Source organism: Anaerocolumna aminovalerica (genome assembly GCF_900115365.1).
Taxonomy (GTDB): Bacteria; Bacillota; Clostridia; order Lachnospirales; family Lachnospiraceae; genus Anaerocolumna; species Anaerocolumna aminovalerica.
The window spans coordinates 1-57,671 of record NZ_FOWD01000028.1; the positions used below are offsets into that span (position 1 = coordinate 1).

Here is a 57,671-nt window from a genome sequence, read left to right on the forward strand (position 1 = left end):
GTAGCAACTTTACCTGAACCAACTGTTCTACCACCTTCACGGATAGCGAAGCCTAAACCTTGCTCCATAGCGATTGGATGGATTAATTCGATAGACATTTCGATGTTATCACCAGGCATGCACATTTCTACGCCTTCTGGAAGATTACATACGCCAGTTACGTCAGTTGTTCTGAAATAGAACTGTGGTCTATAGTTATTGAAGAAAGGAGTATGACGTCCACCTTCATCTTTTGTTAATACATAAACTTGAGCTGTAAATTTCTTGTAGCATTTGATTGTACCTGGTTTACAAAGAACCTGTCCTCTTTCGATTTCTGTTCTTTGAACACCACGAAGAAGTGCACCAATGTTATCACCAGCTTGAGCTTCATCAAGAAGCTTTCTGAACATTTCAATACCAGTTACAACAACTTTACGAGTTTCTTCTTTAATACCAACGATTTCAACTTCTTCAGATACATGAAGAACACCACGTTCAACACGTCCTGTAGCAACTGTACCACGTCCTGTGATAGAGAATACGTCTTCTACTGGCATTAAGAAAGGTTTATCTGTTGCTCTCTGAGGATCTGGAATCCAAGCATCGATAGCATCAAATAATTCAAGAATCTTATCTCCCCATTGGCTTGTAGGATCTTCAAGAGCTTTAAGAGCTGATCCTTGGATGATTGGAGTATCATCCCCTGGGAATTCATATTCATTTAATAATTCTCTGATTTCCATTTCTACTAATTCAAGAAGTTCTGGGTCATCAACCATATCACATTTGTTCATGAATACTACGATATAAGGAACACCTACCTGACGGGATAATAAGATATGCTCTTTTGTCTGAGCCATAACACCGTCAGTAGCAGCAACTACAAGGATAGCGCCGTCCATCTGAGCAGCACCAGTGATCATGTTCTTAACGTAGTCAGCATGTCCTGGGCAGTCAACGTGTGCATAGTGTCTAGCTTTTGATTCATACTCAACGTGAGAAGTAGAGATTGTTATACCTCTAGCCTTTTCTTCTGGAGCCTTATCAATCTTATCAAATGCTACTGCTTCACCAGTACCTAATCTTTCATGAAGAGTCTTAGTGATTGCAGCTGTTAATGTAGTTTTACCATGGTCAACGTGACCAATGGTTCCGATATTACAATGTGGTTTAGATCTTTCGAACTTAGCTTTAGCCATTTTATAAAGTCCTCCTTTAAAATAAATGCTTTTTCATGTGCCGTTTAGTTTGCACAGCCCATAAGGGATTGCCCGTAAGGGAATGCCTCCCGGGGATTAATTTTATATTTTCTTATAAGCTTAATTATATTTCAATCTAGAAATTTTTTCAAGCTAAAATAACAAATAGTTTCTTACATATTAAACCATATATAATAGATTATTTCTTACCTTTATCCGCAAGAACTTTTTCTTGTACATTCTTTGGAACTGGTTCGTAGCTTGAGAAGAACATGGAATAACCGCCACGGCCCTGAGTCTTAGAACGAAGTGTTGTAGCATATCCAAACATTTCAGATAATGGAACGAATCCTCTGATTAGTTTAATACCATTAATATCTTCTGTTCCTTCAATACGTCCACGACGTGAACTCATATCACCGATTACGTCTCCCATATAATCCTCTGGTACAGTAACCTCAACTCTCATGATAGGCTCAAGTAAAATAGCTCCTGCTTTATGCATAGCATCTTTGAACGCCATAGAACCTGCAATCTTAAATGCCATTTCATTAGAGTCGACTTCATGGTAAGAACCATCGTATACAGTCGCTTTGATACCAAGTACTGGGTATCCGCCAAGAATACCAGCTTTAGAAGCTTCTTCGATACCTTCACCAACAGCAGGGATATATTCCTTAGGAATAGCACCACCTACAACAGTTGAATTGAATTCGAATGTCTTTTCAGCGTTAGCATCCATAGGCTCAAATCTAACTTTACAGTGTCCGTATTGTCCACGACCACCGGATTGTTTAGCATATTTACTATCGACTTCAACAGTGCTAGTAAATGTTTCTTTGTAAGCAACTTGAGGTGCTCCTACATTAGCTTCTACCTTAAACTCTCTAAGAAGTCTGTCTACAATGATTTCAAGGTGAAGTTCACCCATACCGGAAATAATTGTTTGACCTGTTTCTGTATTTGTATGAGTTCTGAAAGTAGGATCTTCTTCTGCAAGTTTCGCAAGAGCTTCACCCATTTTATCCTGACCAGCTTTTGTCTTAGGCTCAATAGCTACGTCAATAACTGGCTCTGGGAATTCCATGGATTCAAGAATAACCGGAGCTTTTTCATCACAAATTGTGTCACCGGTTGTAGTGAACTTAAATCCAACTGCTGCTGCGATATCACCTGAATATACCTTTTCAAGATCTTCTCTCTTGTTAGCATGCATCTGAAGGATACGGCTAACACGTTCTTTCTTGCCCTTTGTTGAGTTAAGTACATAAGAACCTGAATTCACAGTACCTGAATAAACTCTAAAGAATGCAAGTTTACCAACGAAAGGATCTGTCATTATCTTAAATGCCAATGCTGCAAATGGAGCTTCATCAGATGATTTTCTGCTTGTTTCATTACCTTCTTCATCTACACCTTTAATATCTTCGATATCTGTAGGTGCCGGCATATATTCAATAACAGCATCCAATAATTTCTGAACACCTTTATTCTTATACGCGGAACCGCAAAGTACAGGAATGATTTGAACAGATATAGTAGCCCTTCTTAAAGCAGATTTTAATTCTTCCATAGTTGGTTCTTCACCTTCTAAGAATTTTTCAATTAAATCATCATCTGTTTCACAGATTGCTTCAATCATGGCTGCTCTATATTCTTCAGCCTGTTCTTTCATATCGTCTGGTACTTCTTTTATTTCAATATCTGTACCCTTATCATCTAAATAATAATAAGCTTTCATTTCAAACAGGTCAACAAGACCTACAAATGTGTCTTCTTTACCAATAGGTAATTGAAGAGCTACAGGATTCTTGTCTAATCTTGTTCTAATCATTTCAATAGCATTGAAATAATCAGCACCGGTTACGTCCATTTTATTAATAAATGCGATTCTAGGTACGCTATATTTATCAGCCTGACGCCATACAGTCTCTGATTGTGGTTCTACACCACCTTTAGCACTAAATACACCTACAGCACCATCTAGTACACGTAAGGAACGTTCAACTTCTACTGTAAAGTCAACGTGTCCCGGAGTGTCGATAATGTTAATACGATGTTCCAAAGCACCAGGAATTTTTTTATGTTCAAATTCCTGAGTCCAGTGACATGTAGTTGCGGCTGAAGTAATTGTGATACCTCTTTCCTGTTCCTGTTCCATCCAGTCCATGGTAGCAGTACCTTCATGAGTATCACCGATTTTGTAGTTAACACCGGTATAGAATAAGATACGTTCGGTAAGTGTTGTCTTACCAGCATCAATATGAGCCATAATACCGATGTTTCTAGTTCTGTCTAACGGATATTCTCTTCCAGCCAAGGAAATTCCTCCTTAAATTCTAGTGGTTCATATAAAATCTTTCAGTCGTATGATGATTTTACACTATATTAATATTTACATCGTAAAAAGATATATATCATAATGCCATATTACTGCCAGTTATATAGTATTGCTTTTCGGCATAAAATTATTTACCGGCTGTAATACCTAAATGTTAATTATTCAGAATACTATATTATTACTTTTATTTGAAATAATATAAAAACGGAAATTACCATCTATAATGTGCAAATGCTTTATTAGCATCAGCCATCTTATGCATATCTTCTTTCTTCTTAACAGCAGAACCTGTATTGTTTGCTGCATCCATAAGCTCATTAGCTAATCTTTCTTCCATGGTCTTTTCTCCTCTTTTACGAGAATATAAAGTTAACCAACGAAGAGCTAATGCTTGTCTTCTATCAGGTCTAACTTCGATAGGCACCTGATATGTTGCACCACCGATACGTCTAGCTTTAACTTCAAGAACTGGCATAATGTTGTTCATAGCTTCTTCGAAAACTTCGATTGCTTCCTTGCCAGTTTTTTCAGCTACTTTTTCAAAAGCTCCGTATACGATCTTTTGTGCAGTTCCTCTTTTACCATCCAGCATAATGTTATTAATTAGCTTAGTAACAATTTTGCTGTTATAAATTGGATCTGCTAATACATCTCTTTTTTGTATATGTCCTTTACGTGGCACGTTGCTTCCCTCCTTAATATCTCTTATTGATTCACAATAAGTTTTTCTTAGATCCTCGGTACTCACATATTCCTCACAGGGAATTTGTGTTCATGCACAGTTTAACTCTATCTTCAAATCTATACCGTATATTTTGAAAACATGTTTCTCATTTCGGTGATAAAATGCAACCCATAGGGATTTATCAAAATCTGAATTTAAAAATTAACCCGGCACTTAATGATTAGTTAGAATCTTATTATTTTTTTGCTTCTTTAGGTCTCTTTGCTCCGTATTTGGAACGAGCCTGTCTTCTCTTAGCAACACCTGCTGTATCAAGTGTACCTCTGATGATGTGATAACGAGTACCTGGTAAGTCCTTTACTCTACCACCTCTGATCAGAACAACACTATGTTCCTGAAGGTTGTGACCTTCACCAGGGATATAGCTTGTTACTTCGATACCGTTGGAAAGACGTACTCTGGCAATTTTTCTAAGAGCTGAGTTAGGCTTCTTAGGTGTAGCTGTTCTAACTGCTGTACATACACCTCTTTTTTGTGGTGAGGATGTATCTGTTGTTCTCTTGTTTAAGGAGTTAAATCCTTTTTGAAGAGCTGGAGAGTTAGATTTTTTCTCAATAGTCTTTCTTCCTTTTCTTACTAATTGGTTAAATGTAGGCATTAATTTTCACCTCCTGATGATTATTGATTGTTTGGGTTGCCCACTGTCATAGGTTTCTTGTATGCAAATTTGCACACAAATTTTATCGCAATATAAAATCGCGCTTACTGATTATACTTTAAATTACATCTGTTGTCAAGGGATTTATTTGAAATTTTAGTAATTTAGAAATGTGAAATCTAGTAAAGTACTAAAAGTTTTAAATGTATAGAATTTCTGGGTACAAATTCAGCTTTGTTGAATTTGCACCCAGATTGAAATTGTATATTATAATTTAATTATTTATCTGTAGATTCATCATCAAAATCATCATCTAAGAAACCTTCGTCAATTTCACTTTCATCGGACAAATCTTCCAGTCCAAAGTCGACCTCTTCAAAATCTTCCTCTAATAATTCTGCATCGTCATCATCAAAATCATCTGCTTCCACACCATCTACATCATCCATGGTGGATTCTGAATAATGGTAATTATCAAAGTTATCATCTTCCAAATCTTCAGAAATCATGATTTCTTCTTCCGTATCTGAATCCAGTTTTACAGAACGATATCTCTTCATACCGGTTCCCGCAGGAATTAACTTACCGATAATAACGTTTTCCTTTAGACCAATTAATGGATCTACTTTACCGTTAATAGCAGCTTCTGTAAGGACCTTAGTTGTTTCCTGGAAGGAGGCAGCGGATAAGAAGGAGTTGGTAGCTAAGGAAGCCTTTGTAATACCAAGCATTACCTGCTTACCTTCAGCAAGTTCTAGACCTTCTGTTTCCAATTGTTCGTTCACATCATCGAATTCCAGTGCATCTACTAATTTACCAGGTAGGAATTCAGAATCACCGCTGTTCTCAATACGGACTTTCTTAAGCATCTGACGTACAATCACTTCGATATGCTTATCGTTGATTTCAACACCTTGTAAACGGTAAACTCTTTGAACTTCCTGAATCATATAATCCTGAACAGCACGAACCCCTTTAATCTTAAGAATATCATGAGGGTTTACACTACCTTCTGTTAACTCGTCACCAGCCTCTAAAATATCCCCATCGGAAACTTTGATTCTGGAACCGTAAGGAATTAAGTATGCCTTAGCTTCTCCGGTTTCATCGTTGGTTACAATAACTTCTCTCTTCTTTTTGGTATCTTTAATAGTAACGGTACCGCCAAATTCAGCAATGATTGCAAGACCCTTTGGCTTTCTGGCTTCAAAAAGTTCTTCAACACGAGGAAGACCCTGTGTAATATCATCACCGGCAACACCACCTGTATGGAATGTACGCATGGTTAACTGTGTACCTGGTTCACCGATTGACTGAGCTGCAATAATACCAACTGCTTCACCTACCTGAACGGCTTCACCGGTTGCCATGTTGGCACCATAACATTTTGCACAAACACCAATGTGTGATTTACAGCCAAGAATAGTACGAATCTTGACTTTTGCTGCGTTTCCTGCTTCCACAATCTTACTTGTAGCAACAATTTTAGCAGCTCTCTTTGGTGTAATCATATGATTTGCTTTTACTATAATTTCACCATTATCATCATAAATAGTTTCGCAAGAGTATCTTCCTGTAATTCTATCTTCCAGACTTTCAATTACTTCCTTACCGTCGGTAAATGCTTTTACCCACATACCCGGAGACTCTTTGCCTTCGCAGCAATCTACTTCACGAATAATTAAATCCTGAGAAACATCAACTAAACGACGTGTCAGGTATCCGGAATCGGCTGTACGAAGAGCGGTATCGGAAAGACCCTTTCTGGCACCATGAGCAGAAATAAAGTATTCCAAAACATCAAGTCCTTCACGGAAGTTTGATTTAATAGGCAACTCGATAGTACGACCAGTTGTATCGGCCATAAGTCCACGCATACCTGCAAGCTGTTTGATCTGCTTGTCAGAACCACGGGCACCGGAGTCAGCCATCATGAATATATTATTATATTTATCAAGACCGGTTAGAAGAGCTTCTGTAATTTCATCATCGGCTTCTTTCCAAGTCTCTATAACTGCTTTGTATCTTTCTTCTTCTGTCATCAAACCACGGCGGAAATTCTTAGAGATTTCTTCTACCGTAGCTTCTGCATCTGAAATAATGATTTTCTTTTCTGGCGGAACTGTCATATCAGAAATAGAAACGGTCATAGCTGCTCTTGTAGAATATTTATAACCAAGGGATTTAATCGCATCCAAAGTTTCTGCAGTTGTTGTTGCACCATGGGTATTGATACATTTTTCAAGAATCTTCTTTAACTGTTTCTTACCAACATGGAAATCAACTTCCAATGCCAAGAAATTATCTGGATTGGATCTGTCTACAAATCCCAGATCCTGACTGAGCATTTCATTGAAAATAAATCTTCCCAAAGTTGATTCAATCACTTTGCTTTCTTCTACACCTTGGCTATTGATACCGGTTCTTCTTACTTTAATTTTGGCATGTAAAGTAATTGCATTATTCTCATATGCAAGAATTGCTTCATTTATACTCTTAAAGCAGTGGCCTTCGCCTAAATCACCCGGTTTTTCTAATGTCAGGTAATAAATACCAAGTACCATATCCTGTGAAGGTACCGCAACCGGACCACCATCGGATGGTTTTAATAAGTTGTTAGGTGATAACAGTAAAAATCGGCATTCTGCCTGAGCTTCAACAGACAGTGGTAAATGGACGGCCATCTGGTCACCATCAAAATCGGCATTGAAAGCTGTACATACCAATGGATGAAGTTTAATTGCCTTACCTTCAACAAGTACCGGCTCGAAAGCTTGAATACCTAATCTGTGAAGTGTCGGGGCACGGTTTAACATAACGGGATGCTCTCTGATTACTTCTTCTAAAACGTCCCAAACTTCTGATTGAAGTCTTTCCACCATTTTCTTTGCAGATTTTATATTATGGGCAGTTCCCCTTGCAACCAATTCTTTCATAACGAAAGGTTTAAACAATTCAATTGCCATTTCCTTTGGAAGTCCACACTGATAAATCTTTAACTCAGGTCCTACTACGATAACGGAACGACCGGAATAGTCAACACGTTTACCAAGTAAGTTCTGACGGAAACGTCCCTGCTTACCTTTTAACATATCAGATAAGGATTTAAGCGCACGATTACCAGGGCCTGTAACCGGTCTTCCTCTTCTGCCATTATCAATTAAAGCATCTACTGCTTCTTGTAACATTCTCTTTTCGTTACGTACAATAATATCCGGTGCACCTAATTCTAGAAGTCTCTTTAAACGATTATTGCGGTTAATGATTCTTCTATAAAGATCATTCATATCAGAAGTTGCAAAACGTCCACCGTCTAATTGTACCATTGGTCTAAGATCAGGTGGAATAACAGGAACCACGGTAAGAATCATCCAGTCCGGTCTATTTCCGGATTCTCTGAATGCTTCTACTACTTCCAGCCTTTTAATAATTCTTGCTCTTTTTTGGCCGGTAGAACCTTTTAATTCTTTCTTTAGTGCAACCGCTTCAGTTTCAAGATCAATTGCTTCTAACAGTTCTTTAATAGCTTCCGCACCCATTCCAACTCTAAACTTATTACCATACTTTTCATATGCTTCTCTGTATTCTTTTTCATTTAAAACTTGTTTATATTGTAAGTCTGTATTACCTTTATCCAAAACAATATAAGATGCAAAATATAGTACTTTTTCCAATGTTCTAGGAGACAGGTCCAAAATAAGACCCATTCTGCTAGGAATTCCTTTAAAATACCATATATGTGATACCGGTGCAGCAAGTTCAATGTGTCCCATTCTTTCTCTACGAACACTGGCTTTGGTTACTTCAACACCACAACGGTCACATACTACGCCCTTATATCGAATCTTCTTATATTTACCACAATGACATTCCCAGTCTTTGCTTGGTCCAAATATCTTTTCACAGAACAACCCGTCTTTTTCAGGTTTTAACGTTCTGTAGTTAATTGTCTCCGGTTTCTTAACTTCGCCTCTTGACCATTCTCTGATCTTTTCAGGAGAAGCTAAGCCAATTTTAATCGCATCATATGTGATTTCTTGAGAACTTTCGTTATTCACTACTTCTGGCATCATCTGGCACTTCCTTTCATAGTACGGACACTGTTCCATCCGTTCAATATTAACATAAAAAATGTCATAACTCCTAATGGAATCAGAGAGGTAAGTATCTTTCCCCAATTCCATCAGTCATTTTTTATAAATCGAAATCTTCGTCATCCACTTCATTTACTTCAACAGCATCCTCTTCAAAGGCATCAAAGAAACTGTCTTCTTCAGCAGTAGTTTCTCTGTATCCAGCTTCACTATAGTCCTCGTCATATCTGAAGTTGTTGTCTCCTTCAATTAGTGGTGTTAAGTCTCCATCGCCATAATCAATGTTTTCTGTCATCTTAACTTCTTGACCATTTTCGTCTAATACTATTACATCCAGTGCCAATGACTGTAATTCTTTTAAAAGCACCTTAAAGGATTCCGGTATTCCAGGTTTTGAAATATTTTCACCCTTAATAATAGCTTCATAAGTCTTAACACGTCCTGTTACATCATCAGATTTAACAGTTAAAATTTCTTGCAACGTATAAGCTGCACCATATGCTTCCAGTGCCCAAACTTCCATTTCACCGAATCTTTGTCCGCCGAATTGTGCTTTACCGCCAAGAGGCTGCTGAGTAACTAAGGAGTACGGTCCCGTTGAACGGGCGTGGATCTTGTCATCAACCAAATGGTGGAGTTTCAGGTAGTGCATGAAACCAACAGTAACAGATCCATCAAAATATTCTCCGGTACGTCCGTCACGTAGTCTAACTTTACCATCACGGTTAATAGGGACACCTGCCCATTGGGCTTTCGCTTCTTCTTTGTTTCTATCGAAATAATCCATTATTTCAGGATCTAATATATCTTTATATTTTCCTTCAAAAGACTCCCAATCTTCATTTACATAATCATTGGCAAGTTCCAGTGTATCCATAATATCGTACTCATTGGCACCATCGAATACCGGTGTAGCCACATTAAAGCCAAGAACTTTAGCCGCAAGGCTTAAGTGAATCTCAAGCACCTGTCCAATGTTCATACGTGATGGTACGCCTAATGGGTTTAATACTATATCAAGAGGTCTGCCATTTGGTAAGAAAGGCATATCTTCTACAGGTAATACACGGGAAACAACACCCTTATTACCATGACGGCCAGCCATCTTATCACCCACTTGGATTTTTCTCTTTTGGGCAATATATACACGAACAGTTTGGTTCACACCAGGAGATAACTCGTCTCCGTTCTCTCTTGTGAATACTTTGGCATCTACAATGATACCATATTCACCATGAGGTACTCTAAGGGAAGTATCTCTTACTTCTCTTGCCTTTTCACCGAAGATTGCACGAAGAAGTCTCTCTTCTGCAGTAAGTTCTGTTTCTCCTTTCGGAGTTACCTTACCTACGAGAATATCTCCCGCACGAACTTCAGCACCGATTCTTATGATACCTCTTTCATCCAGGTCTTTTAATGCATCATCACCAACACCTGGAACATCTCTTGTAATTTCTTCCGGTCCCAGTTTTGTATCTCTTGCTTCTGCTTCATATTCTTCAATATGAACAGAAGTGTATACATCTTCCTGAACCAATCTCTCACTAAGGAGAACCGCATCTTCGTAATTATAACCCTCCCAGGTCATAAATCCGATTAATGGATTCTTTCCTAATGCTAACTCACCTTGTGAAGTAGAAGGACCATCTGCAATTACCTGACCGGCTTCTACTCTGTCACCTTTATTAACAATAGGTCTTTGATTAATACAAGTACCCTGATTACTTCTAGCAAATTTAACAAGCTTGTATGGAGTTTTGGTTCCATCATCATTCTTGATAACGATTTCTTTTGCTACTGATTTTTCAACAACACCGGATTTCTTAGCAACTACACATACACCGGAGTCAACTGCTGATTTTGCTTCCATACCGGTTCCTACCGCAGGTGCCTCTGTGATTAAAAGAGGAACTGCCTGACGCTGCATGTTGGAACCCATCAGGGCACGGTTAGCATCGTCATTCTCAAGGAATGGAATCATTGCTGTAGCAACGGAGAATACCATTTTGGGAGAAACGTCCATATAGTCAACTTTGGATTTTTCAAATTCAGAAGTTTCATCTCTAAAACGTCCGGATACATTACTGCTTTTGAAATATCCATCCTCATCTAATGGCTCATTGGCCTGTGCTACAACATATTTATCTTCTTCGTCTGCTGTCATGTAAAGAACTTCATCTATAACTCTAGGATTTTTAGGATCGGATTTGTCTACTTTTCTATATGGCGCTTCAATGAATCCATACTCATTAATTCTCGCATAACTAGCTAAGGAGTTAATTAAACCGATGTTAGGACCTTCCGGTGTTTCAATCGGACACATTCTTCCATAGTGAGAATAGTGAACGTCACGAACCTCAAATCCTGCTCTATCTCTGGACAAACCACCAGGACCTAAAGCAGACAAACGTCTCTTATGTGTTAATTCACCTAATGGATTATGTTGATCCATAAATTGTGACAGCTGGGAACTACCAAAGAATTCTTTTACCGCAGCGGTAACAGGTTTAATATTAATTAAAGATTGAGGGCTGATGCCTTCTAAATCTTGTGTTGTCATTCTTTCTCTAACTACACGTTCCATTCTGGAAAGACCGATTCTATATTGGTTTTGTAATAATTCGCCAACCGCTCTGATTCTTCGGTTTCCTAAATGGTCAATATCATCTGCGGCGCCAATACCGTATTCCAGATGAATATTATAGTTAATAGAAGCAAATATGTCATCTTTAGTTACATGCTTTGGAATTAAATCGGCTATGTTCTTTCTAATTGCAGCTATTCTATCTTCTAAATTCTTATATTCTTCCAAAATGCCTTTTAAAACCGGGTAGTAAACTTCTTCTGTTACTCCCAATTCTTCTTTATCTACATCCAAATAATAGTTTAAATCAACCATTAAATTAGAAAGAATTTTAACATTACGTTCTTCTGCCTGAACCACAACGGAGGGAACCGCTGCGTTCTGAATTAAAACTGCAAGCTCTTCTGTAACTACTGTTCCTGCTTCCGCAAGAATTTCACCAGTTTCTTTATTTATAACATCTTCTGTAAGAGTAAAACCAAGTATACGGTTTTTCAATGCCAGTTTTTTATTGAATTTAAATCTGCCCACTTTCGCAAGATCATATCTTCTGGGATCAAAAAACATACTATTTATTAAGGATTCTGCACTTTCTACAGAAAGCGGTTCGCCCGGACGCAGCTTTTTATACAACTCAAGTAAACCATCCTGGTAATTATCAGATGGATCCTTTGCGATACTTGCTATAATTTTAGGCTCTTCACCAAAAATCTCCTGTATCTCAACATTACTTCCAATGCCCAATGCACGAATAAGAACAGTAATTGGAACTTTTCTGTTTCTGTCTACACGTACATAAAACACATCATTGGAATCTGTTTCATACTCTAACCATGCTCCTCTGTTAGGAATAACCGTTGAGGAAAATAGTTTCTTACCAATCTTGTCATGTCCAATAGCATAGTAGATACCGGGGGAACGTACTAATTGGCTTACGATAACTCTCTCAGCTCCATTAATAACGAAAGTTCCTGTTTCCGTCATTAAAGGTAAATCGCCCATAAAAATATCGTGTTCATTGATTTCATCGTTCTCTTTGTTGTGAAGTCTGACTTTTACTTTAAGAGGAGCTGCATAGGTAGCATCTCTTTCCTTACATTCTTCAATTGAATATTTTACATCATCTTCACACAGCACGAAATCCACAAACTCTAAGCTTAAATGCCCGCTATAATCTTCAATTGGAGAAATATCCTCAAAGACTTCTTTTAGACCTTCGTCAAGAAACCATTGATATGAATCTTTCTGAACTTCAATAAGATTTGGCATTTCTAATACTTCTTTTTGCCTTGAGTAGCTCATTCTAACGCCGTTACCAACTTTGATTGGACGTATCCTGTTTTTATCCATTGACGTTTTCACCCCTTGATGTTTTATTAATATTCATAAATATTACCAAAATAATGGGTATAAAAACCTATTTTGCGAAATATTCTTGAATAATTTTATGAAAATACTTTTCAACTTAGTTTTTATGTGCTATAATATATACACTTAGGCATACTACAGCACAATAGTGCACTTTTCATGCTATCACAAATTTTTCATTGTGTCAACAAAAATTTGTTGACTTTTTTTATTTCTTTTTGTCTTTTGAATAAATAAACAAAAATCCCACAACTTTGTTGTGGGATTCTTAACATAAATTAATTTCTTAATATTATTTAAGTGTAACTTTAGCACCTTCTGCTTCAAGTTTAGCTTTAATATCGTCAGCTTCTTCTTTGGAAGCAGCTTCTTTAATTACCTTAGGTGCTCCGTCAACAACGTCTTTTGCTTCTTTTAAGCCTAAGCCAGTTACTTCACGAACAACTTTGATAACTTTAACTTTGTTTGCACCAACATCTGTTAATTCAACATCAAATTCAGTTTTTTCTTCAGCTGCTGCTGCTCCAGCACCTGCTGCTGGTCCTGCTACAACAACACCTGCTGCTGCAGATACACCAAATTCTTCTTCACATGCTTTTACTAAATCATTTAATTCTAATACTGTCATGCCTTTAATAGCATCAATAAATTCTTGAGTTGTCATTATTAATTACCTCCAATTAAATTTTTCGTTTATATTCTCTGTTATTCTTTTCGAATGTTATATCCGTTTCGAATATTTTACTTAATATTATATCTAAGCTTTAATAATCTTACATATTTCTATTATGCTACTTCGCCTTGCTTTTCTGCAATTTGCTTAATAACACGAGCAAAGTTGGTAATAGGGGATTGTAAGCTTCCAAGTAATTTGGAAATAAGTACTTCTCTTGATGGAATAGTTGCGATAACCTGAATGCCTTTTGCATCGTAATAGGTTCCTTCAACAACACCAGCTTTAAACTCTAAGTTTGGAGAAGTCTTAGAAACATCATTAAGGATTCTTGCAGGAGCAGTTGCATCATCAAGACCAAATGCTACAGCAGTAGGTCCGTCTAAGTGCTTAGATAATGCTTCAAATTCTGTTCCTTCAAAAGCACGCTTTAACATTGTGTTTTTGTAAACCTTATAAACTACACCTGCTTCTCTTAACTGTTTACGAAGTTTTGTATCTTCTTCTACAGTAAGTCCACGATAGTCTACAGCAACAATTGCTTTTGCGTCTTTTACATATCCTTTGATTTCATCAACGATAGGTTGTTTAAGTTCTACTTTTGCCATTCTAGCACACCTCCTTATAGATTTTACATTCTTCTGTCAAAGGGGATCTTGGTAGTAATGTTTCGTAGAATCCGAAACATAATCTTTTAACCAAAAAAACCCTTACTGTTAGACAGTAAGGGTTATTATAAGTCATCTTAGATTTCTTATTTCCCTCGGTAGGCGTTCTCAACTTACGCTATGAATGAAATATTTTCATTCAACCGCACCTACTGTCTTCGGCAGTTATAACACGTTGTAGTATATCATTAATCTATTATAGTGTCAACCATAAATCATAAATTTCAAAATATTGCTTGCAAATGGATTAACCTAATTTAGCTGTGTTTAATTTAACACCAGGTCCCATAGTAGAAGCTAGTACAACGCTCTTTAGATATTGTCCCTTTGCAGCAGCTGGTTTTGCTTTAATGATTGCACCTATTAGCGTCTGGAAGTTGTCGCTTAATTGTTCTTCCGTAAAGGAAGCTTTACCAACTGGCACGTGAATAATATTGGTCTTGTCTAATCTATATTCAATCTTACCTGCTTTAATATCTTTAACAGCCTTTGTTACATCCATGGTAACAGTACCAGCTTTTGGGTTTGGCATTAAGCCTTTTGGTCCAAGTACACGTCCTAAACGACCAACAACACCCATCATGTCTGGAGTTGCAACAACTACATCAAAATCTACCCAACCTTCGTTTTGGATCTTAGGAACTAATTCCTCTCCACCAACATAATCTGCACCTGCTGCTTCTGCTTCAGCCACTTTATCGCCTTTAGCAAATACAAGTACTTTAACTGTTTTACCGGTTCCGTGTGGTAATACTACCGCACCACGAACCTGTTGGTCAGCATGACGTCCATCAACACCAAGTCTAACGTGAGCTTCTACTGTTTCATCAAATTTAGCAACTGCTGATTTTTTAACTAAACTGATTGCTTCTGCTGCATCATATAAAGTAGCTCTGTCGATAAGCTTCGCAGCATCAACGTATTTCTTTCCTCTTTTCATTCTATTAACCTCCTAGTGGTAGTATCGGGAGTATATAAGATGTTCATGTAATATTATTTACATCTCTTTCTTTACTAATCTTCCAATTAGATTAGTATTACCCTCCCACAGTAACATCTATATTAGTCAACTACAGTTATTCCCATGCTTCTGGCTGTACCGGAAACCATGCTGATTGCTGCTTCAACACTTGCTGCATTTAAGTCAGGCATTTTTAATTCAGCGATTTTTTGAACTTCTGCCTTAGTAATAGTAGCAACTTTAGTTTTGTTTGGAACAGCTGAACCAGATTGAATTTTACATGCTTTCTTTAGTAAAACTGCAGCTGGTGGAGTCTTAGTAATGAAGCTAAAGCTTCTATCCTGATATACAGTAATAACTACTGGTATAATCATTCCTTCTTGATCTGCTGTTCTTGCATTGAATTCTTTTGTGAATTGTACAATGTTAACACCGTGCTGACCTAGAGCTGGTCCAACTGGTGGAGCTGGTGTAGCCTTTGCAGCAGGGATTTGTAATTTAATGTAACCTGTAACTTTCTTTGCCATTATAGCATACCTCCTGAAATATTGTGGTTTTACCGGGAGTAGTAGATTTAATATTTCATCTACATTAGATTCTCATCTATAGCAGACTTTCATCTGCAACAGAATTCTTTCTAGGATTAGTAATCCATGGATATTACCCTATGGATAATAGTATCCAATGGATATGCATCCATTACCCTCCCACTATCTAGATACCTATCGTTTTCCGATATTTCATGTATTCTAGATGTATTTTTGTTTACATAATTTTTTTGACATCTGTGAAACTGATCTCGACAGGAGTTTCACGACCAAACATATCAACGTTAATTGTGACGATTTGTTTATGTGTATTAATTTGCTTAATAACACCTGTAGTATTCTCCCACACACCAGAGATTACTGCAACAGTATCACCAACAGCTAAGTCAATTACAACATCGTCTTTCTTAATTCCCATTCCCCGCATTTCTGCTTCTGTTAATGGAACCGGCTTTGATCCAGGACCGACGAAGCCAGTAACGCCTCGCGTATTACGAACTACGTACCAGGTATCATCGTTCATTACCATATTAAGCAAAACATATCCAGGGAACATTTTCTTCTGAACTTTTTTCTTAACTCCATTCTTTACTTCAATAACATCTTGAATAGGAACGGACACTTCTAAGATCTGATCTTGAAGCTTTCTGTTTTCAATTGTTTTTTCTATGTTGGCTTTTACCTTATTCTCATATCCGGAATAGGTATGAACAACGTACCAATTTGTCTCTGACATGAATATCACCCTATCCTATTTTTATAAAAGTATCTACACCATATTTGATTCCTAAATCCAATACGGCGATTACTAGACCTAAAATTACGGATATAACAATAACTGCCAGTGACTGCTTCGCAAGTGATTCTTTATCAGGCCAAATTATCTTTTTGAATTCAGCTTTTAGACCTTTGAACCAACTTTTCTTTGGAGCTTTTTCTGTATTGTTTGCAGTTTCTCCCATGACTTCACTTTCCTTTCGAAAAATCAAACCTAACTATTTTGTTTCCTTGTGTAATGTGTGTGATTTACAGAACTTACAATATTTTTTTGTTTCCATTCTGTCAGGATGTAATTTCTTTTCCTTTGTCATGTTGTAATTACGTTGTTTACATTCTGTACATGCCAATGTGATCTTTACGCGCACAACTTCCACCTCCGTTAAATTTAAAATTGGGTGATCCAATATTCTTAATTTTTAGTTAAAATATATGGAACACGGATTTTTAGGCATAAAAAAAAGACCTCTTCCATCGCTAGTCTAATATAACATACTATAAAACATACGTCAATATATTTTTTATATGTATTCCCATTTTATCACTATTTCGAAAAATTTACAAGTATATTTTTATCAATATAAAATAGTATAAGAAGCTGCTGTAAAATAAATTCTTTATATCATAAATTTAAAGGACAAAATTTATGATCGTTATCTACACAAGCCTTCGGCTTGGCAGTCTTATTATATCATGAGTCTTCATAGCAGAAGAAAATATGAAACTCATCGTCTTATATTTTCCTCCTATGTTCCATCTGATATCATCATATCTTACAACTGCTTCTTATAAAAATATAGTATATATGGAATTTTAAATTCTATTCCTTTTATAATAAAATATACTTATGACAAATTATTCTTTTAATAAAATTTCAGATTCACAACACCTTTTATAATTCTTCCATATTAAATCTTGAATAGAGATGTCATCCGGCTTAGTTCTTCTGCAATTGCCGACTGGTGCTGTGCTGTCCTGGCAACTTCCTCCATCGCCTTGGCAGTCTGTTCAATACTTAACAGGATTTCATCGGAATTCTTGTTGGTGCTGTCCACGTTGACCACTATTGTTTGAACAACTGCTGCGATTTCTTCTGTAGACGTATTCAAAGATTCTGCCATAGCTGCAACATTCCTGGATAAGTCGCTTACAAATGCCGCATCCTTTTCATAACTGCTTCCCGTTTCAATTAACAATTTGTAATCATCTCTTACCCGATTACTAATAAAGTCTAATACATCTTTTGAATTCTCAGAAAGATTTCCAACCGCCCCTTTTACATTGGCTACTACACTTTGAATGTTTTTAACGTAACCTGAGGATTTTTCAGCCAATACGCGTATTTCATCTGCAACCACTGCAAATCCTTTACCTTGTTCCCCGGCTCTCGCTGATTCAATAGCCGCATTAATTGCTAACAGATTGGTCTGTTCTGCAATTGCCGCAATAGATTCTGCAAATATAATAATCTCATCTACTACACTGCCTTGTTCAATAGCTTTTAAAATCTTCTCTTCTTTTTCTTCATATAAAGTATCTGCTAAAGACTTAGACTCAAATCCTTTATTCTTAATTTCAATGGATCTGTCTTTTATATGTACAGATTCATCACTGCTTTGCATAGATTCAGAAGATAACTGTGCCACACCGGAATTCACCTGCTCCACTGTAGCAGATAATTCTTCTGTTATTGCGTGAACTTCCTGGATATTATCTACAATGGAAGAAGTATTATTTTCAATTTGTGAAAAGGTGCTGGACATCTCTTCTAATGTAGCAGAAAGTTCCTCACTGGAAGCAGTAACTTCTTGAGATTGTTCTATAATGTTATATATTAATTGACGTATATTATCTCTTGCCTGTATCAGTGCTTTGATCAATTTACCAAGTTCATCATCACTCTTTACCTCCACTTGATAGGTCAGATCTCCCTCTCCCACTGCTCTTGCAAATTCTAAGCCTTTTTTAGCTAGTCTTGATATACCGAAAGATATTAATATGCTGATAAGCATACTGATAGATACCCCGGATACCGCAACAATCAGCATATATATACGTATCTTATTATATGTAACTGTATTAAAATCATAATCTTCTTTCGCCATTACCTGATTCTTCTCGATAAGTCCGTCAATTACAACATCTACACGGCCAATTATCTCTAATACGCCTGTTACCATCTCTTTTGCTTTATCGTAATTACCTGCTTTCGCCTCATCCAGCAGTTTCGTTCTTGCATCACGATATTCTATAAGCAATCCCTGTAATTTAATATAATCAGCCTTCATATCCTTTGCCAAGTCTAACTCACTATAAGACTTTAATACGGTTTGATTTTGCTGGGCATAAATCTTAATTTTTCTTTCAGCTGTGGCAGTCTGATCAGGATCCTCGTGCAATACTGCATTTTGAATCTCCATACGGATATTCAGCAAGCTTTCCTTTACCTGATGTAACTGATCAACACTTCGTAAATTATAACTGTAGATCATTTCTGAATTCTTTTGCAGTGTTTCTATCCCATAAAGACCTAAAAGGCCTACTATAATGAGAATAAGATTCGCTGCTGTAAACCCTAATAATAATTTTACTTTAATACTCATTTTCCTCATCATCTTCATGAAACGTCTCCTTAGTATTAGATTCTTATGAATATATACTGCTGCCATATGGGTTTTGACACCTTTTAGGCAAACGTGACGAACAATTCACATGTTAAATTATACCATATTTTCTGATTTATTACAAGAGAAATGACATAATAACTATTTATGACACCAAAATTCCACATTGTATCCTATCAGAATTATATTCATATATAAAAGTAAAAAGCTGTTGCAGAACAACAACATGTCAATTTCTGCAACAGCTCCTAGTATTTATATGACGGCTTACTTAAAAGCCTTTGTTTGTACTTTTAAAATGATATCCACTAATATACCAATTACAAATCCGGTTATTGTACCGGCAATCAGTAAGACCGGCAAATAAGATAAAATACCCGGGGTCTTCATAGTAAGTGCTGCTACAACAATCTGTCCAATATTGTGTGAGATTCCACCGGCAATACTTACACCAACTATACTAAGGCCTTTCATCTTTTTACATAGAACCATAACAAGCCAGCTTAATATTGCACCGGCTAAACTATATAGGATGCTAAACATATTACCGAAAGTAAATCCTACCAGCACAATACGGATACAGGAAATAATAAATGCATCCTTAGTTCCCATTACATATAATCCAATAAGAATCACTATATTGGCAAGTCCCAATTTAATACCGGGAACCCCTGGAACCCCTATAGGAATAGGAATTAAAACTTCAACATAGCTGAATATAAGAGCTAAGGCAATAAGCACACCATAGTAAGCTGTTTTTGTTGCAATGGAATTTTTCATGTATATTACACCGCTTTTGCTTGATTTGGATTCTTTGTTAACTCAGAAAGAATAACCTTAGTTGGACATTTCTTAACGCATTCTCCGCAGTTGGTACATTTGCTGTAGTCGATTAATGCCAGATTGTCGTCAACATGTATTGCATCATACTGACAAGCTTTCTCACAAAGCTTACATCCGATACATCCAATACTACAACCTTGTTTTACAACCGGCCCTTTATCCTTTGAGTTACAACGTACTTTTGTTTCTGCTTTATAAGGAACCAGTTCAATTAAATTCTTAGGACATTCCTTAATACATAAACCGCAGGAAGTACATTTTTCTTTATCAACCAATGCAATACCATCAACAATGTGGATCGCATCAAATTCACATACGTCTACACAGGAACCGTATCCTGTACATCCATAAGTACATTGTTTTGGTCCGCCGCCAGGAACCACATTTGCCTGTTTACAATCTTTAATACCAACATAATTGTATTTTACTTTGGCTTTGTCACAAGTACCGGCACATTTTACAAAGGCAACCTGTCTATCCACTTCTCCTGCTTCTGTACCCATTACTTCAGCTATTTGGGCATGTACTGCACTATTCGCCACAGGACAGCCGTTTACAGGAGCTTTTCCCACCGCAACAGCTTCTGCCATAGCATCACAGCCGGCATATCCACAGGCACCACAGTTATTACCAGGTAAAAGATCACGTACTAAAGCTACTTTTTCATCTACCTTAATCTCAAACTTTTTCGCAGCTATTCCAAGTAAGATACCAATTATTAAACCGGTAGCACTGACAAGTACTGTTGCCATTACAACACCTTTCATATTAAAGGCTAAAACAGGCAACGCATTTATAAGGGTAATCTTCCCTAACAATCCTATAATATTCATCTTCTCGTCCCCCTCCTAAAGCTTCAGATTTGAGAATCCATAGAATGCAATCGCCATTAATCCGGATGTAATTAAAACGATTGGCATGCCCTGGAAGGACTTAGGTACGTCATTATTCTCCATGCGTTCACGAATACCGGATAACAATGTTATAGCAACAAGATAGCCGAAAGCTGTAGCAAAACCATTTACAATACTATAAAGAATATTGAATTCTTCTTGGGCATTAATCAAAGCAACACCTAACACCGCACAGTTTGTGGTAATTAATGCCAAATAAACACCTAATGCATTGTATAGAGCCGGGCTGTATTTCTTAATTACCATTTCAACAAATTGAACCAACGCTGCAATAACCAAAATGAACACAATGGTTTGTAAATATTCCAAATCAAAACGAACTAAAATATTATCATATATTAAGTTTGCCGCAGCTGATGCAATTGTAATAACGAATACAACTGCGAATCCCATTCCAGTGGCAGTTTTAATTTTTTTAGAAACACCAACAAAGGAGCATAATCCAAGGAAACGGCTTAGTACAACGTTGCTTACGAATGCTGATGTAATGAATAGCAATACTAATTCTCCCATTTAATTAATCCTCCTTCTTATTCTTAGCAGCCACTGTTTTTGAGGCTTCTAGTTTTTCTCTGTTATCTTCACAAGTTCCGCCATGGCAGGATAAACAATCGCCGCCGCAAGCTAAACCAGATCTAGGAACAGAACCGTTGGTTGCTGACTTTAGCTTAAACTTGTTTTGAAGTGCTGTTAATATAGAAAGTACGAAGAATGCACCGGGAGCTAATACGAAGATATTTGCAGGCTCAAAAGCTTCCGGAGTCACTTTGAATCCCATAACAGTACCTGCACCAAGTACTTCACGGAAAGTGCCGATTAGGAATAAACCAATGGTAAATCCAAATCCCATACCAATACCATCCATAATGGATAAACCAACAGTGTTCTGGTTAGCATATGCTTCTGCTCTTCCCAGGATAATACAGTTAACTACGATTAACGGAATATAAATTCCCAAAGATTCATATATACCAGGAGCATATCCTTGTAATATAAATTGTACAATCGTTACAAAGGATGCAACGATAACAATATACGCCGGCATTCTTACTTTATCCGGAATAATGTTTCTAAGTGCTGATATTAAAAGGTTAGACATAACTAATACAGCAGTTGAAGATAAGCCCATACCTAATGCATTGCTTGCTGATGTTGTTACTGCTAATGTAGGACACAAGCCAAGCATTAACACGAAGGTAGGATTTTCTTTCATTAGACCGTTAATAAACGGCTCAAATAAACTTGTCTTTTTGTTTTGTTTACTCATCCTACTCACCCCTACTTTCCTGCTTCAACCAATTCATTGATGAAGCGAAGTCCTGAATTGACTGCATCTGTTACTGCTGTTGTAGTAATAGTAGCACCGCTTATTGCATCAATTTGATTTTCTGCGGTTGCACCTGATTTGGTAAATTCAATTAAATCCGCTTTTTTGCCCTTAAATTGGTCTTTAAATAAGGACTCATTAGCTTTTGCACCAAAACCCGGTGTTTCACTCATAGATATTATCTCCATTCCTTGAATGACTCCATCTACTGAATATCCAAGAGATAAGGTAATAGCACCGCCGTAACCATTTCCTGAAGTAATTGACATTACATAACCAATTTTTTCTCCGGAAGCATCTAATGCAACAAATGCTGCATCGATTGTATTACCTTTTAAACCATTTGGTTCTAATACTTTTGTTACAGCTTCTTCAGCCAATTTTGTCAAATCCTCATCCGCTGCGAATTCAGCTGCATCCGGATAAATTGCACTATAGGCTTCTGTCTGCTTCTTTAATTCCTGACCTTTAATAGCAGGCAGAGTCAATTCATATACAAAACCTAGTGAGACACCTGCAACTAAAGTAATAACGAATAAAATCAGAGCATCTTTTATAATTGAACTTTTCTTTTCCTTAGCCATTTACCTTAGTCCCCTTTCCAAAATGTCTTGGCATAGTTACCTTATCAATTAAAGGAACTACTAAATTGCCTAAAATAATAGCATAAGATACACCTTCCGGTGCACTGCTAAAGGTTCTAAATATACCGGTTAACAGTCCAAGGAATATACCTAACAGGATTTTACCGTTTCTGGTAATGGGGCTGGAAGAATAATCTGTTGCCATAAAGAAAGCACCTAATAACAATCCTCCGCCAAGAACATGAGTTAATAAGAAATTAACATCAAATCCCTTGCCGCCAAATAAAATCATAAAGATTACAAAAGTAAGAATATATGTAGCCGGAATTCTCCAAGAAATAACTTTCTTAAACAGTAAGTATGCAGCACCAATCAGAATTGCGATTGCACTTGTCTCTCCGATAGTTCCGCCAATATTCCCAAAAAACATATTCATTAGATCAGTAGCAGTACCTCCCTTTAATGCTGCTAAAGGCGTTGCACCGGATACACCGTCAACTGCCATTGCACCATGAATAAGCAGGTCTTTTGTTGCACTTACGGTAGGAATCTTAAAATCATTCATTCTTGCTCCAAAACTTATTAATAAGAAGCAACGTGCTGCTAAAGCAGGATTCATAAAGTTTTGTCCAATTCCACCGTATAATTGTTTTACAATTAATATAGCAAATACACTTCCAACTGCAGCAATCCATAATGGAATAGATGCCGGCAGGTTAAGAGCCAAAAGCAAACCGGTAACAACAGCACTAAAATCACCAATGGTAACAGGTTTTTTCATTCCTTTTTCATAAATATATTCAGTCCATAAGCTGACTACAACACACACTAGAATAACAGCTAAGGCTCTAAGCCCAAAATTATATACACCAAGTATACTGGCTGGAATTAAAGCAATTACTACATCCTGCATAATCGTTCTGGTAGATTCCCAGCTTTTAATATGAGGAGCAGCGGATACGTTATATAATTCGCTCAAAATTGACACCTCTCTTTATTTATACTATTTTTTTCTGCTGTCTAACACGCTTTTTCTCATTTGCTTGAAGGATTGAGTCAATCTTAATCCTGCAGGGCATACATAAGAACAGCATCCACATTCACAGCATTCCATTCCATCTGCTTTCACAAAATTCTCAGCATCCGAATGAACCGCATACTCATACATTTTCTGAGGAATGACACGGCTTGGACATACTTCAACACACCTACCGCAACGAATACATGCGGTAGAATCAAATTCTGCCACTTCATCTTCCAAAAATGCAACTAATCCGGAGGTTGTTTTTGAAACAGGAACATCTACAGTAAACATTGCCTGTCCCATCATAGGACCGCCAGAAAACACTTTTGCAGGTTTACTCTTAAATCCGCCAGCTGCTTCTAATAATTCATTGTAATTTGTACCTGTTCTTACATTGAAATTACCAGGGTTCTTCACAGCATCACCGGAAACGGTAATAATACGGTTAATTAAAGGTGTGGTTTCTGCAACTGCATTATGCACAGCAATAGCGGTACACACATTGCTCACAATACATCCAACTTCAAAAGGAAGGATCTTAGAACTTATTTTACGACCGGTTAAGGCATAAATCAGTACACGTTCTCCACCCTGAGGATATCTGGTCTTTAATACTCTTACTTCAATTTTAGATTCATTCGTTAATAAAGCTTTTACTTTAGCAATTGCTTCCGGCTTATTGTCTTCAATAGCAATAATGCCTTTTGCATTAGGGAATAAACTTAGTTCTATCTTAAGTCCGCTGATAACTTTCTCAGGTTCCTCTAACAGCATTCTATAGTCAGAAGTTAAATAGGGTTCACACTCCGCACCATTAATAATAACATACTGAATCTTGTTATCATCCTTTGGTGTGAATTTTACGTGGGTTGGGAAAGCTGCACCACCTAAACCTACTATTCCTGCTTCCTTTATAATATTTCTAATTTCGTCTTTTGAAAGCTTTCCATAATCTCTTTTAGTTCCAAAATTCTCTATTGTTTTGTATTCGTTATCATTTTCCACAATAACTGATTCAACCATAGTTCCTGCTACTGTCAGTCTCGGTTCCACTGCTTTAACAGTACCAGATACAGAACAGATTACATTGGCCGATATAGCTCCAACTGCCTCTCCAATTTTTTGCCCCGCCAATACATAATCACCCTTAGCTACGATTGGCTTCGCCGGCGCCCCAATATGTTGTGACATAGGATATACCATTTCACCCTTTGGCAGTAGTAAGGCAGTAGCTTTGTCTTTTGCTAATTCTTTACCGTCATAGGTGTGTATGCCACCTTTAAAAGTTGCTCCCATGCTCATACTCCTTCTTTCTATGTTTTATATTTATAATCCTTTTTTCGCAGTCTGTCGTTAAATTAACAATCAGCCCAGCACAGCACTTTCATTTTATCACAAAATGCTTATTGTTTACAATATCTTTTTAGATTATATAAATTTTTTATGTCGAAAATGAATATTTTATACATTTTTTTGAATATTTCATTGGGAATGTACCTGTATTTTACATTTAATTGTAAATACTTCTTGGTATTCACAATACAATGGTAAATCTTGTATTGTTAAGTTAATAATTTGTCAGGTCTTTTCTGTTTTAAAAATCCTTTCCTGTACTTGTCTTATATGAAAATATATATTCTCAAACATATTAAAAAGAACCAGAGTCTTCCTAAAAACGGACAGACCGGTTCTTTTTTTATTTTTGATAACATTTATGTTAGAATACCTGACCGTATTTTGACTTGTGAAGGTATTTCTCTTTCGTTGCCAAACCTCCTCTTAGATGTCTTTCAGATTTGTTCAGATCCAATACAACTCTCGCTCTATCCGCTAGGGTAGGATTAATTTGCACCAAACGTTCTGTAACATCTTTATGTATGGATGTAATATAATGGAACGTTAAAATGCAGGCTGAATTTAAATCCCCGTAAGGATACTATGAAAACCATTATTAAAAATGTTTTATGTAAATATCAATCCTTCCATCTGGATTCGCTTCAATTCTTTCCATAACTCTTTTTATCATGTTATTATTAAACATCTCAGGCTTAATGATATTAAGGAATTCTAACCTGTTCCCTGAATTTTCCCCTGTATTATAAGTACTGTCTGGAAATACCAGATTTTTTATAGACTCAAAATCACAATTTCCGTTTAATATAATTCCATCCAGCTTCTTCTGATAATATTCAATAGAATTATGAATGCAATTGTTTTTTTCCTTAAGTTCCTCAAGAGAAATAATATCATTGGTGTACATATCTATATATTTCTCTTTCTCTTTATTCAGCCTCTTTATTTGAGATAAGAGATTTTGCTGGCTATCGGAGTCACACACATTTTGGCTGATATAATTCTTTATTTCTTTTATAAAGGTCTGATACCAATTGGTATTATGCTGTAAACAGCACTTAATGTATTCCGTAATAGCTAAAAGCAATTCTTCTTCATCAATTATAATTTTGTTATTACAGAAATCAACTCCATTGCTATTCCGTCCGTTACATACCCAGGTTATATAAGTGCTTTTATACTGTCTTACAAGTCTTCGAAAAGAGGAGCCACATGCCTTACAGGTTATTAACTGACTAAGAACATGCTTTTCAGAAGTTCTTTTCCTTGTTTGTTTAAATGCGTTATGACGGCCTTGTAATAATTTTTGGGCATTAAAATAAACATCTTCTTCAATTATTTTAAGACGGGGATTCTGGGCCAGCATCCATTGATTCTTTTCTAAAGTTCTTCTTTTACCGGTTAAGAAATCTTCAACTTCCTGTTTCCCATTAACAATTCTGCCTATGTAAATAGGATTGTTTAATATTCTGGTAACTGCTGTCTGTGTCCATTTACAGTTCCTTTTGGTTTTTATGCCTTCCTGATTTAAAATATATGCTATCCGGTTTGCTCCTATATGATCTTTTGTGTACAAATGATAAATCCGTTTTACCGTTTCTGCTTCCTTTTGATTAATATCCAAATGAAAATAGTCTCCCGGTATTTTATCATACCCAAATATTAAATTCGGTACTTTTCCTTTCTCAGCATTCTGTTTTTTACCGAATTTCACACGTTTGGAAGTGTTGGCACTTTCCTCCTGGGCAATGGCGCTAAGCATGGTTAGCATAAATTCTGAACTGTCTGAAGAGGTCTGATCATAATTAACAAATACTACTTTAATACCCAGGGACTTTAAATTTCGGATACTGGTCAAAAAATCAAGAGTATTACGGGCCAATCTGGAAACATCTTTAATTAATACGATTTCAAATAAATCTTTTCCGGCATCGGCTAACAACCGAAGCAGTTCGGTCCGGTTCTTCATCTTTGTACCGCTTTTACCTTCATCTGCATAAATGCGAATAAGTTCCAACCCATTTCTTTTTGCATACTCAGAAAAGAAAGTCTGCTGACTCTCTAAACTGTCCAGCTGTTCTTCTTTATTGGTAGATACCCTGCAATAAGCAACTGCTTTCATTTGCAAGTTCCCTTTCCCATTTCTTCTGCTACTCTTTCTGCCAATACTTTTGTCAGGAACGATGCCGTTATTTCTTCAGAGTTGGGATTATGGAAGGTAATATGCAGGGAAGGCTTTCTTTTTTTTAACAATTCTTTCTTTGAAGAATTTTTATTGGGTGTCTCTTTAACTGTTACTTCTTTAGCATGCGATTCATGGTCCAGGTCTTTTTCTGATTCTTTTTTGTCCGGCAATTCTTGTTCTGGTATTTTTTTGACGGATTTTTTTTTGCCCTGTAATTCTTTAACTGGAACTTCTTTGTCTGATATTTCTTTGTTCAATTCCGCCTGTGAATTCTCCAGAGGATTCTTATGTAGAATTACTTCGCTTTTTTTACTTGCTTGTACCATTTTCTCACCAATATAGTTGTTTTTACATCATATGTAGGAAAATGGTTAAATATGAAATTTCTCATGGACTTTATTATTGTTGCTTATCTTTTCCTATGAATTATTAGATTAATTAAAATGTTAAAATTATCTGATTCTATTTTATTTACCAGGCTTATATTACTGTACAGCCGGAACAAGCCTTGCCTTTTTAAGAGCGTATACTATGGCCGGAACTACAATAAGCTGAATTACGATTCCGGGCAGTGCATTGATAAATGCTCCGGAAATAAATGCAGATATTCCATAAGGGTTGCCTGCCACTCCGAATATAATGGCATTAGCAATTCCCATAACAGCTCTTCCCCCTAACATGCCGCCGATTAAGGAAGGATAAATCTTGCCTTTTGTAGTACGATATAGTACAGCAGTTAAAGCACCATAGGTACCAAGTTCGAAAATCATAGAAATACCAACGGGATAAATAGGCGGCATTCCCGTTAATATAAAGGCCAAAGGAGGTAGGATGATGCCGCAGAAGGCAGCAAAAGGTACTCCACATAAGAATCCGCTAAGTAATACCGGAATATGCATTGGTGATATAATGGCACCAATATTGGCAATAGGAATTAATTTAATTATTTGGGGCAGTATAAGGCCTATGGCTACGCATAGGGCTGTGTAAATAAGTTTTTGAGTATTTGCTGGTTTCAAAGATATTTCCTCCATAAGTTTATTTTTAATTTGGTTTTTCTTATTGTTTAGTCCTGCATACCATTGCTGTATTTTCAACAGATAAGTTTAAACGAACATTCATTACCATAAATCAGAAGTATCCATAACTAGGTCACTGATACTTTGTATATGTAATTCAGTAAAATACTTATTTTCCATAGGAATCCATTTATCAAGAAATTGCTTAAGTTTCTCTTCTCCGCTTCTTTTACGTATTCTACTGATTTGCACCTGCTCATTAATTGTTAAAAATACTTTGCAGTCATAAACCTGGGTTAAAAAAGGATGAAGGCTATAGGAACCTTCCACTATATTTATGATTTTGGGATTTATAATCCTTGGTTCTCCGTAATTTCCTGTGAAACATTGAAATGGAGCATAAGTTATGGTCTCCTGTTTCAGCAAGGGGACAAGGACTTCTTCATTAAATCTTTCATAATGCACATTCCCTCCGGGCTGTTCCAACCTCTCCCTTGTCCGCATTTCAAAAGGAAGGTAAAAATCATCCATAGGAAAAACATTACAATCATAAATAGTACTTAGCTCTTTGGCTAAGGTGGTCTTTCCGCTTCCGCATAGGCCGTCTATAGCAAGGATAAAAGGCTTCTGGTTGTCAGTATGGGAACGGATGTATGTATCCATTGCATAAAGCAAAGGTAAAAATGGGGTATCCATTTTAATTTTATGATTTCCCTCCAGTATATCTTGTTCCATATTATCATCCATAATTACGCTCATAATAATACCTCCATAAAATTGAAAACGGAACCTATCTACATATCAATAATTCTATTCCGTCATCTTTGCATCCTCTAATCTTGGTACCCCACTGGGACTTTCAAACCATACTTGAAATTCCTTTTTCTGTTTTTACTATACCATAATTCAAGAATTTATACAAAGATATAAAACCGTAATTTTTATCTTTGCAAACTATGCTATTTCATATACAATAAAGCTATAATCTAAAGAGGAGGTATCACATGAATAAAAAAGGTATTTTACTATTACAAACAACAACTCCGGAACAAATAAAGATGTTGCAGAATATTGCCCCCAATTACGAAATTGTGGATGGATTTACTAAGGAAGCCCCTGATTTTCCCTTAGATGACATAGAAATTCTATACGGTTGGAACGGTAAAATAGGCAATACCATATTGCATAGTCCCTCCAGCAAGTTAAAATGGGTGCAGATACACACAGCAGGTGTTGATTTTGTAGACCAAAGCCTGATGAAAGAGAAGCATATATTATTAACCAACAGCAGTGGCCTTCACGGAAAGGTGATTACAGAATCCGTATTTGGCATGTTATTGTCATATACCAGAGGCATTGTAGGAGCTATTAAGGATCAACCATTGAAAAAATGGGGCGGCAGAGAGAATATCATGGAATTACAGGACCGGACTATGATGATTGTAGGAGCAGGTCGTATTGGTATTGAAGTGGCAAAGCTTGCTAAAGCTTTTGGCATGAGAACTGTAGGGGTGAATCGTACCGGTAAGTCTGTGGAACATATGGATGTTATTATAAAACAATCGGAATTTATAGACCATGTAGGAGAAGCAGACGTTGTTGTCAATATTCTCCCCTTGACAAAACTAACTACCTATTTCTTTGATCAGACCATATTCTCCAAGATGAAAAAAACTGCTGTATTCATTAATGTAGGTAGAGGTAAATCTGTTAATACTATTGATTTAGTAGATGCTTTGGAAAAAGGACAACTGGCTTTTGCTGCACTGGATGTTTTTGAGACTGAACCGTTACCTGCTGATAATCCCCTTTGGGAAAGAGAGGATGTTTTAATTACTCCCCATATCTCCGGTTTATTGCCTAAGTTCAATAGCAGGTTATTTACTATATTCGAAGAAAACCTTAGAGCTTATGTGGAAGGCAAAGAATTGCCCAGAAATTTAATTGATTTTGAAAGAAGTTACTAATAGACTTAAGAAAGAATATTAGAATCTATTATTCTATATACCTTGAGCCTGTAAAACGAAGAATCTCTACATAATAATGAAATTCTTCGCCTTACAGGCTCAAGGTGGTATTTAGACCAAATCGCACTGGTCTGTAAAAAAAATTTTACGTAAAAATATAAAATTAAAATTCCTTTTTATTTACTATAGAAACCGATAGGTTATATGACAGAAATACTATAAGCAGTACAATAAAAGGTGAGGCATAACCTAAATATTTGATCTGTTCCCCAGTAAGCTGTGGCATTTTTAAATCTTTAATTATTTTGGAGAACCCGGTAATTAATATTGTAGGAACTGTAAACAATATTATCATAATAATACGGGCTTTTTCCGTACCCATCTTAAATATAATAGGCAGTAATAAACTAAACAACAGAAGTGAGGCTAATACAACACCGCCACCTGTCTGGAGCATTTCTTTGTAATCAACCACTCCTATGAACCTGGATAAAATGAAGGCTGAAATTAATGAGATTACTCCTCCTGATAGGGCCAACAGTATTAACAATACATATTTTGATTTTACCAGATCCTTTTTCGTAATGGGCATGGTCAATGCATATTTATCCCACTTGGTACTTTCATCATAAGCCATTGAGGTAACTATCAACATGGTTGTTACAAATACCATCATAAATACTATTAAATTAGGATTTTTAAAATTAATAGACATAAAAAGATACACAATCAGAATAATCCCCATTTGTTTCATATACCTTTTTAAGTTAAGTATATCCTTTAATACTAATCCGCTCATACTATTCACCTCTTACCTTAAATAAAATAATTTCTTCAATCGTTGTATTATCCAAACAAAATTCATTGCTGTATTTTTTCTGATTCATTTGTTTTATAATTTCCCTTTTGTTGTCTATCATCACTTCATAACCAAATTTATTTTTTCGGATACCAATTATATGGTTTCTATCCAGTTTCTCAAAATCTTCTTTTTTACATTTCACAACTCCATAATTATCTGTCAGATTATCTTTACTTTCACTTAATATAATTTTTCCCTCGTGTATAAATGTAATATAATCCGCTACCTTCTCTAAGTCACTTGTAATATGGGAAGAAATAAATATTGTATGTTCCTCATTCTGTATAAATTCCAGGAATATATCTAAGATTTCATCTCGCACGATAGGATCCAAACCGCTGGTCGCTTCATCCAGAATTAAGAGCTTTGCCTGGTGAGACAGTGCAACAGCTATGGACAATTTCATCTTCATACCACGGGAATATTCTTTGACTATCTTATCTTTTGGCAGCTTGAAGGTGTTTGCATATCGGAAAAATGTTTCATCCTCCCATTTGGAATAGATGTGTTTCATAATTTTGGATATATCCAGCAGCGTAAGATTTTCATGAAAAAAGCTTTCATCAAATACCACACCGATCTGATTCCGGATAGCCAACTGGTCTTTCATATAGTCCATACCCAGAATACGTATATTTCCCTTATCCGCATGTATTAAATTTAATATAGTTTTTATAGTGGTAGTTTTGCCTGCTCCATTCTCACCTACAAATCCCATGATACAACCTTTGGGAACTTTAAATGAAATATTATCCAGTTTGAAATTCTTATAACTCTTAGAAATTCCTCTTAATTCTAAAGCATAATCCATAATTTATTCCTCCTTATATACCATATCCAATATCTCATGTAATTCTTTCAGGGTAATACCTCCCTGTCTTGCATAATCAACTGCATTCTCAATATTTTCTTCAATGTTCCGAAGCTGCTCTTCCCTTACAAGTTCTGTGTTATTTTCAGATACGTAGCTCCCTTTTCCTACTATAGTTGTAATGAATCCTTCTCTTTCCAGTTCTTCATAAGCCCTTTTTGTTGTAATAACACTAATTCTTAACTCTTTTGCCAATAGCCGAATGGATGGCAAAGGCTCTCCAGGGGGTAATTCTCCGCTCATAATTAAGCTCTTTATTTGTAACGTAATTTGTTCATAAATAGGTTTACCGCTGGAATTGCTTATAATAATCTCCACGTATTCACCTCAATTCGTTTTGTGATTAAATTTCTCTTATTATCAATCAGATATGTTCTAAATTTACTTTTACTTAATTTCAATTTAATTTTTGTTCATGATTGATTTTGGTAATTCACAATTAATAAATCCATTTCTTTCAATCATTTTTGATATAGTGTATATACTCACTATGCACAGTATATACTCATATATTCACTTTGTCAATAGAAAAATAAATCAAATTAATTTTCAAAGAATTTAGCCAATTTACTTGATTTATGGGAATTATAAGTCAATTGCCCAGCCTGTTTTATCCAGCTTAAGTAAATTAAAAATTTTTTTGTTTTTCCTCTTTACAAACATATAACTTTATGGCAAAATATAAAAAATTTAAGGAGGTACACATCATATGTCTCAACAAAATCAAACTGTGGGTTATTTACCTGATGAGCGCCCACCATTTATTCCACTTATTTTATTTGCACTACAGCAAATTGTTGTTATGTTTCCGGCAACTGTACTGGTTGCTCTAATTACTGGTTTTCATGTTTCCACTACCATCTTTGCCAGCGGGTTAGCTACTTTAGCTTTTATCCTTATTACCGGCAGAAAAATTCCTTTATATTATGGTTCCAGTTTTTCTTATATCGCTGCTATTGCTTCTATCATGAGTGCAGAAGCATTTGCTACTTATTCTCTTAATGAAAAAATCTCAGTTGCACAATTTGGTATTGTAATGTCTGGTTTTGTTTCTATTATTGCTGGTTTGATTATCAAACGTTGCGGAAAAGCCACTATCGACAAAGTCCTTCCCCCCACTGTTACAGGAAGTATCTCTATTATAATCGGATTATCCCTTGCTGGAAACGCAATGACCGATGCGTCCGTATTCCCTGAGGCAGCAGCAAACCAAGCTAGTTTAGCAGGTAATATGGCTTGGATCATCTCTTTAGTTACATTATTTTCAACAATTATATATTCGGTATACTTAAAAGGTAAGCTGAGTCAGCTGCCTATTCTTTTTGGCCTTTTTACGGGTTATATCACCGCTGCAATCATTGGAGGAGTTACCGGTATTCCATTTATCACATTCGATACCGTTGCCAGTACTTCCATATTTAACCTTCCAATCTTTACATTGCCAAAGCCTTCACTGGCTTCAATTGCTGCAATTATGCCAATAGCCATTGCTACAATTCCTGAATCAACTGCTCATATATATCAACTTGATATTTATGTAAATGATTTGGCAAAGAAAAAAGGTTCCAAAAAGAAATATGACATTGAAGATAAACTAGGCCTTAACCTGATCGGTGATGGTATTGGAGATATTGTATCCGGTTTTATCGGAGGACCGGCAGGAACAAACTATGGTGAAAATATTAGCGCCATGGCACTATCCAAAATCTTCTCCGTTCCCGTACTGATTGCCGCAGCAATTATTACCATGATTATTTCCTGCTTTACGCCATTAATTAATATTGTATACTCCATACCAAAAGCAGTTATCGGTGGCTTATCCATCTATTTATTCGGTGTTATCGCAGCACAGGGCATTACCATTATGATGGATAAGAAAGTAGATATGTTCAAATCTAAGAACCTGGCTGTTATTGCAGTAATCTTAATTATTGGATTAGGGGGAAGTTTTGGATACGAAGCAAGTATGATCCCTATGTTCGGAATGAAATTCCCTGCTATTGCAACAGCTGCTGTAGTAGGTATCTTATTAAACCTTGTATTATCCATAGGGGAAAAAGAAGAAGTCTAATGAGGGGTTATTACATCAAAAGGCTCCTATAAGAGGGTTAAGTAAATAAACTGCTTTCCACATAATCTCTATAAACATTATTTTAAAAGGCGAGGATTCTCATTCTATGGGATCTCCGCCTTTTTGCCATTTCTACTAATGCCCGGAACAGAATCCGGCAACATGAAAAATCCTTATTCGTGAATATTTAGCAAGACAGGAATAGTTTCCTTATAACATTATTGATATAATAAAGCTACCCTAGGGAAAAGGTGGAGGTGAGGTGAATATTGAATTATAGAGAAGATATTGAGAAGAGTATTCAATTCATTGAATACCATATCAAAGAAAATATAACTATTGAAGAAGTTGCCGGTCATGCTGGGTACTCTCTTTATCACTTTTGCAGAGTTTTCAGTTTATGCAAAGGTGTATCTGTTATGGAATACATTCGAGGACGCAAATTGTCTTTAGCCGCCGCAGAATTATTCAAAGGCAGAAAAATTATTGATATTGCTATGGATTATGGATTTGAAACGTCCAGCGGCTTTACCAAAGCTTTCCGTAAAGCTTTTGGTTACAGTCCCACACAATATACCGCACGGATGGCCGGTTATGCTGCTGGGAAAACAACATCGAAAATTGGAGGTTATATTATGAATCCTGTTATTGTAGAAAAGCCTGCATTTAAGGTTGCCGGTTACGGAATTAGAACCAATATTACCGGTGCAGCATATACTAAGGATATTGCTTCTTTCTGGAGCAATTATGATGGTGAAAATTTAGAAAGTAAGATGTACAATATTCTAAATCCTGCTAAACATGGTGAAGTAGGATTATGTGTCCCATTATCTGAATCCGGAAACGCAATATATCTTTTAGGCGTAATCGTTGATGACTTCTCAAAGGCAGAAGAAGACATGCTGACAGTTGAAGTTCCAAAAGCTCAATATGCGGTTTTTACAACCCCGCCAGTTAATACTGCCAATGACGAAGAACAAAAAGAATTCGCGGAAATTATTGCAGATACATGGAAATATATTTTTGAAGATTGGTTTAAAGACAGCGGCTATGTTTATGATGAAGATAAGCTGGACTTTGAATTTTATGATGAACGCTGTCATCATAGGCAAGATACCGTTATGGAAATTTATATTCCTGTTAAAAAATTATAATATTAGAATACTCAAGAGATAAAAGATATGTAAGAAGCTCTCTCAAAACTTGACTTTGAAGCATTACTCTAATATACATCTACAAAGATACTTTAACTTATAAAAAAATCCCCTGTTCATATTTGATATGCTATGGTGTCACACTTGACGGTAGCACACGAATTTTTAACCAGGGGATTTTCTAATATTTTTTATATTCTTATACTGTTTTTACTTTTCAAATATTACATCACCAGGATTCGTATCCGGACTAAAGTGATTTTTTAATTCTGCATCATATGCCTCTTTAAAGAAGCCCTTTGCAGTCAGTGTCTTTATCTCATCATTTAGCCAATTCAGCAAATCTGTATCGTCTTTATTCACTGCCGGTGCAATGGTATCCTGACTTCCAATGTTACCGTCTACAATCTTATATCCTTGGTTTTCATATGACCAGGCAAACAATAAGGTGTTATCATGTGCCAGTGCATCTCCTCTTCCATCTACTAAGGCTTGAAAAGTTTCTGTATTCTCATCATAAGCTAATAATTTAATATCAGGATAATTCTCTGTAAAATACAATTCCGCGGTGGTTCCCCTATTCACAATTAAAGTTTTGCCTTTTAAGTCCTCTACAGAAGCAATAGAACTGTCTTTAGGAGCAACTACACCAAGTGCCACTTTCATATAAGGTTCAGCAAAATTAACCTGTTCTTTTCTTTCTTCTGTTACAGTAAAGTTAGCTAATACAATATCTACTTTTTTGGATTTTAGATATTCAATACGGTTGGCCGCTTCTAGTAATACAAATTCTACTTTCGATTCATCTCCAAGAAGATCCTTTGCAATCTGACGTCCCAAATACACATCGTATCCAACATTACTTCCATCTTCTGCAACGTAGCCGAAAGGTGGCTTATCACCGAATACACCTATTTTTACTACTCCGGCTTCCTTTATTCTTTCAACTTTTCCCTTTGTTCCCTCTCCGCTTACGGCACCATCTTTCTTTCCACAACCGGTTAAGCCAATGACCAGTGTCATTATTGCCAGTATAATAAGATATCCTTTTTTTGTTTTTTTCATAATTCGTATTCTCCCTTTTCATTTTTTTATATTGGAACCAAGACTTTCTTGGTAACTACCGCTAATAATCAAATTTATTCAAAAATTGTTTCGCCCGCTCCGTTTTAGGATTTCCAAATAAGTCTTCCGGTTCCCCTTCTTCCACGATTTTTCCATGATCCATAAATAAAATACGGTCTGATACCGCTCTGGCGAAATGCATTTCGTGAGTTACAATAATCATAGTCAGACCTTGCTTTGCTAAATCCAGTATAACATCCAATACTTCCCGAACCATCTCCGGATCCAAAGCTGCGGTTACTTCATCAAAGAGGACAATGTCAGGATTCATACAAAGGGAGCGTACAATGGCAATTCTTTGTTTCTGGCCGCCGGATAATTGTCTTGGATAATCATTTTCACGGTCACTAAGTCCTACCTTTTTCAATAGTTCTCTGGCAAGTTCTGATACTTCTTGTTTATCCCTCTTTTGCACTTTCAAAGGCCCAAGCAGAATATTTTCCATTACGGTCATGTGGCTGAACAGATCATAGCTTTGGAACACTATTCCTACTTTTTGCCTTACCTGGCGCATTTTTATATTCTTATCATAAATACTGGAGCCTTCCAATATGACGTCTCCGCCGTCTATTTTTTCAAGACCGTTAATACACCGCAGTAAAGTGGATTTACCACATCCGGAAGGGCCTATTATAACTACAACTTCTCCTTTGTGAAGAGTAAAGTCCAAGCCATTTAATACATTTCTTTCTCCAAAGCCTTTATACAGATCTTTTATTTCAAGTACAATTTCTTCATTGTTCATATATATTTCCTCAACTTTCCCATTTTCTTTCAAGCTTTCTTGCCATAATGGACAGAGGATAACACATTAGAAAGAATAGCAGAAAGAGAAACCCATATATCCAAAAGGCTTCCTTGGTTCTCTCAATTACCTGTTTTCCTCTTGCAATTACATCAATTACGCCAATCAGTACCACCAAGGAAGTAGTTTTTATCATTCTGGTTCCAAGGCTGATTGCTCCCGGAACAATACGCTTAATGGCTTGGGGGAACTGAATATAAAGAAACAACTGCAACTTAGATAGCCCTATGGATAATCCACTTTCAATCTGTCCCTTTGATAAAGATTCCAGAGCCCCTCTTACAATGTCCCCCATCTCTGCTGTTCCCCACATTGTAAATACTACAATTGCAGCAACTTCCCCGGATATATCTATACCCAGAGTTCTTGGTATGAAGAAGAAAAAGGAAAACAGCCAGACCATAATAGGTATAATACGAAATGCCTCTAGGTAAATGTAAGTTAGTAATTTTACTATTCTGTTTTTAGACATTCTTAAAAGTCCAAAACCAAACCCTGTAAAAAATGAAATGAATAAAGATGTTACCGCAATCAGCAAGGTGTTGCCAAGGCCGTCAAGTAATATACCAATATTATTAAATATTACATTAATTCCCGAATTCTGCATGACGTAACCTTCTTTCTATATAGCCTAACACTATGGATAAGGGCAGTATAATAATCAAATAACTTACGGTTAAAAGTAAAAGAGACTCATTTGTCTTATAATACAGACCAATTAAACTTTGTGTGACATTTAATAACTCCGGTATTGCTATGGCACTTAATATAGAGGTCTCTTTTAGCAAAAAAATAAAATTTGCGCTCACCTGAGGCATGGAAATGGATATAGCCTGGGGCAGGATCACATATTGCATCATTTGCCTTTTATCCAGTCCAATGCTTAAGCCGGACTCAATCTGGGAATTACCAACTGCCTCCAATCCCCCACGAAATGCTTCTGCCATATAACTTCCGCCTAGAAAACCAAGACCAATAATGGCGCAAGCCGTTCCGCTTAGTTTGATTCCTACTTGGGGAAGCCCAAAATACAAGAAAAATACTTGAATTAATAGTGGAGTGTTTCTAGATAGCTCCACGTAAACCTTAACAATCTTTTGCAATATAAAAATTTTGTAGTACAGGACAAAGCAACATACTAAGCCGGTAATTAGGGCTGCAAGAATCCCCCAAAATCCTATCTTCAATGTAACCAATCCTGCCTCTATATAACGGGGTAACTCTCTCCCTAAGTATGACCAATCCATAATTATAGTACCTTTCTTTCTCTTTTTACATAATATTAGCATTGATCTGCTTTTATTATATTCGAAACATTATTTTATATTCCTACTATTTATATTATATTAGTATGAATTAGTAATTTAACGAAATTATACAACGGGATATAATAGATGTCAACTATTTTTTTAGAGCAAAAAATACCTATAGGATAGACATTTTCCAAATGTCTATCCTATAGGTACCATTTTAAATATGTAAATTCTATTTCATACCTAAATTATTTATAATAATACATATTTTAATATGAATAATACCGTCAGAACATACATAACAGAGCTGATTTTCTTTTCTTTTGCTTTGCCTGTAAATAAGTTAACTAAAACGTAAGAAATAACACCAAAAGAGATACCTTCAGAAATACTATAAGTAAATGGCATAGCAATGATACAGATAAAAGCAGGAATTGCTTCTGACATATCTTCAAAATCAATATGTGCAATTGAACCCATCATATAGAAGCCTACAATGATAAGGGCAGGTGCTGTTGCAAATGCAGGAATTGCTAAAAATATTGGGGATAAGAATACGGAAAGACCGAATAAAATAGCAGTTGTTAGTGCTGTTAAACCGGTTCTACCACCTTCAGAAACTCCAGTAGCACTTTCTACATAAGTTGTAACTGTAGATGTACCAAGTAAAGAACCACCTACTGTTCCGATAGCATCAGCAAGAAGAGCACCCTTAATACGAGGAAGTTTTCCGTCTTTGTCTAACATATCAGCTTTTGCAGAAACACCAATTAAAGTTCCTAGTGTATCAAACATATCTACAAATAAAAATGCAAACATAACTACTATAAAGTCAAGAGAGAAAATGCCTGAAAAATCAAGCTTAAAAGCCACATCCCCAAGTGCTGCAAAATCAAAACCTGATGAAAAACTAGGAAGTAAGGAAAAAAATCCAGCTGCAGGATCAACCACATAAAGGCCAGTTAACTGGCAAATAACACCAAGAATCCAAGTTATAAGAATACCAAATAAAATACCACCTTTTACTTTTTTGATTAAAAGAATACCAGTAATGATAACACCTAGGATAGCAAGTATAACGCTAACATTAGCAGTCTGTGATATACCTTCTCCATGGAATGCATGGAACTGAACTAATGTAGCACCATTAGATTCTACAATACCTCCGTTCTGTAATCCGATAAATGCTATGAATAAACCAATACCGCTGCTAACCGCAAACTTTAAAGTTGTAGGAATAGAATTAAAAATTGCTTCACGTACGCTTGTAAGTGAAAGAAGTATAAAGATAATACCTTCCACAAATACAGCTGTTAATGCGACTTGCCATGGGTAACCCATTTTAAGAACTACGGTATAGGCAAAATACGCATTTAATCCCATACCTGGAGCCAAAGCAAACGGATAATTTGCTAAAAGAGCCATTAGTAAAGAACCAATAAATGCAGATATAGCAGTTGCCATGAAAACACCATTTGGATTCATTCTTGCAGACCCCTCAAGTCCAAGAATATCATTAAATGCTGTCATGGTGCTTGGATTAACAGCCAGAATGTACGCCATTGTCATAAATGTCGTTATACCGGCCAGTACCTCCGTTTTTACATCTGTTTTGTTTTCTTTGAGCTTAAAGAATTTTTCCATAGATAATCTCCTTTTTCTTGCTTATTATATTTAAGAGAATATTAACTCTCTTAATTTTATTAATTAAAAATACTTATAAATCCCCTAAAATCCTTCTCTTTTTTAATAACAGTCTTATTATACCTTTTTTCCCTATAAAATCAATAAATATTTGCTTTTTAAGGTGTAAATAAAAAATGGAATAAATATGGAAACTCGAAAAACTAGTAAACTATTATAAAAATATTATTATATGCAATATTTTTACTACGTTTTAAATAATACTCGTCCAAGGACTCCCCTTTATTATACATCACACTGAACATTTTGTATAGTATTTTTATAAATAAATTATCAAATTTATTAAAATTGCATAAATTATTTTAACGACAGACTTTATAAGACATATTTTTCTTTTTATTTTGTAAATCGATTTTTTTTGCTATCCGATTATTGTTAGAGGTTTTGTAAAAGCCAATTAAAATATTTGCTTTTTTACCAATTTATTGTATAATGGTGGATATTGCAAAGGAGCCCACAACTATGTTGAACAAAAAAATCAATCATCTTTTAAATCAGACAGCTGTTATTAATTCTATTGTAATGAAGATATTAACTGCCATGTCATCAGCCTTAATAATTGGCTATTTTATTGAAGTTGTAAAAGGAACACGCCCACTTTATTATGTTCTCATGTTATCTTCAGTCATATTAATAGGATTAGTAATAGACTTTGTTTTCTATTTTAAGAACAGATCATCTCATATAAATCCTTATATTTTTCTTGGTACATACTTAGTAACCTATGGTGTTGCTTTATTTTCAAGTTCAACCCATTCTGCATTTACTTACCTTTTCCCCTTATTACTTGTATTCATTCTTTACGGGGACATTAGGTTAATTTATATTTCATCAGCAGCAATGTCCCTATTGTCTGCAGGAGAAATAATTTATAAAGTTGCAGTTTTAAATCAGTCTTCATCTGTTGATTACAGCAGCTATTCAGTACAAATCGGTGCTGTAATCATTTTTAGCTATTCCATTATAAAAGCCGCTGCTATAAACAAGTATTTCGGTAAAAAAGCTATTGAAGAATTAACCAATGAAAAAGCAGTCCAGAAAAATATGATTGATGACATCCTGGATATTGCCAATACTGTTGTGACCAGTTCCAATCAGGTATCTGTCATTATTAAAGAAATTTACAAGTCCAGTAAGGTCATTAATTCCGCTGTAAATGAAATTGCCTCAGGAACTCAGGAGAATGCAGAAAGCATTGAGAAGCAGACCAATATGACCACGGCCATTCAAGAATCTATTGAAAATATTACGCAAAAATCAGAACTTATGGTCCAAATAGCCAATGAGTCCCAAAAATCTTTAATGGATGGTATTGGTATTATCAGCCGTCTTGAGACTCATTCTGCAACTATGGAGGATATAAATAAGAACGTTATTGTTACTATGAATCACCTTAGAGATAAAACCGCAGAAGTTCAGAATATTACATCCCTTATTTATGATATTTCCAGCCAAACTAATTTACTTGCTTTAAATGCTTCCATTGAAAGTGCAAGAGCTGGTGAAGCAGGAAGAGGATTTGCAGTAGTAGCGGAACAAATTCGCTTACTTGCGGACCAGACAAGAAAGTCTACAGAAAGTATTTCTGAGATTTTGAAAGAATTAGGTATAAATGCAAATAATGCGGTAACTTCTGTTGAACAAATTATTAGTGTTACTAACGAACAAAGTTCATTGATCGACACCGCAGGTTCTGGTTTTAAAAAAGTAGAGGGAATGACGGATAGGCTTACCCATACTATTAACGAGATCAATGAGATGGTAGAGAACCTTTTGGGTTCAAACAACCATATTGTAGACAATATCAGCCGTCTATCTGCTGTAACAGAAGAAATCACAGCCAATTCAGAATCTACCGCTAATTTATGCAATGAAAATGCAGAACAATCTTCTCTGGCTTCTAACGAATTGGAAACACTGCTCTATGCCGTGAATAAATTTGATAAATATTTGAATAATGCTTCCCACCAGCAAAGTTCTACTTTATAATGCTTAATGCATTTTTTAAAACGATTAATACATCTAATACATATACGGTTATGGACATTGGATATTTCCCTATCTATTGTTTATGACCGTTTTATTATCCATTGTTCATAAACGTTCTATTTTGTTACATCTGTATGTACGGTTGATTTAGAAATACCAAACTGTTTTGCTGTTTGTCTTACCGTTGCATTATTTTCGATTATATAGTTTGCTATTTCCACAGCTCGTTCTTCTATATAGCCTTTCAAAAGGATATCCCCCTATTATACTTGTTTTTATATTGTATGCAGAGTCACTTTAAAATATATCAACTTGCGGCTACAAAAAAATGTCATTCCAAGCTTAAAAGGCAAAGAACCCCAGTTACTATTCAAGATTCCTGCCTTTAAGTTCAGAGTGACATGTATTTACACAAGTCCATGTTTATATTTGTTCCGTGTTGCCATACCGCCCCGTATATGACGTTCTGATTTATTTAACATAAGCACTTCACATACAGCTTTATACAATTGATTATTAATGGACGGAAGTCTGTCCTGCAAATCTTTATGCACCGTAGATTTGCTGATACCGTATTTATTCGCCGTTTCACGTACCGTTGCTTTTGTTTGAATCGTATAATTGGCTAATTCCAATATCCTCTCTTCCATATATCGCTGCATTGTTGGCCCCCCAAGCTTGTTTTCTTCAATATATGCTTGGTTGTCCTATGATATGCATAATCTGAATTACCTTTTATATCTTAATAATCCTATTATAACTATCCTTTAGAAGCCTTCTTTTCTTCTTAACTTACGCAATTCCGTACGTTTTTTTCCGCCTTCCCACTCAGCCCGTTGTGACTCTGTCTCCACAATTAGTCTTGGAACCCTGACAGGGTTTTCATCTTTGTCAATTGCTACCATTACAAAGTAAGCTCTGTTAATGGGCTTTCTCATTCCATCCATACTTTCAACATAAGTATCTATTCTTACTTCCATAGAAGTATTTCCAACGTAAGTAATACGTCCAATTAATACTAAAGTATCATTCAAATGTGCTCCTGCCTTAAACTGAAGGTTATCAACTGCGGCTGTTGTAACATTATATTGAGAGTGACGCCTTGCCACAACACCTGATACTATATCAATCCATTCCATTAATTTACCGCCAAATAATCTTCCCGAACCATTGATATGCTCCGGCATGACTATTTGAATCTGCTCTGTTAGTGATTCTTCTACTCTTTTTTCTATGTCCATCCCAAAATACTCCTTTATATCTGTGTTCTCCAAATCCTCCATAATAATGAGTGAAGAAAATAACTCCTATTATTTCACTTCTGTTACTTTAATATTGTCAAAGAATCCTTTTGTATAATGAAGTTCATAGTCATCTGTAATAAAAATGGCATATGTATCTTCCAGGCTTTCTATTAATTCCATTCCCTTTTCTAATCCTAAAGCAAAACAGGAGGTACTTAACCCATCCCCATCTACCGATTTATTTGAAATAATTGTTACTGCAATCAAATCATTCTTATATGGATACCCGGTAGAGGGATCGATTATATGATGATAGAAATTATCCTCTTTCTTAATATAGCGTTCATAAATCCCAGAAGATACTACAGATTTTCCATCGATATCCATGGCAGCAACAATCTCATTTCTTCCTGCAAATGGTTTTTGTATACCAACTTTAAATGCCTCTCCACCCGGTTTCTTACCTACAGCTAAAACATTGCCTCCCAGATTGATCATAGCGCTTTTAACACCTTGCTCTAGCAGATATTCTTTTACCCTGTCCGCTATATAGCCTTTGGCTATAGCTCCCAAGTCTATTCCCATTCCCTCTTTAAGAAAGGTAACAGTATTATCCCTTAAAATCAGATTCTTATAATCAACTAAAGGAAGTGCTGTTTCCAGGTCATTTTTCTCCGGTATAACCGCATTTTCCGATATAAAATCCCACTGTGCCGTAATCGGTTCAATTGTTATATCGAATCTACCCTCTGATAAGTTGCCGTAGTACAGACTTTTCTCTAATATATCTGCTAAGGTATCTGATATTTTATAACTATAGTTTCCGCCCTTTGCTTTCTCAAGAGTTCCATGATTTAACTTATATACTTCACTGGTTTCCATTGTGCGGCTATATACCTTCTCATATTCCCCAATAAGTTCCATTGCACCGTCAATAATACCTTCATCCTGAGAATCATAGAGGGTAATTGTTATAATCGTATTTAGTAAAAACGAACTTTTTTGAATGGGTTCTCCAATTGGTTCTTTATCTTCTTTTTTATTGTTAGAAATGATAATATAGGTTGTCAGTAATGCAATACACGCTATTCCTAATAAAACTACCGGCAAATACTTTTTCTTACTTTTACTCATATTTCCTCTTTCCTGCTATCCTTAATTTACTTAAGGTATACGCTTTTTTCATATACATTCCAGCTCCGTAACACTCATATCAGCTAAAAAGCAGCATCCAGACCCGAATACTCAAATAGATCTATATATAGTCCTTAGTAATTACTCATAAATGCTATTTTAGTAAAACAAGAATGAACTGTCAAGGTTCGTATAAAATTTATCAAACTTTAGGAATATCCAGTTTTTATATTGTTAAAACCCTCACAAATCACCGGATATCTATTTACTAAATAGGAAAAATATGATACAATATCCCGGATTGGTATACATTAATTAAGGCCAACGAAGGCAGATAGGAGTATGTTATGAAAAGAAATGGAAAAACCAATGGAATAATTGGCTTAGTGATTGTTACAATTTTAGCTATTGTTGTAATAATCGGAGTAAATTTATTAACAAAGAAAGAAAAAACAGAGACTGGATCCAATGGTAATACCGAAACTACAGGTAATACAATCGATGTTTCCGGTTATGAAAGCGGAAATTTCAAGATCCAAGCTGCTTCTGAAACAGAAAATGGTTATGTAGTTACCGTAGCAAGTCCAGGATTCGGTGGAGACATCATTATGGATGTAACTTTTGATAAAACTGGTGATACTATTTCCTCAGTTGTAGTTAAAGAGCAAACAGAAACAGAAGGTCTTGGAAGTAAAGTTACAGAAGATTCCTTCTTAAGTAAGTTTAACGGTGTAAAGGCTCCCGTTTATTTACCGGGCAAAGCACCAACTGCTGAAACTGCACAGGAAACAAAGAAAGAAGAAGCTGTTGTTGATACTGCTGCTTTAGCTGATGGAACTTATACTGCTGAAGCTAAAGAATTCGATAAAGGCGGCTTCAAAAGTACACTGAGTTTAACAGTTGCTGATGGCAAAATCACTGAGGTTATCTGGGATGCTTACAATGAAGACGGAGAATTCAAGAGCCTATTATCAGCAGACGGCGGTTACGTTATGACAGATAATGGTCCTACATGGCAGGAACAAGCAGTAGCATTAGCTGAATATGTCATTTCAAATCAATCTTTCAACATTCCGGTAGATGATGGCGGTAAAACAGATGCTGTAGCAGGCGTTAGTATTTCCATCAGTGATTTTATTAATCTTGCTTCTCAATGTTTAGCACAAGCTTCTCCTAAGACATTAAAAGACGGTACATATACTGTTGAAGGACAAGAAAGCCAAGGATATACCAGCATTGTAACTTTAGTTATTGAAAATGGTAAAGTTACTTCTGTTGTATGGGATGGAAGAAATGCAGCCGGCGAATATAAGAGTTACTTATCTTCCGTTGGTGAATACGTTATGGTTGAAGGCAACCCTACATGGAAAGAACAAGCAGATTCTTTAGCTGCCAATGTTATCGAAAATCAATCTACAAAAGGTATCGTTCTTGATGAAAGCGGTAAAACAGATTCCGTGGCAGGCGTTAGTATCAATGTAAGCGAATTCGTAAGTTTAGTAGAAGAAGCATTCGTTAAAGCTTCCTCAGGTGAAACTGCACCAGAAGTTCCTGAAGAAGAAACTCCTGAAGTACCTGTTGCACCAGCAGCCGGAACTGAAATAGAAGCAATATCCGGAGCAACGGTTTCCTCTAAAGCAGTTATGGACGGAATCAACGAAGCTCAGAAATTCATTAAAGAATTTGTACTTGCAAAATAATTAATAATATATTCAATACATAAAGGCTGCTGCAAAATTGTCATTCCAAGCCATTAGGCGAAGAATCTCAGATTTACAATTTTGCAGCAGCCTTTGTTTTATTAAAATAATCTTGCCTTACGTCTAATACTAATTGGCAATAGCATCTAATTCGCTTTGGTTCTCACCATTAATTTCTATAATAACTTTATTGGGAAGACATACAATTGTTTCACCGCTTTTATTGATTTTCGGTTGAACTACGCAGACCTCGTCAGGACAGGAAGCTTCGGTAATGTCTGCATAACCATCTTTAATAACAAGCAGATTGGTTCCGCCGTTTGCCCCTTTAATTTCATATGTAGCATCTACATCTAATGGAAATTCTTTATATACTTCACCATCCACTTTGACAATAACGGTATTTCCTTCTTTTTTATTTAAATTCACAAATATAAGTGCGCCAATAGCTATGGTTAAAATAACTCCCGCTAAAATCAGGTCATTTTTCTTCATTTTAAATTTTTCCTTTCCAGTAATAATATTTAATTATACACTGTAGGTTTTATACAATGCAAGAGGGCTATTACAAAATTGTCATCATTAGAGGTGGATACACTCTTTAAATTCCAATATTTCTGTAATAGCCCTTTTAATATTACTCGGTGACTCATATTAAATTACTTAATTTTTCAGATTCTGCTTATTCTGCAAATAATGGTGTTGATAAATAACGGTCTCCGGTATCCGGTAATAATACAACTATAGTTTTTCCTTCGTTCTCAGGACGTTTTGCTATCTGTGTTGCCGCCCACACTGCTGCACCTGAAGATATTCCTACTAAGAAGCCTTCTTCTTTTGCTAATTCTTTACCGATAGTAAAAGCGTCATCATTCTCAACTGTTATAATTTCATCATAAACATTTGTATTCAGTATACTGGGAACAAATCCTGCACCAATACCCTGAATCTTATGGGAACCTGCAGTTCCTTTGGAAAGAACAGGAGATGCACTGGGCTCAACAGCAATTACTTTAATAGCCGGATTCTGACTCTTTAAGTATTCACCAGCTCCCGTAATCGTTCCGCCAGTTCCAATACCTGCCACAAAAATATCTACCTTTCCATCAGTATCCTTCCATATCTCCGGACCAGTTGTTTCTTTATGAACAGCAGGGTTGGCAGCATTATCAAATTGAGCAGGGATAAATGAATTAGGTGTTTCTTTGGCGATCTCCTCTGCCTTTGCAATGGCACCCTTCATTCCTTTGGAGCCTTCTGTTAATACCAGTTCCGCGCCATAAGCTTTTAATAAAGTTCTTCTTTCCACACTCATAGTTTCAGGCATGGTGATAATTAATTTATAGCCTCTTGCTGCTGCTACAGATGCAAGACCAATACCGGTGTTACCGCTTGTAGGTTCAATGATGGTTCCACCGGGCTTTAATAATCCCTTTTTTTCTGCATCATCAATCATAGCTTTTGCAATTCTATCTTTTACACTTCCTGCCGGATTAAAGTATTCTAATTTAGCAATAAGATTTGCTTTTACATCATTTGCTTTGCTGTAATTACCTAGTTCAACTAATGGAGTATTACCTATTAAATCTGTAATTTGCTTTGCGATCTTTGCCATAACTCAACTCTCCTTTAAATTTTTTTAATGTTAAAATGAATGCGTCCATTTATTTTGTATCTCAGGCATTCTATAGGATGTATTTATACATCCTTTTTATCCATTTTTCTATCAAATTCATTCTAAATATATTTCTATCTAAATTTAATTTATCATATGATTTATCATTTGTCAATCATTATTTTCATAATATCATATATGAATAGTATGAATTAAAAACCTTGAAATGGAAATAAATAAGCCTCTTAGTTTTCTTCTTGTGAAGAGGTTTAAGAGGCTTCTCGTTTGTTCTGTAAACTGTTTATTCTAAATTTTTATTCTGAATTGTTTATTCTATGAATTGTTTTTATATGAAATGTTTGTTCTATGAATTATTACTCGTACTATTTTATAAGGATATCATGTTTTACATCAACTGCATATCTTATAGTAACCTTACCTTTTATCCATAAAGAATTCCCCTTATTTAAATCCGTATTTATATCCTTCGAAGGAACCTTTATCTTAAAAGTATAATTTGCCATAATCTCCAAATTGCTTTGGTAATTATTATTCGCTGTTATCTGCCGGATTATATCTGCTGGCAGCTGTAAGTCCCTTAATGAAATGGAGTTTGTTTTATCAACAGGAGTTTGTTGAATTAATACAATCTTGCTTTTGTAATTATTATTACTTCTTAAATTTTTTTCGGTTTGTATTCCCCTATAATTTATTCCTTTAAGGCTATTTACATTCTCCGGCAATAATTGATATATTACTTCCGGTATTCCTATCCCCCGGATACCAATTCCCCAACTGCCATTTTCATTGCAGATTCTCCAATAAGGCTCATCTTCCGATAGAGTAAGGATAACTTCTCCTATGTCAGAAATATCCTCCCTGTTTTCTATCTTTCCATAAGAGTCAATTGGTTTTTCTTCTGTATGAGAATCCATTAAATTATAATAGATTTCTAAGCCTGTTGTTCCATTTTGGAGTTTTTCCAAGGAAAATGGTTCTAGACCAGTAATTTCTAATGTTTTATCTGTATATGTAATCTGTGTTTCTAGTTGATCTTCTCTTCCAGTATTCATATCCTTTATTTTCAATGCAATATCTGCATCTTCATTTGATGAAAATATGAAATCCGGAGTTCTAGTATCTTGATGTCTTGCAGCACTGACTGAGAAACTGCATGCACTTAAAGCAATAGTAAGAATCAATGGTAATACTTGATATCTTATTTTATTCATTGCTTCCCTCCATATTAACAGATGTGTACATTATACCGTAAATAACCATTAATAGCAAACCTTGTTCAAAAAAGCCTTCGACAGCAGCTGACTTTTTAGACAAATAATATAGAAGGAACCGGCTCCTTTAACTTTCAAATTGATAAAAAAAGCACGAAAAAAACTCTATTAGTGAAGTTTTCTCCCTATGGTTATCCGTATATAATATAGCATAGTGAGAAAGAAATTACTGGCAAATACAGGCTATATTTCCGCCATGAAATCTTCTAAAAAGTGGAGCATATAGAGCAGTAAATTCTGGGAAAGAAAACAGATTATAATGTGTTTTTGGTTTTATCCGTATGGGGCTGATACCAAATGGCGCAAAAGGTCCGTAGATAATGGTTTTATACTTCATAATTCTAATTCTACCTTTAGTAGGTGTCGTTCTACCCATGAAAAGATTATACTTTTACGGAAAGGAGAAAAAGAATATGGAACAAGAAAAAATCAGAAAATTTATAGCAAGTTGTAGAAAGGAACCATGTCTGACACCAGTTCAGTTTGCAGAAAACCTGGTTTTCATAAATAGCTTTGCCCTAATAAAACCTACCTTGATTAACGAGAGTATGGGATGCTGTGTGGTTCTTGTGACTTTGGGAAATTCGTTATGGATCTTATACTACAGGAATCACGACAATATTTAAAAATTGTGATGTTTGACGAAGCGAAGCTGAGGAGTTCGCAATTTTTAAATATGCTCTAAGCGATTACTTTAGTATTAGAACCATCGGATTTCCCTGTGGAACAAGAACTACACAGCATCCCATACTCTTGTTGGTCTTGAATAACCTATATTGGGCAAAGCATTCTAATACTAATTTCTATTATCTTAAGATATCTCCCAAGAAAGATTTACCGGCTACATCCCCTTTCACATCCAGATATTCAAGAATAGTTGCTGCAATATCTGCAAAGGTGTCTCTGGTTCCCAGATTCACTCCTTCTTTTATCTTGTTTCCGTAAATTAAACATGGAGTATGTTCTCTGGAATGGTCTGTAGATTCTGTACTTGGATCACAACCATGATCAGCAGTAAGGATTAGAATATCATCCTCTTTTAGTAATTCCACAATACGAGGCATTTGTTCGTCAAAATAAGTCAATGCCTTTGCGTAACCTTCAACATCATTACGGTGACCGTAAACCATATCAAAGTCTACCAGGTTGGTAAAGCACAAGCCCTCAAAATCCTTTTTCATATAGTCAATGGTTCTCTCAATACCTTCTGCATTGTTGGCTGTGCGAACAGAATCAGTGATACCTGCCCCTGCAAATATATCAAAAATCTTACCAACAGCTAAAACTTCCTTTTGAGACTCTTTAATAGCATCTAGCATAGTTGCCTTTGGAGGTACTAAGGAATAATCATGACGTCTTGAAGTTCTCTTAAAGTTAGGGGCTTCTCCTTCAAAAGGCCTTGCTATTATTCTTCCCACACCCCAAGGTCCTTGGCATATCTCTCTTGCAATATCACAGTAACGGTACAATTCTTCAATTGGAACAACCGCTTCGTGTGCAGCAATTTGAAGTACACTGTCTGCTGAAGTATAGACAATTAAATCACCTGTTTTTACATGCTCTTCTCCGAAATCCTTGATTACTTCTGTCCCTGAATAAGGTTTATTGCAAAGGATACCCCGGCCGGTACGTTTTGATAGTTCATCTAGTAATTCCTGTGGGAAACCATCCGGAAATGTTGGCAGGGGACTTTCAGAAATTATACCTGCAATTTCCCAATGTCCGATGGTAGTATCTTTCCCTTTGGAGGCTTCTGCCATACGGGCATATGAACCAAGGAGATTGTTCTCTTTTTTCATATCATCCAGTCCGTCTAAATGGAATAAACCTAACTTAGCCATGTTAGGAGTGTTAAAATATTTATTGGAAGCTACTGCTCTTAAGGTATTGCTGCCTGCATCACCATATTCTGCTGAATCTTTCATTTCTCCTACTCCAAAACTATCTAAAACAATTAAAAATACTCTTTTCATAAATTACCCCTTCCTGCGTTAAAGTAACGCTATAACTAATGTTTTTCTTAACTTTTTCTTACATTAATATAAACTTTGCTATTTATATTGTGAGAATTCCCACTTTGTGCTATAATCCCAATGAACAGCAGAAGAACCTTAAAATAATAAAGAAAGGTTGGTTAACTTGAAAGAATTACTATCTAAATATAAACACGGTTGGGTATTCTCTTATTTTATTGTATACATTATATGGTTTTTTGCTCTGGAAAAAGCAGTAACCACTAACTACACACCTGTGAAGATATGGCTTGATGACTACATACCTTTTAATGAATGGTTTGTAATTCCATACTATTTATGGTTTGTCTATATCTTTGCAACAATTGTTTATTTCTTTTTAACAAATAAGGAAGACTTTTATAAATGTATTGCATTTTTATTTATAGGAATGACCATCTGCTTAATAATTTATACCATATGGCCAAATGGACAAAACCTTCGTCCAGATTTATCACAAATACCTAGAGACAATATATTTATTCGTATTGTTGGGAAGTTATATGCAACTGATACTTCCACTAATGTTTGTCCAAGCATTCATGTTTTTAACTCTATTGGCGCTCACATTGCCATACACCGAAGCAATGCTTTAAAGGAACATAAATGGATTCAGAGGTCATCCTTTATTTTGATGATATTTATTTGTCTTTCAACTATGTTCTTAAAACAACATTCTGCGTTTGATGTTATCGCCGGAATAGCATTAAGTGGTGTTATGTATATCTTCGTATATGTAATAGGCAGTAACAGAATTGCTCATAAGGAAGCAGATAAAGCATATGCACAATCCACTTTTTCTGAAAATTAAATATTTATAAGGATACCCTTTCTTTTTAGACTATATATGGTTTCGGATTAACCGAAACCATATATTTTTTTTGAAATCTTATAGCCAATATCTACTATTTTTCTTCCTGCCTTACCTGGTAAATTCATAGACCTTCCCAGAAACATATTGTTAATTCGAGTATATAATTTTTTATCGGCTTTTTTCAAATAATCCCATAGTTCTTCTTTCTTTTCCAAGCTTTCTTTTGTATTATCCCTTATAAGATAAACAGATGAAACTGTCATCATCATACATAAATACTTAGTCATGTAATTTCTTAACTTTTTATTCTTAATCTGTGACATATCATGACATTCAATCATAATCTTTGTAATTCGAATCTGCTGGTCGATACGTTTTAACATAACCTTTTCATTTACTGACTGATCTTCTCTTCCGATGAAATAACGATATAGATTTACGTCCAGATAATACATGGTTTTTACAAAAGGAAGTGGCTGATAAACAAATATGTTATCCACATAGAAGGTATGCTTTGGCAGCTTTAATCCACAATCTTTTAATAATTTTGTGCGGTAAATAGCTGCATGCATAATGATATACTGACTTTGTTTAAAGTGCATAATATCATTCCATGTAAAGACTTTTCCTTTTGGCAAAGCAGTTTTATAATCCATTACTTTATGTTTATTAATGCTTGGTTTCTCATAAACATAGTTAGCAATCATAAGGTCTAAACTTTGCCCATCTTCAGCCAGCTCCTGTAATTTATCCAATACTTGGCGAAGGGCATCTTCATTAACCCAATCATCACTGTCTACAACTTTAAAATAAAGTCCAGTAGCATGAAGTAACCCGGTATTTACTGCTTCTCCATGACCGCCATTTTCCTGATGAACAGATTTAATAATATCCGGATATTTTGCAGCATAGTTATCTGCAATCTTTCTGGTATCATCTTTGGAACCATCATCTACAATGATAATCTCCATTTCCTTTCCACCTGTTAAAAGTGTTTCAATAGCGTGATCCATATACTCCGCAGAATTATAGCAAGGTATAGCTACACTAAGAAGTTTCATTTTTTTCGTCTCCTCTTTCCAACCGTATCTTACGGTACATAATAAAAATCTAAAAGCTAGTATTTTCCTATTGCAAAATACTTATATAACTTTAGACAGCTATCTTATAAACGAAAGCTACTCTTAATATACCTTATTATAAGTCATAATACATAAACTTTAAATAGAATTTTCCATCTTAATAAATTGTTAAACATCTTCATTTATTCTTCATAAATTTAAGGATTTATTTTAAGTTCTCAGGATTCAAACAATCCAATTCCGGAATCACAAATCTTCCGTCTTTACGGATCAGAATATCATCAAAATACATCTCTCCGCCACCATATTCAGGGGTCTGAATACATACCAAATCCCAATGAATTGCAGATTTATTACCATTTGATGCATCACTATAACAGTTACCGGGAGTGAAATGAAAGGAGCCCATTATCTTTTCATCAAATAAAGTATCCTTCATAGGCTTCAGCACATAAGGGTTTACACCAATGGCAAACTCTCCAATATACCTGGCTCCTTCATCGGTATCAAATACTTTATTTATTCTTTCCGTATCATTAGCTGTTGCTTCTATAATCTTTCCGTCTTTAAAGGTCAACTTAATGTTCTCATAAGTAAAGCCTTGGAATACTGCAGGTGTATTGTAAGACAAGGTGCCGTTAACGGAATCTCTCACCGGTGATGTATATACTTCTCCATCCGGAATATTACTTTCTCCTGCACAAGGAATAGCAGGAATTCCTTTGATTGAGAAAGTAAGGTCTGTGCCCGGTCCAAGGATTCTTACCTTATCTGTTTTCTCCATTAATTGTTTTAGATTTTGCATTTCCTTATTCATTTTAGAATAATCTAAGTTACATACATTAAAGTAAAAGTCTTCAAAATTCTCCAAACTGGTATTGGCAAGTTGTGCCATAGAACTGTTAGGGTAACGTAGAACCACCCATCTGGTCTTTTTCACACGGATATCATGATGAACCGGTGTGGAATAAAATGTTTCATATAAACTCATTTTATGGGCAGGAACATCGGATAACTCCGATACATTTTCGCTTCCTCTTACACCTACATAACAATCCATTTTATCCATTTCCTGTCCATCTATTTCAGCCATTAATTTTAGTTGCTCTTCGGTGCAATTTAATAGCATTTCCCTTTGTACCTGGGGATCTGTGTAGTGTGGAAATGGCAGGCCTCCTGCTTTATATACTTCTTTTATCAATTGTCTTGCCAGGTCCTTCGTAGATTCACCTGTATAATGAATATATACCTTTTCATTCTTCTGCACGTTCATTGAATAAGTAACTAAATTATGTGCCAATATTTTTATTCTTTCATCCATATCTTTTTCTCCTTTTCCCACTTTTCTTTGTTCTATTAAAACATTAGGCTGCTTTTGGGCCTCCTCAGATCCTGTTTTCCTCTACTTTTTATAACTTATAAATACATTACCTGCTGCCTCGAACATAGCCATACTGTCATTTAACCCAAGCTTCATGGTTCTTTTCAGTACTGGATCAATTACTGTAATATTATAGTTGTCATACCCCACAATCAATACCCCTTGATTGGAATTCTTTAAAGCCAGCACCGGTCTTTGATCACTGACATAATACAGTACATCATCTAAAGAACAGCCGGTTAAGTTAAGCAGCTTATTTCCAAAGTTCTGACTTAAGAATTCGTGGGCTGATACTTGATTTGTGACCTGACTACTGTTTATTGTACCGCCCTTTTGATAGCTGACTAACATGAAAGCGCTGGCCATAATACTATTTAAAGAATCGGTTTCATAGACAGGATCAATATTCTTTATCTCATTTGAAGGTTTTCTTACACCCCGTTCCCAGATTACTTCCTGATTTCCGTTTAATACAGTACCAACCAGGCTGCTGGCTTTCTCTATAGCTTCTCCTGCATGATCATAAAAGCCTTCAATTTCACCTAATGCATAAACTACATATTCATCCGGCAGCCTTTCCTCTTCCTTCAGACGAAGGGTAGTATCTCTTGAAATAATAGTATTTACCGTTTGTCTGCCCTTGGGCTTTTCTTCCATAGAATATCCGGAGGGAAGGGAAATATACTGTTCTGTCAAAGTGAGATCCGTAACCCTTTCTGCTAATTTGAATACAGAAGGTGATTGTATTACTTTATTTAATATATTATCCGAAGAGGCTGTTTTGTAATAAGTCTTTCCATTCTCTTTTACCTGCTCTACCCGAAGCAGGGTTATAATATTATCTTCAATTATAGTATCAGTTATAAAATAACCTGATTTTTTGTAATCTTTTAAAACATTCCGGTTATAGTCAGCAATCTGGATTTGGTACATGGGTACTAACGGCTCTCCATCAACGGTAGTCGTAATATCGTTATGTTTTACAAATCCATAAACTATATTCTCATGAATTTTTCCCAATAGACGAATATTACTTCCTTTTGGTGCATTGATCTGCTGTTCTGCGCCTGTTTCCAGATCCAAAATAGTAATGGTATCCGCTTTCAGAGGATCGCTACTGTTCTGGAAGGCTAAATATTGCTCTTTTTTGGATACAATATATCCTTCATTATTTATATCAGTTGCAACGGTAGTTAAATTACTGGTAATGAGATTATAGGCATAAATCGTATTATGGATAGTAAAATAAAAGGTACTGAATTGGTTTACATAACTAAATTCTCCTAATTGCTCCTTTAATATTTGATAAGTTACATTGGTTGGAATGTAAACCAACTCTTCAATTCTATTCTCCCCGCTATAGAAACGGTATAATACAATACCTACCCTTCCTTCATATACACCACGGTTCATATATCCATATACGATAAAATCTATGTTACCGCTATCATCCAGATTTAATATTTTCACATTATGCTGATCGTATATATCCCTAATACTATCGGATTCCTCCTGGCGAAAAGAAAATACTTTTATAGCATCATTTTCAGCCAGATTGTAGTACCATAATTCTCTTTCTCTTACAAATGCTAATTTGGTATCGTCTGCACTGGTTACCAGGTCCATTTTTTCCTGATTGGTAACTCCTACTTTAAACTGACTTTTCGCTAGACTGGTTAGATTTATGTCAAAAACAGATTCCATTCTTCTTTCATAATTTAATAAATACATTCTGGAAGAAGTATACCGAACCCGATAAAATTCCTGTACATTATAAAATTCCTGCCCGCTGTCTGTTTCTGCCGATACCCTGTATTTTAGCTGGATTGATCCCATATCCGGACTTAATTCCTTAATGGTGGGAATCACATCTCCAATCACCTGTGGTTTTAAATTACCCCAGCTGACTAAATCAAAACTGGAGTGAATATTAACATGAGCAAAATTAGAATTATCCTGTTTTGGATCCGGTTCCAGATAACGAATTATGTCTTCCGCTTTCTGTTTATCCATAATAGTATTATGGAAGTCCAGAACAAAATCTAATTTTTCCTTATAGTTAGAGTCCGGAAGAAGTTTTACCCTGGTGTAATAATTCATTTTTTTACTTTTGATTGTAACCAATGTGATTTTAACAGCATATTCTTCATTCACTTCTAAAGAAGCATCTAATTTGATTTTTGCTGTTTTAAAATCTCCTTCTTTATCTAACGCATTAATAGTATCTGTTTTCAATAGTCTTTGGTCAGATACACTTCTTAATTCATAAATTACACGTTTTACATCATTTTCTTTTTCATCTATAACTATAGTAAAGCTTTGATCCTTATCCAGTGGTGTAATAGATTCTCTTACGGTGCCGGCACTCATGGTATTACTGTAGCCATGCATTTGATTAAGTTCTGTACCATTTACTTTTAATGTTACAATAGGGAATGAGGCTTTGCTCATTTGTACTGTTTTTTCAACACGAACTACTTCTTCTTTCATATCCAGGCTAAAATAATAGAGTGAGGCAGCAAATACACAAAGCAATATAATTCCTTTATATACATGTTTCAACATAACAACCTCGATTCCAGCGCTATGGCGCTTTTTAATAAAGAGGGAATTTGTGAATACGCACAAATTTCCGGTTGAAAAACTTGCTTTTTCAACCTAACCCCGATTCCAGCGCTTTTGCGCTCATCTGCGTATTCAATTACCTATAAAACTTAAAATTCTTTTTTAATAATTTACCCAAAGTCCTTACATCTTATCTATTAATAATTGATATAAAGCCGGATTAACATTTAAAAATTTTCTGCATTCTTCTATGGATTTCATCTTTTGTTTTTTTAATTCTGCTGTTTTATTTTGATTCTTCGGATTTCTTACCCCTCGTATTAATATATTTTTTGGAGTATGTTCCATATCTATGAATTCCAGAATCTGCGATTTATATCCCATCGCTTCTAGCAGCTCTGCACGGAGTGCATCCGTTGCCAAAGCAGTAAATCGCTCTTTAATTAATCCATATTGTAAGATAGGACTTAATATATCATTTTTAATCTGACTATTCAACTCATGCTGACAGCATGGTACAGAAAGTATAACTTCCGCTTCCCATTGAATTGCTTTAAACAAGGCATAATCTGTTGCTGTATCGCAGGCATGAAGAGTAACTACCATATCAACTTTACTTG

The 57,671-nt window shown here is 35.7% G+C and carries 50 protein-coding genes, 2 pseudogenes and 1 other annotated feature (1 of these 53 running past the window's edge); of the genes and pseudogenes, 6 read left to right on the top strand and 46 right to left on the bottom strand.

Features of this window, described 5'->3' with window-relative positions:
• The 26 genes and pseudogenes from tuf to BM183_RS14455 form a co-directional block, all read right to left on the bottom strand.
• Positions 1-1,181 (bottom strand): elongation factor Tu (tuf, locus tag BM183_RS14330; RefSeq protein WP_091687563.1); only part of this gene is annotated, 1,181 nt, incomplete at its 3' end.
• Positions 1,182-1,380: 199 nt separating this feature from the next.
• Positions 1,381-3,501, bottom strand: a complete 2,121-nt coding sequence (gene fusA / locus BM183_RS14335) for an elongation factor G (RefSeq protein WP_091687564.1) — start codon at positions 3,499-3,501, stop codon at positions 1,381-1,383.
• Between the two features lie 232 nt (positions 3,502-3,733).
• The gene (rpsG, locus tag BM183_RS14340; RefSeq protein WP_139221532.1) at positions 3,734-4,204 is read right to left on the bottom strand and encodes a 30S ribosomal protein S7; all 471 of its coding nucleotides are present in this window, start codon (positions 4,202-4,204) and stop codon (positions 3,734-3,736) included.
• A gap of 238 nt (positions 4,205-4,442) precedes the next feature.
• Positions 4,443-4,865 (bottom strand): 30S ribosomal protein S12, encoded by a 423-nt coding sequence (rpsL, locus tag BM183_RS14345; protein WP_091687565.1) that lies wholly within the window; start codon positions 4,863-4,865, stop codon positions 4,443-4,445.
• 278 nt (positions 4,866-5,143) lie between these two features.
• Positions 5,144-8,935 carry a DNA-directed RNA polymerase subunit beta' gene (rpoC, locus tag BM183_RS14350; RefSeq protein ID WP_091687610.1) on the bottom strand — a complete coding sequence of 1,264 codons (3,792 nt, stop codon included), beginning with the start codon at positions 8,933-8,935 and terminating at the stop codon, positions 5,144-5,146.
• Positions 8,936-9,059: 124 nt separating this feature from the next.
• Complete coding sequence (rpoB, locus tag BM183_RS14355) at positions 9,060-12,893, bottom strand: DNA-directed RNA polymerase subunit beta (RefSeq protein ID WP_091687566.1); 3,834 nt, start codon at positions 12,891-12,893, stop codon at positions 9,060-9,062.
• A 310-nt stretch (positions 12,894-13,203) separates the two neighbouring features.
• Entirely contained in the window at positions 13,204-13,575 is a 372-nt protein-coding gene (gene rplL, locus BM183_RS14360) for a 50S ribosomal protein L7/L12 (protein WP_091687567.1), read from the bottom strand.
• Positions 13,576-13,697: 122 nt separating this feature from the next.
• Positions 13,698-14,192, bottom strand: a complete 495-nt coding sequence (gene rplJ / locus BM183_RS14365; protein WP_091687568.1) for a 50S ribosomal protein L10 — start codon at positions 14,190-14,192, stop codon at positions 13,698-13,700.
• Between the two features lie 83 nt (positions 14,193-14,275).
• Positions 14,276-14,432: a sequence feature (ribosomal protein L10 leader region), on the bottom strand.
• Between the two features lie 67 nt (positions 14,433-14,499).
• Positions 14,500-15,192, bottom strand: coding sequence for a 50S ribosomal protein L1 (gene rplA, locus BM183_RS14370; RefSeq protein ID WP_091687569.1), 693 nt, complete (start codon positions 15,190-15,192; stop codon positions 14,500-14,502).
• 122 nt (positions 15,193-15,314) lie between these two features.
• Positions 15,315-15,740 (bottom strand): 50S ribosomal protein L11, encoded by a 426-nt coding sequence (gene rplK / locus BM183_RS14375; protein ID WP_091687570.1) that lies wholly within the window; start codon positions 15,738-15,740, stop codon positions 15,315-15,317.
• Positions 15,741-15,978: 238 nt separating this feature from the next.
• Positions 15,979-16,497, bottom strand: coding sequence for a transcription termination/antitermination protein NusG (gene nusG, locus BM183_RS14380; RefSeq protein ID WP_091687571.1), 519 nt, complete (start codon positions 16,495-16,497; stop codon positions 15,979-15,981).
• Between the two features lie 10 nt (positions 16,498-16,507).
• Positions 16,508-16,723 carry a preprotein translocase subunit SecE gene (gene secE, locus BM183_RS14385; protein WP_091687572.1) on the bottom strand — a complete coding sequence of 72 codons (216 nt, stop codon included), beginning with the start codon at positions 16,721-16,723 and terminating at the stop codon, positions 16,508-16,510.
• Positions 16,724-16,756: 33 nt separating this feature from the next.
• A complete protein-coding gene (rpmG, locus tag BM183_RS14390) occupies positions 16,757-16,906 on the bottom strand; it encodes a 50S ribosomal protein L33 (RefSeq protein ID WP_091687573.1) in 150 nt (49 codons plus the stop codon).
• A 540-nt stretch (positions 16,907-17,446) separates the two neighbouring features.
• Positions 17,447-19,159, bottom strand: a complete 1,713-nt coding sequence (locus BM183_RS14395) for a methyl-accepting chemotaxis protein (RefSeq protein WP_091687574.1) — start codon at positions 19,157-19,159, stop codon at positions 17,447-17,449.
• Between the two features lie 270 nt (positions 19,160-19,429).
• Complete coding sequence (locus BM183_RS14400; RefSeq protein WP_091687575.1) at positions 19,430-19,942, bottom strand: Gx transporter family protein; 513 nt, start codon at positions 19,940-19,942, stop codon at positions 19,430-19,432.
• A 5-nt stretch (positions 19,943-19,947) separates the two neighbouring features.
• Positions 19,948-20,772 carry an RnfABCDGE type electron transport complex subunit B gene (locus BM183_RS14405; protein ID WP_242961007.1) on the bottom strand — a complete coding sequence of 275 codons (825 nt, stop codon included), beginning with the start codon at positions 20,770-20,772 and terminating at the stop codon, positions 19,948-19,950.
• Positions 20,773-20,853: 81 nt separating this feature from the next.
• The gene (locus tag BM183_RS14410) at positions 20,854-21,432 is read right to left on the bottom strand and encodes an electron transport complex protein RnfA (RefSeq protein WP_091687576.1); all 579 of its coding nucleotides are present in this window, start codon (positions 21,430-21,432) and stop codon (positions 20,854-20,856) included.
• Positions 21,433-21,436: 4 nt separating this feature from the next.
• Positions 21,437-22,186, bottom strand: a complete 750-nt coding sequence (locus BM183_RS14415; RefSeq protein ID WP_091687577.1) for an RnfABCDGE type electron transport complex subunit E — start codon at positions 22,184-22,186, stop codon at positions 21,437-21,439.
• Positions 22,187-22,197: 11 nt separating this feature from the next.
• Positions 22,198-22,830: an RnfABCDGE type electron transport complex subunit G gene (locus BM183_RS14420; protein ID WP_091687578.1), complete on the bottom strand. Its 633-nt coding sequence runs from the start codon at positions 22,828-22,830 to the stop codon at positions 22,198-22,200.
• A complete protein-coding gene (locus tag BM183_RS14425; RefSeq protein WP_091687579.1) occupies positions 22,823-23,809 on the bottom strand; it encodes an RnfABCDGE type electron transport complex subunit D in 987 nt (328 codons plus the stop codon). The genes BM183_RS14420 and BM183_RS14425 overlap by 8 nt, the downstream gene beginning before the upstream one ends.
• Positions 23,810-23,833: 24 nt before the next feature.
• On the bottom strand, positions 23,834-25,150 hold the full coding sequence (rsxC, locus tag BM183_RS14430; RefSeq protein WP_091687580.1) for an electron transport complex subunit RsxC: 1,317 nt from the start codon (positions 25,148-25,150) through the stop codon (positions 23,834-23,836).
• A 421-nt stretch (positions 25,151-25,571) separates the two neighbouring features.
• Positions 25,572-25,739 (bottom strand): annotated as a pseudogene (locus tag BM183_RS14435) (sporulation transcriptional regulator SpoIIID); the annotation flags it as partial.
• A gap of 66 nt (positions 25,740-25,805) precedes the next feature.
• A complete protein-coding gene (locus BM183_RS14440; RefSeq protein ID WP_091687582.1) occupies positions 25,806-27,329 on the bottom strand; it encodes a recombinase family protein in 1,524 nt (507 codons plus the stop codon).
• Positions 27,326-27,718, bottom strand: coding sequence for a hypothetical protein (locus BM183_RS14445; protein ID WP_091687583.1), 393 nt, complete (start codon positions 27,716-27,718; stop codon positions 27,326-27,328). Before BM183_RS14445 ends, BM183_RS14440 begins: the two co-directional genes overlap by 4 nt.
• A gap of 159 nt (positions 27,719-27,877) precedes the next feature.
• Positions 27,878-28,411 (bottom strand): ECF transporter S component, encoded by a 534-nt coding sequence (locus BM183_RS14450; RefSeq protein WP_242961004.1) that lies wholly within the window; start codon positions 28,409-28,411, stop codon positions 27,878-27,880.
• A gap of 102 nt (positions 28,412-28,513) precedes the next feature.
• A complete protein-coding gene (locus BM183_RS14455) occupies positions 28,514-29,170 on the bottom strand; it encodes a uridine kinase family protein (protein ID WP_091687584.1) in 657 nt (218 codons plus the stop codon).
• A 245-nt stretch (positions 29,171-29,415) separates the two neighbouring features.
• Here BM183_RS14455 and BM183_RS14460 point away from each other — a divergent pair, with 245 nt between their 5' ends.
• On the top strand, positions 29,416-30,378 hold the full coding sequence (locus BM183_RS14460) for an NAD(P)-dependent oxidoreductase (RefSeq protein WP_091687585.1): 963 nt from the start codon (positions 29,416-29,418) through the stop codon (positions 30,376-30,378).
• Positions 30,379-30,541: 163 nt separating this feature from the next.
• Here the strand turns inward: BM183_RS14460 and BM183_RS14465 are convergent, their stop codons facing one another.
• Genes BM183_RS14465 through BM183_RS14475 form a run of 3 tightly spaced genes read right to left on the bottom strand, consistent with a single transcriptional unit; the run spans position 30,542 to position 32,429 of the window.
• Positions 30,542-31,177, bottom strand: a complete 636-nt coding sequence (locus BM183_RS14465; RefSeq protein ID WP_091687586.1) for an ABC-2 transporter permease — start codon at positions 31,175-31,177, stop codon at positions 30,542-30,544.
• A gap of 1 nt (position 31,178) precedes the next feature.
• On the bottom strand, positions 31,179-32,051 hold the full coding sequence (locus BM183_RS14470) for an ABC transporter ATP-binding protein (RefSeq protein WP_091687587.1): 873 nt from the start codon (positions 32,049-32,051) through the stop codon (positions 31,179-31,181).
• 3 nt (positions 32,052-32,054) lie between these two features.
• Positions 32,055-32,429 carry a GntR family transcriptional regulator gene (locus BM183_RS14475; protein WP_091687588.1) on the bottom strand — a complete coding sequence of 125 codons (375 nt, stop codon included), beginning with the start codon at positions 32,427-32,429 and terminating at the stop codon, positions 32,055-32,057.
• Positions 32,430-32,820: 391 nt separating this feature from the next.
• Between BM183_RS14475 and BM183_RS14480 the strand changes: the two genes are divergently transcribed.
• Entirely contained in the window at positions 32,821-34,182 is a 1,362-nt protein-coding gene (locus BM183_RS14480) for a uracil-xanthine permease family protein (protein WP_091687589.1), read from the top strand.
• Between the two features lie 269 nt (positions 34,183-34,451).
• Positions 34,452-35,336 carry an AraC family transcriptional regulator gene (locus tag BM183_RS14485; protein WP_091687590.1) on the top strand — a complete coding sequence of 295 codons (885 nt, stop codon included), beginning with the start codon at positions 34,452-34,454 and terminating at the stop codon, positions 35,334-35,336.
• Positions 35,337-35,546: 210 nt separating this feature from the next.
• On the opposite strand, the gene BM183_RS14490 is transcribed toward BM183_RS14485, so the two are convergent.
• The 5 genes from BM183_RS14490 to BM183_RS14510 form a co-directional block, all read right to left on the bottom strand.
• On the bottom strand, positions 35,547-36,401 hold the full coding sequence (locus BM183_RS14490; RefSeq protein ID WP_091687591.1) for a cysteine ABC transporter substrate-binding protein: 855 nt from the start codon (positions 36,399-36,401) through the stop codon (positions 35,547-35,549).
• A gap of 61 nt (positions 36,402-36,462) precedes the next feature.
• On the bottom strand, positions 36,463-37,206 hold the full coding sequence (locus BM183_RS14495; protein ID WP_091687592.1) for an amino acid ABC transporter ATP-binding protein: 744 nt from the start codon (positions 37,204-37,206) through the stop codon (positions 36,463-36,465).
• A gap of 10 nt (positions 37,207-37,216) precedes the next feature.
• Positions 37,217-37,873, bottom strand: coding sequence for an amino acid ABC transporter permease (locus tag BM183_RS14500; RefSeq protein ID WP_091687593.1), 657 nt, complete (start codon positions 37,871-37,873; stop codon positions 37,217-37,219).
• Positions 37,854-38,513 carry an amino acid ABC transporter permease gene (locus BM183_RS14505; protein WP_330392429.1) on the bottom strand — a complete coding sequence of 220 codons (660 nt, stop codon included), beginning with the start codon at positions 38,511-38,513 and terminating at the stop codon, positions 37,854-37,856. Before BM183_RS14505 ends, BM183_RS14500 begins: the two co-directional genes overlap by 20 nt.
• 258 nt (positions 38,514-38,771) lie before the next feature.
• Entirely contained in the window at positions 38,772-40,163 is a 1,392-nt protein-coding gene (locus BM183_RS14510; RefSeq protein ID WP_091687594.1) for an NCS2 family permease, read from the bottom strand.
• A gap of 522 nt (positions 40,164-40,685) precedes the next feature.
• Between BM183_RS14510 and BM183_RS14515 the strand changes: the two genes are divergently transcribed.
• Positions 40,686-42,212, top strand: a complete 1,527-nt coding sequence (locus tag BM183_RS14515) for a methyl-accepting chemotaxis protein (RefSeq protein WP_170848030.1) — start codon at positions 40,686-40,688, stop codon at positions 42,210-42,212.
• A 122-nt stretch (positions 42,213-42,334) separates the two neighbouring features.
• On the opposite strand, the pseudogene BM183_RS14520 reads toward BM183_RS14515, so the two are convergent.
• The 4 genes and pseudogenes from BM183_RS14520 to BM183_RS14535 all read right to left on the bottom strand — a co-directional run.
• A pseudogene (locus tag BM183_RS14520) lies at positions 42,335-42,460 on the bottom strand (sporulation transcriptional regulator SpoIIID); the annotation flags it as partial.
• 159 nt (positions 42,461-42,619) lie between these two features.
• The gene (spoIIID, locus tag BM183_RS14525; protein WP_091687597.1) at positions 42,620-42,874 is read right to left on the bottom strand and encodes a sporulation transcriptional regulator SpoIIID; all 255 of its coding nucleotides are present in this window, start codon (positions 42,872-42,874) and stop codon (positions 42,620-42,622) included.
• 105 nt (positions 42,875-42,979) lie between these two features.
• The gene (locus BM183_RS14530) at positions 42,980-43,453 is read right to left on the bottom strand and encodes an acyl-CoA thioesterase (protein ID WP_091687614.1); all 474 of its coding nucleotides are present in this window, start codon (positions 43,451-43,453) and stop codon (positions 42,980-42,982) included.
• 69 nt (positions 43,454-43,522) lie between these two features.
• A complete protein-coding gene (locus BM183_RS14535) occupies positions 43,523-44,590 on the bottom strand; it encodes an FAD:protein FMN transferase (RefSeq protein ID WP_091687598.1) in 1,068 nt (355 codons plus the stop codon).
• Positions 44,591-44,937: 347 nt separating this feature from the next.
• Between BM183_RS14535 and BM183_RS14540 the strand changes: the two genes are divergently transcribed.
• Entirely contained in the window at positions 44,938-46,290 is a 1,353-nt protein-coding gene (locus BM183_RS14540) for an FMN-binding protein (protein WP_091687599.1), read from the top strand.
• Between the two features lie 129 nt (positions 46,291-46,419).
• Here BM183_RS14540 and BM183_RS14545 read toward each other — a convergent pair whose 3' ends face one another.
• The 4 genes from BM183_RS14545 to BM183_RS14565 form a co-directional block, all read right to left on the bottom strand.
• Positions 46,420-46,785 (bottom strand): NusG domain II-containing protein, encoded by a 366-nt coding sequence (locus BM183_RS14545; RefSeq protein ID WP_091687600.1) that lies wholly within the window; start codon positions 46,783-46,785, stop codon positions 46,420-46,422.
• A 187-nt stretch (positions 46,786-46,972) separates the two neighbouring features.
• A complete protein-coding gene (gene cysK, locus BM183_RS14550; RefSeq protein ID WP_091687601.1) occupies positions 46,973-47,905 on the bottom strand; it encodes a cysteine synthase A in 933 nt (310 codons plus the stop codon).
• Positions 47,906-48,288: 383 nt separating this feature from the next.
• Entirely contained in the window at positions 48,289-49,137 is an 849-nt protein-coding gene (locus BM183_RS14555; RefSeq protein WP_091687602.1) for a hypothetical protein, read from the bottom strand.
• 866 nt (positions 49,138-50,003) lie between these two features.
• Positions 50,004-51,170: a phosphopentomutase gene (locus BM183_RS14565; protein ID WP_091687604.1), complete on the bottom strand. Its 1,167-nt coding sequence runs from the start codon at positions 51,168-51,170 to the stop codon at positions 50,004-50,006.
• A 166-nt stretch (positions 51,171-51,336) separates the two neighbouring features.
• Here BM183_RS14565 and BM183_RS14570 point away from each other — a divergent pair, with 166 nt between their 5' ends.
• On the top strand, positions 51,337-52,020 hold the full coding sequence (locus tag BM183_RS14570; protein ID WP_139221535.1) for a phosphatase PAP2 family protein: 684 nt from the start codon (positions 51,337-51,339) through the stop codon (positions 52,018-52,020).
• 47 nt (positions 52,021-52,067) lie between these two features.
• Here BM183_RS14570 and BM183_RS14575 read toward each other — a convergent pair whose 3' ends face one another.
• From BM183_RS14575 to BM183_RS14590, 4 genes are all read right to left on the bottom strand, one after another.
• Positions 52,068-53,084 carry a glycosyltransferase family 2 protein gene (locus BM183_RS14575; RefSeq protein ID WP_091687605.1) on the bottom strand — a complete coding sequence of 339 codons (1,017 nt, stop codon included), beginning with the start codon at positions 53,082-53,084 and terminating at the stop codon, positions 52,068-52,070.
• A gap of 226 nt (positions 53,085-53,310) precedes the next feature.
• Positions 53,311-54,426: an aminopeptidase gene (locus BM183_RS14580; RefSeq protein WP_091687606.1), complete on the bottom strand. Its 1,116-nt coding sequence runs from the start codon at positions 54,424-54,426 to the stop codon at positions 53,311-53,313.
• A gap of 81 nt (positions 54,427-54,507) precedes the next feature.
• The gene (locus BM183_RS14585; RefSeq protein ID WP_091687607.1) at positions 54,508-57,051 is read right to left on the bottom strand and encodes a hypothetical protein; all 2,544 of its coding nucleotides are present in this window, start codon (positions 57,049-57,051) and stop codon (positions 54,508-54,510) included.
• Positions 57,052-57,234: 183 nt separating this feature from the next.
• Positions 57,235-57,671 carry the 3' end of a class I SAM-dependent methyltransferase gene (locus tag BM183_RS14590; RefSeq protein ID WP_091687608.1) on the bottom strand. 751 nt of this gene lie beyond the right edge of the window, so the window shows 437 of its 1,188 coding nt (coding positions 752-1,188); its start codon lies beyond the right edge, outside the window; its stop codon occupies positions 57,235-57,237.

Coding starts and splice junctions, on each gene's coding strand:
- BM183_RS14575 (WP_091687605.1), bottom strand. CDS start 53,084: ATGAAACTTCTTAGTGTAGCTATACCTTGCTATAATTCTGCGGAGTAT.
- rpoC (WP_091687610.1), bottom strand. CDS start 8,935: ATGCCAGAAGTAGTGAATAACGAAAGTTCTCAAGAAATCACATATGAT.
- rplA (WP_091687569.1), bottom strand. CDS start 15,192: ATGAAAAGAGGAAAGAAATACGTTGATGCTGCGAAGCTTATCGACAGA.
- BM183_RS14495 (WP_091687592.1), bottom strand. CDS start 37,206: ATGAACAATGAAGAAATTGTACTTGAAATAAAAGATCTGTATAAAGGC.
- BM183_RS14555 (WP_091687602.1), bottom strand. CDS start 49,137: ATGAATAAAATAAGATATCAAGTATTACCATTGATTCTTACTATTGCT.
- BM183_RS14500 (WP_091687593.1), bottom strand. CDS start 37,873: ATGCAGAATTCGGGAATTAATGTAATATTTAATAATATTGGTATATTA.
- nusG (WP_091687571.1), bottom strand. CDS start 16,497: ATGTCAGAGACAAATTGGTACGTTGTTCATACCTATTCCGGATATGAG.
- BM183_RS14565 (WP_091687604.1), bottom strand. CDS start 51,170: ATGAAAAGAGTATTTTTAATTGTTTTAGATAGTTTTGGAGTAGGAGAA.
- rpoB (WP_091687566.1), bottom strand. CDS start 12,893: ATGGATAAAAACAGGATACGTCCAATCAAAGTTGGTAACGGCGTTAGA.
- BM183_RS14460 (WP_091687585.1), top strand. CDS start 29,416: ATGAATAAAAAAGGTATTTTACTATTACAAACAACAACTCCGGAACAA.
- BM183_RS14545 (WP_091687600.1), bottom strand. CDS start 46,785: ATGAAGAAAAATGACCTGATTTTAGCGGGAGTTATTTTAACCATAGCT.
- BM183_RS14540 (WP_091687599.1), top strand. CDS start 44,938: ATGAAAAGAAATGGAAAAACCAATGGAATAATTGGCTTAGTGATTGTT.
- spoIIID (WP_091687597.1), bottom strand. CDS start 42,874: ATGCAGCGATATATGGAAGAGAGGATATTGGAATTAGCCAATTATACG.
- BM183_RS14400 (WP_091687575.1), bottom strand. CDS start 19,942: ATGAAAAATTCCATTGCAACAAAAACAGCTTACTATGGTGTGCTTATT.
- rpsL (WP_091687565.1), bottom strand. CDS start 4,865: ATGCCTACATTTAACCAATTAGTAAGAAAAGGAAGAAAGACTATTGAG.
- BM183_RS14585 (WP_091687607.1), bottom strand. CDS start 57,051: ATGTTGAAACATGTATATAAAGGAATTATATTGCTTTGTGTATTTGCT.
- BM183_RS14415 (WP_091687577.1), bottom strand. CDS start 22,186: ATGAGTAAACAAAACAAAAAGACAAGTTTATTTGAGCCGTTTATTAAC.
- BM183_RS14440 (WP_091687582.1), bottom strand. CDS start 27,329: ATGAAAGCAGTTGCTTATTGCAGGGTATCTACCAATAAAGAAGAACAG.
- BM183_RS14510 (WP_091687594.1), bottom strand. CDS start 40,163: ATGGAAAAATTCTTTAAGCTCAAAGAAAACAAAACAGATGTAAAAACG.
- cysK (WP_091687601.1), bottom strand. CDS start 47,905: ATGGCAAAGATCGCAAAGCAAATTACAGATTTAATAGGTAATACTCCA.
- secE (WP_091687572.1), bottom strand. CDS start 16,723: ATGGGAGAAACTGCAAACAATACAGAAAAAGCTCCAAAGAAAAGTTGG.
- BM183_RS14420 (WP_091687578.1), bottom strand. CDS start 22,830: ATGGCTAAGGAAAAGAAAAGTTCAATTATAAAAGATGCTCTGATTTTA.
- BM183_RS14480 (WP_091687589.1), top strand. CDS start 32,821: ATGTCTCAACAAAATCAAACTGTGGGTTATTTACCTGATGAGCGCCCA.
- rsxC (WP_091687580.1), bottom strand. CDS start 25,150: ATGGGAGCAACTTTTAAAGGTGGCATACACACCTATGACGGTAAAGAA.
- BM183_RS14490 (WP_091687591.1), bottom strand. CDS start 36,401: ATGAAAAAAACAAAAAAAGGATATCTTATTATACTGGCAATAATGACA.
- BM183_RS14505 (WP_330392429.1), bottom strand. CDS start 38,513: ATGGATTGGTCATACTTAGGGAGAGAGTTACCCCGTTATATAGAGGCA.
- BM183_RS14470 (WP_091687587.1), bottom strand. CDS start 32,051: ATGGATTATGCTTTAGAATTAAGAGGAATTTCTAAGAGTTATAAGAAT.
- BM183_RS14445 (WP_091687583.1), bottom strand. CDS start 27,718: ATGGTACAAGCAAGTAAAAAAAGCGAAGTAATTCTACATAAGAATCCT.
- BM183_RS14455 (WP_091687584.1), bottom strand. CDS start 29,170: ATGAGCGTAATTATGGATGATAATATGGAACAAGATATACTGGAGGGA.
- BM183_RS14580 (WP_091687606.1), bottom strand. CDS start 54,426: ATGGATGAAAGAATAAAAATATTGGCACATAATTTAGTTACTTATTCA.
- BM183_RS14530 (WP_091687614.1), bottom strand. CDS start 43,453: ATGGACATAGAAAAAAGAGTAGAAGAATCACTAACAGAGCAGATTCAA.
- BM183_RS14405 (WP_242961007.1), bottom strand. CDS start 20,772: ATGAAAGGTGTTGTAATGGCAACAGTACTTGTCAGTGCTACCGGTTTA.
- rplJ (WP_091687568.1), bottom strand. CDS start 14,192: ATGGCAAAAGTAGAACTTAAACAACCTATCGTTGATGAAATCAAAGGA.
- BM183_RS14410 (WP_091687576.1), bottom strand. CDS start 21,432: ATGGGAGAATTAGTATTGCTATTCATTACATCAGCATTCGTAAGCAAC.
- BM183_RS14395 (WP_091687574.1), bottom strand. CDS start 19,159: ATGAAGATGATGAGGAAAATGAGTATTAAAGTAAAATTATTATTAGGG.
- rplK (WP_091687570.1), bottom strand. CDS start 15,740: ATGGCAAAGAAAGTTACAGGTTACATTAAATTACAAATCCCTGCTGCA.
- BM183_RS14465 (WP_091687586.1), bottom strand. CDS start 31,177: ATGAGCGGATTAGTATTAAAGGATATACTTAACTTAAAAAGGTATATG.
- BM183_RS14535 (WP_091687598.1), bottom strand. CDS start 44,590: ATGAGTAAAAGTAAGAAAAAGTATTTGCCGGTAGTTTTATTAGGAATA.
- rplL (WP_091687567.1), bottom strand. CDS start 13,575: ATGACAACTCAAGAATTTATTGATGCTATTAAAGGCATGACAGTATTA.
- BM183_RS14515 (WP_170848030.1), top strand. CDS start 40,686: ATGTTGAACAAAAAAATCAATCATCTTTTAAATCAGACAGCTGTTATT.